The sequence below is a fragment of the Streptococcus orisasini genome, assembly GCF_001431045.1.
GTDB classification, from domain to species: Bacteria; Bacillota; Bacilli; order Lactobacillales; family Streptococcaceae; genus Streptococcus; species Streptococcus orisasini.
This window is the reverse complement of sequence record NZ_BCLE01000046.1, coordinates 1-41,011: the sequence shown is the minus strand read 5'-3', so window position 1 is coordinate 41,011 and position 41,011 is coordinate 1. Positions and strand designations below refer to the sequence as shown.

At 41.6% G+C, this 41,011-nt stretch carries 42 protein-coding genes and 1 pseudogene; 4 read left to right on the top strand and 39 right to left on the bottom strand.

Annotation, left to right across the window (positions count from 1 at the left end):
* Positions 1-119 precede the first annotated feature (119 nt).
* From SCSH_RS10000 to SCSH_RS09865, 31 genes and pseudogenes are all read right to left on the bottom strand, one after another.
* A complete protein-coding gene (locus SCSH_RS10000) occupies positions 120-836 on the bottom strand; it encodes a YebC/PmpR family DNA-binding transcriptional regulator (RefSeq protein WP_057491762.1) in 717 nt (238 codons plus the stop codon).
* A 68-nt stretch (positions 837-904) separates the two neighbouring features.
* Positions 905-1,315, bottom strand: a complete 411-nt coding sequence (locus SCSH_RS09995; RefSeq protein WP_057491761.1) for a peptide deformylase — start codon at positions 1,313-1,315, stop codon at positions 905-907.
* Positions 1,316-1,460: 145 nt separating this feature from the next.
* Positions 1,461-2,177, bottom strand: a complete 717-nt coding sequence (locus SCSH_RS09990; RefSeq protein WP_057491760.1) for a MerR family transcriptional regulator — start codon at positions 2,175-2,177, stop codon at positions 1,461-1,463.
* A gap of 149 nt (positions 2,178-2,326) precedes the next feature.
* Positions 2,327-3,700, bottom strand: a complete 1,374-nt coding sequence (locus tag SCSH_RS09985; protein ID WP_057491759.1) for an MFS transporter — start codon at positions 3,698-3,700, stop codon at positions 2,327-2,329.
* A 258-nt stretch (positions 3,701-3,958) separates the two neighbouring features.
* Positions 3,959-5,173, bottom strand: a complete 1,215-nt coding sequence (locus SCSH_RS09980) for an amidohydrolase (protein ID WP_057491758.1) — start codon at positions 5,171-5,173, stop codon at positions 3,959-3,961.
* A gap of 67 nt (positions 5,174-5,240) precedes the next feature.
* Positions 5,241-5,672: a threonine/serine exporter family protein gene (locus SCSH_RS09975; RefSeq protein WP_057491757.1), complete on the bottom strand. Its 432-nt coding sequence runs from the start codon at positions 5,670-5,672 to the stop codon at positions 5,241-5,243.
* Positions 5,663-6,451 carry a threonine/serine exporter family protein gene (locus SCSH_RS09970; protein ID WP_057491756.1) on the bottom strand — a complete coding sequence of 263 codons (789 nt, stop codon included), beginning with the start codon at positions 6,449-6,451 and terminating at the stop codon, positions 5,663-5,665. The genes SCSH_RS09975 and SCSH_RS09970 overlap by 10 nt, the downstream gene beginning before the upstream one ends.
* A 107-nt stretch (positions 6,452-6,558) precedes the next feature.
* The gene (locus SCSH_RS09965; protein WP_057491755.1) at positions 6,559-6,993 is read right to left on the bottom strand and encodes a hypothetical protein; all 435 of its coding nucleotides are present in this window, start codon (positions 6,991-6,993) and stop codon (positions 6,559-6,561) included.
* A 9-nt stretch (positions 6,994-7,002) separates the two neighbouring features.
* Positions 7,003-7,176: a hypothetical protein gene (locus SCSH_RS11280; protein WP_193743704.1), complete on the bottom strand. Its 174-nt coding sequence runs from the start codon at positions 7,174-7,176 to the stop codon at positions 7,003-7,005.
* A gap of 474 nt (positions 7,177-7,650) precedes the next feature.
* Positions 7,651-7,761, bottom strand: coding sequence for an ATPase (locus SCSH_RS11305; protein WP_202966375.1), 111 nt, complete (start codon positions 7,759-7,761; stop codon positions 7,651-7,653).
* 103 nt (positions 7,762-7,864) lie between these two features.
* A complete protein-coding gene (locus SCSH_RS09960) occupies positions 7,865-8,965 on the bottom strand; it encodes a nucleotidyltransferase (protein ID WP_057491754.1) in 1,101 nt (366 codons plus the stop codon).
* The gene (locus SCSH_RS09955; protein ID WP_057491753.1) at positions 8,962-9,945 is read right to left on the bottom strand and encodes a Fic family protein; all 984 of its coding nucleotides are present in this window, start codon (positions 9,943-9,945) and stop codon (positions 8,962-8,964) included. The genes SCSH_RS09960 and SCSH_RS09955 overlap by 4 nt, the downstream gene beginning before the upstream one ends.
* Positions 9,946-9,973: 28 nt before the next feature.
* Entirely contained in the window at positions 9,974-11,113 is a 1,140-nt protein-coding gene (locus tag SCSH_RS09950; RefSeq protein ID WP_057491752.1) for a helix-turn-helix domain-containing protein, read from the bottom strand.
* A 3-nt stretch (positions 11,114-11,116) separates the two neighbouring features.
* Positions 11,117-11,833 (bottom strand): DUF5986 family protein, encoded by a 717-nt coding sequence (locus SCSH_RS09945; protein WP_057491751.1) that lies wholly within the window; start codon positions 11,831-11,833, stop codon positions 11,117-11,119.
* 269 nt (positions 11,834-12,102) lie between these two features.
* Positions 12,103-12,500, bottom strand: a pseudogene (locus tag SCSH_RS10995) (Fic family protein); the annotation flags it as partial.
* 424 nt (positions 12,501-12,924) lie between these two features.
* Positions 12,925-13,608, bottom strand: coding sequence for a hypothetical protein (locus SCSH_RS09940; protein WP_057491750.1), 684 nt, complete (start codon positions 13,606-13,608; stop codon positions 12,925-12,927).
* A gap of 86 nt (positions 13,609-13,694) precedes the next feature.
* Positions 13,695-14,432 carry a class I SAM-dependent DNA methyltransferase gene (locus SCSH_RS09935; protein ID WP_057491764.1) on the bottom strand — a complete coding sequence of 246 codons (738 nt, stop codon included), beginning with the start codon at positions 14,430-14,432 and terminating at the stop codon, positions 13,695-13,697.
* Between the two features lie 80 nt (positions 14,433-14,512).
* A complete protein-coding gene (gene rsfS / locus SCSH_RS09930; protein WP_057491749.1) occupies positions 14,513-14,878 on the bottom strand; it encodes a ribosome silencing factor in 366 nt (121 codons plus the stop codon).
* On the bottom strand, positions 14,879-15,472 hold the full coding sequence (yqeK, locus tag SCSH_RS09925) for a bis(5'-nucleosyl)-tetraphosphatase (symmetrical) YqeK (protein WP_057491748.1): 594 nt from the start codon (positions 15,470-15,472) through the stop codon (positions 14,879-14,881).
* Positions 15,469-16,101, bottom strand: a complete 633-nt coding sequence (locus SCSH_RS09920; protein ID WP_057491747.1) for a nicotinate-nucleotide adenylyltransferase — start codon at positions 16,099-16,101, stop codon at positions 15,469-15,471. Before SCSH_RS09920 ends, yqeK begins: the two co-directional genes overlap by 4 nt.
* Positions 16,102-16,128: 27 nt before the next feature.
* Complete coding sequence (gene yhbY, locus SCSH_RS09915; protein ID WP_057491746.1) at positions 16,129-16,440, bottom strand: ribosome assembly RNA-binding protein YhbY; 312 nt, start codon at positions 16,438-16,440, stop codon at positions 16,129-16,131.
* Between the two features lie 17 nt (positions 16,441-16,457).
* On the bottom strand, positions 16,458-17,564 hold the full coding sequence (yqeH, locus tag SCSH_RS09910; RefSeq protein ID WP_057491745.1) for a ribosome biogenesis GTPase YqeH: 1,107 nt from the start codon (positions 17,562-17,564) through the stop codon (positions 16,458-16,460).
* Entirely contained in the window at positions 17,565-18,092 is a 528-nt protein-coding gene (locus SCSH_RS09905; protein WP_057491744.1) for a YqeG family HAD IIIA-type phosphatase, read from the bottom strand. It lies immediately after the preceding gene.
* Positions 18,093-18,348: 256 nt separating this feature from the next.
* Positions 18,349-19,257 carry a DMT family transporter gene (locus tag SCSH_RS09900; RefSeq protein WP_057491743.1) on the bottom strand — a complete coding sequence of 303 codons (909 nt, stop codon included), beginning with the start codon at positions 19,255-19,257 and terminating at the stop codon, positions 18,349-18,351.
* A gap of 77 nt (positions 19,258-19,334) precedes the next feature.
* The gene (gene gatB / locus SCSH_RS09895) at positions 19,335-20,768 is read right to left on the bottom strand and encodes an Asp-tRNA(Asn)/Glu-tRNA(Gln) amidotransferase subunit GatB (protein WP_057491742.1); all 1,434 of its coding nucleotides are present in this window, start codon (positions 20,766-20,768) and stop codon (positions 19,335-19,337) included.
* Complete coding sequence (gatA, locus tag SCSH_RS09890) at positions 20,768-22,234, bottom strand: Asp-tRNA(Asn)/Glu-tRNA(Gln) amidotransferase subunit GatA (RefSeq protein WP_057491741.1); 1,467 nt, start codon at positions 22,232-22,234, stop codon at positions 20,768-20,770. The genes gatB and gatA overlap by 1 nt, the downstream gene beginning before the upstream one ends.
* Positions 22,234-22,536 carry an Asp-tRNA(Asn)/Glu-tRNA(Gln) amidotransferase subunit GatC gene (gatC, locus tag SCSH_RS09885; protein WP_057491740.1) on the bottom strand — a complete coding sequence of 101 codons (303 nt, stop codon included), beginning with the start codon at positions 22,534-22,536 and terminating at the stop codon, positions 22,234-22,236. Before gatC ends, gatA begins: the two co-directional genes overlap by 1 nt.
* A gap of 57 nt (positions 22,537-22,593) precedes the next feature.
* On the bottom strand, positions 22,594-24,345 hold the full coding sequence (gene aspS / locus SCSH_RS09880; RefSeq protein ID WP_057491739.1) for an aspartate--tRNA ligase: 1,752 nt from the start codon (positions 24,343-24,345) through the stop codon (positions 22,594-22,596).
* A gap of 259 nt (positions 24,346-24,604) precedes the next feature.
* Positions 24,605-25,156, bottom strand: coding sequence for a cysteine hydrolase family protein (locus tag SCSH_RS09875; RefSeq protein ID WP_057491738.1), 552 nt, complete (start codon positions 25,154-25,156; stop codon positions 24,605-24,607).
* Complete coding sequence (codY, locus tag SCSH_RS09870) at positions 25,156-25,941, bottom strand: GTP-sensing pleiotropic transcriptional regulator CodY (RefSeq protein ID WP_057491737.1); 786 nt, start codon at positions 25,939-25,941, stop codon at positions 25,156-25,158. Before codY ends, SCSH_RS09875 begins: the two co-directional genes overlap by 1 nt.
* A 108-nt stretch (positions 25,942-26,049) precedes the next feature.
* A complete protein-coding gene (locus SCSH_RS09865; RefSeq protein WP_057491736.1) occupies positions 26,050-27,264 on the bottom strand; it encodes a pyridoxal phosphate-dependent aminotransferase in 1,215 nt (404 codons plus the stop codon).
* Positions 27,265-27,457: 193 nt separating this feature from the next.
* Here SCSH_RS09865 and SCSH_RS09860 point away from each other — a divergent pair, with 193 nt between their 5' ends.
* Positions 27,458-27,994, top strand: a complete 537-nt coding sequence (locus SCSH_RS09860) for a biotin transporter BioY (RefSeq protein ID WP_057491735.1) — start codon at positions 27,458-27,460, stop codon at positions 27,992-27,994.
* Between the two features lie 97 nt (positions 27,995-28,091).
* Positions 28,092-28,541, top strand: coding sequence for a universal stress protein (locus SCSH_RS09855; protein ID WP_057491734.1), 450 nt, complete (start codon positions 28,092-28,094; stop codon positions 28,539-28,541).
* 133 nt (positions 28,542-28,674) lie between these two features.
* Here SCSH_RS09855 and SCSH_RS09850 read toward each other — a convergent pair whose 3' ends face one another.
* Entirely contained in the window at positions 28,675-30,057 is a 1,383-nt protein-coding gene (locus tag SCSH_RS09850; RefSeq protein ID WP_057491763.1) for a Cof-type HAD-IIB family hydrolase, read from the bottom strand.
* A 72-nt stretch (positions 30,058-30,129) separates the two neighbouring features.
* Here SCSH_RS09850 and SCSH_RS09845 point away from each other — a divergent pair, with 72 nt between their 5' ends.
* Both SCSH_RS09845 and SCSH_RS11275 read left to right on the top strand, forming a co-directional pair.
* A complete protein-coding gene (locus SCSH_RS09845; RefSeq protein ID WP_057491733.1) occupies positions 30,130-31,089 on the top strand; it encodes an asparaginase in 960 nt (319 codons plus the stop codon).
* A gap of 17 nt (positions 31,090-31,106) precedes the next feature.
* On the top strand, positions 31,107-31,259 hold the full coding sequence (locus SCSH_RS11275; RefSeq protein ID WP_193743703.1) for a hypothetical protein: 153 nt from the start codon (positions 31,107-31,109) through the stop codon (positions 31,257-31,259).
* Positions 31,260-31,463: 204 nt separating this feature from the next.
* Here SCSH_RS11275 and SCSH_RS09840 read toward each other — a convergent pair whose 3' ends face one another.
* The 7 genes from SCSH_RS09840 to secA form a co-directional block, all read right to left on the bottom strand.
* Positions 31,464-32,378: an aldo/keto reductase gene (locus SCSH_RS09840; protein ID WP_057491732.1), complete on the bottom strand. Its 915-nt coding sequence runs from the start codon at positions 32,376-32,378 to the stop codon at positions 31,464-31,466.
* 139 nt (positions 32,379-32,517) lie between these two features.
* Positions 32,518-34,533 (bottom strand): ATP-dependent DNA helicase RecG, encoded by a 2,016-nt coding sequence (gene recG, locus SCSH_RS09835; RefSeq protein ID WP_057491731.1) that lies wholly within the window; start codon positions 34,531-34,533, stop codon positions 32,518-32,520.
* Between the two features lie 174 nt (positions 34,534-34,707).
* A complete protein-coding gene (gene alr / locus SCSH_RS09830; protein WP_057491730.1) occupies positions 34,708-35,820 on the bottom strand; it encodes an alanine racemase in 1,113 nt (370 codons plus the stop codon).
* The gene (gene acpS / locus SCSH_RS09825) at positions 35,817-36,173 is read right to left on the bottom strand and encodes a holo-ACP synthase (RefSeq protein ID WP_057491729.1); all 357 of its coding nucleotides are present in this window, start codon (positions 36,171-36,173) and stop codon (positions 35,817-35,819) included. Before acpS ends, alr begins: the two co-directional genes overlap by 4 nt.
* A 141-nt stretch (positions 36,174-36,314) precedes the next feature.
* Positions 36,315-37,349, bottom strand: coding sequence for a 3-deoxy-7-phosphoheptulonate synthase (locus tag SCSH_RS09820; RefSeq protein WP_057491728.1), 1,035 nt, complete (start codon positions 37,347-37,349; stop codon positions 36,315-36,317).
* 1 nt (position 37,350) lies between these two features.
* Positions 37,351-38,382: a 3-deoxy-7-phosphoheptulonate synthase gene (locus SCSH_RS09815; protein WP_057491727.1), complete on the bottom strand. Its 1,032-nt coding sequence runs from the start codon at positions 38,380-38,382 to the stop codon at positions 37,351-37,353.
* A gap of 18 nt (positions 38,383-38,400) precedes the next feature.
* Positions 38,401-40,923, bottom strand: coding sequence for a preprotein translocase subunit SecA (secA, locus tag SCSH_RS09810; protein WP_057491726.1), 2,523 nt, complete (start codon positions 40,921-40,923; stop codon positions 38,401-38,403).
* Between the last annotated feature and the right edge of the window lie 88 nt (positions 40,924-41,011).

The window sequence follows — 41,011 nt, the reverse complement described above, 5'->3', positions numbered from 1 at the left end:
CGTTCAATTCGCCTATTTTTCTTATAGATTGTGAATTGATATTATCCTAAGATGTGTGTGCTTGTGAAATGCTAACTATAGAGTTTGTCTACAGCCTGAAATACCCACCAAGCAGACTCTTATAAGCCTTCTACATTGTGATAAACTTTTTGGACATCATCATCATCCTCAAGAGCGTCAATCAAGCCTTCAAAGACTTCCAAATCTTCTCCTTCAAGTGTCACTTCAGACTGAGGAATCATCTCAAGTTCTGTAACCTGAAATTCCTCAATGCCTGAAGCACGCAAGGCTTCAAGCGCCTTATGCAAATCAGTCGGCGCTGTGTAAGCAGTGATGCTGCCATCTTCCGCCTCAACATCATCCACATCTACATCTGCCTCTAAAAGCTGTTCAAAAACAGTGTCTGCATCATCACCTTTAAAAACGATAACACCCTTGCGGTCAAACATATAAGCTACTGAACCAGAAGCCCCCATATTACCGCCGTTTTTACCGAAGGCAGCCCGAACATTGGCTGCTGTACGATTGACATTTGAGGTAAGGGTGTCAACAATAATCATTGAACCATTTGGACCAAAACCTTCATAACGGCCCTCAACAAAGGTTTCATCAGTATTTCCCTTAGCCTTATCAATGGCTTTATCAATAACATGCTTTGGCACCTGCGCTTGCTTAGCACGTTCCAAAACAAATTTCAAGGCTGAATTTGACTCTGGATCAGGATCTCCCTGCTTAGCGGCTGCATAAATTTCAACACCAAACTTAGCGTAAATTTTTGAGTTTGCACCATCTTTAGCAGTTTTCTTTGCAACAATATTTGCCCATTTACGTCCCATTAAAATTCTCCTTTGTATTTTTCAATCGTTAATTATTATAGCACAAGATAAGTCATTTGAGAATTCGCTTAAATTAATCTTCCCTCCAAATGGTCCATTTCATGCTGGATAATTTGAGCAGGCAGCTCTTTAAAAGACAGACTCTGCCTTTGCCAACGGCTATCAAAAAAGTCAACAGTGATATGGCAATAGCGCTTAGCAGGTCTGCTGCCAGACAGCGACAGGCAGCTTTCTTCAGTCTGATAGGGCTGTGCTTTTGCTGTGATGACTGGGTTATACATGACAAGAGTGCTAAAGCCGACAGAAACAATAATAATCCGTTTGTTAACACCAATCATATTGGCAGCCATGCCAAGGCAATTATCCCTATTAGCTAATAGCGTATCCTGCAAGTCCTGACCGACAGACAAGTCAGATTTTGTCGCCGGCTCCGCTTTTTGCTGTAAAAAGAAGATATCTTTAACGATAGGTCTAATCATAAGAATCCTTTTCTAGTTTTATAGCTAGTATAACAAATTTTATAAGAAGGAAACACTCTTAACTGAAAAAATGAACATACAAATTAGAATCTGAGAAGCCCAGAATAATAGACCAAAGCTAGTACTTTGGCCTCTAGAGCAAGATTTACTGGCAGTAAGCCGCAATCGCCTGAGCTGCAAAAGCAGCTGTTCCTTGACCGCCTGCCTGATCAATAAACTGACTAAATCGATTATCCGCAGCATACATTTGCCCTAAACTTGCTAAAACATCATTGCTGCAAGGATAAAAATGATCACTGATATAAGCTTTCAGGACGTCCACCTGCTGCTGCACCTTGCTATCATCAGCCGATAAGTCCTTCAATCGTCCGAATTCTGCCATAATAGCAGACATTTCTGAACTGATTTGAGCAAAATCTTGCTGATTGACTCTAGTGTCAAATGCCTGAAAGGCTGCTGTATTTCCCCAGCGTTCTTTGGCTTCTGCCTGAAAGGCTGTCAAATCTGTCTTATCAAATGCTTGAAAATCCATGCAATTGTCCCCCTTCTGCTGCAAGGATTTGGCATGCTTTATGACCTTCTCCAAATGCTTCTTTTTCAGCTCCAAAAGTTTGATCTGGTCTCTTAAAGCAGCATCTCTGTCATAAGCAGCATTCCCTACAATCTTTTTAATATCTTTGAGAGGAAATTCCAGCTCCCGAAACAGCAAGATTTCCTGCAGCTTTTCAAAAGCCTCATTGTCATAATAGCGATAGCCGTTATCAGCAACAAAACTAGGCGTCAGCAAATTTATTTCATCATAATAATGAAGGGTGCGCACACTGATACCTGAAAGCTGACTCATTTCCTTAACTGTTTTCATAGGTAAACTCCTCTCATAATTAGCAGTATAATCTATGACCCTACGTTAGAGTCAAGGGAGAAATTAAATCATTTATCAGTCACAAGATTATTTTTCGTCATCCAAAAGGCACTGGATAATTGTCATAACCCAGCGCCTTTTTACATCTCTTATTTTTTAGCTTTAGGAATAATAAAGATGATTGACAAAATAGACAGGCAGCCAAAGAAAATATTAGTCAAGAGGCCAAATACTGCAGCCTTATCGAAATTTCCTCCGGCAGCAACAGTATTAAAGACTGCCAGCGAAATGGCTACACCGATAGAATTACCAAGGGAACTAGCCATTTTATAAATGCCTGATGCGGTTCCCACTTTTTCTTCTTCAATCGTTGAAATAGCTGTGTCGGTTGATGGTGTCGCATAAATTCCCAAACCAATACCAAAAATAGCATAGCCAATAAAAACTAAGGCTAAATAGGCTGGTCCCTGCACACCAACAAGTGCCATAAAGGCAATACCTATCAAAGTACAGCTAGGTCCCCAAATCATGGGCTTGCGGGCACCAAAACGCTGCAGTAATTTCTCACCGATACGAATGGTAATCAAGACACAGACAAGATAACCCAACGACATGGTTCCTGCAAATCGGGAAGACAAACCGCGTCCCTGCTGCATATAAGTATTGATAACAATCAAAGTTCCAGCCACGCTATTTAACAAAAAGTTAGATAGAGCTGCACCCAGATAATATTTATTATGAAAGAGAGCAAAATCAATAAAACTTGTCTCCTTGCGAATTTCTACAAAATAGAAGACTATAAAGCCAATAATCATAAGAGCAAACAGTCCCAAGGTCTGAGGATGAAGGAGACCCTTACCCTGTGCGCTTGAAAGGCCAATATTTAAAGCTAGCATGCTGATGATAAAAATCATCAGGCCAAGAAAATCAAAACGGCTCTTAGTCTGAATCTTACTCTCAGGTGTTCCCCAAATCAAGGCAAAACTGAGTAAGGAAGCAAGAATAGAAAAGACGAATACATAACGCCAGCCTAAAGAACCTGCAACAGCTCCGCCAAAGAAGGAAGCAAGTCCTGTACCACCCCAAGTTCCCATAGACCAGTAACTGACAGCTCTTTGACGGTTAGGACCGTCATAATAGGCTTTAACAAGAGACAGAGTTGAAGGCATAATACAAGCAGCTGCCAATCCTTGACAAATGCGTCCGATAATAAAAAGCGGCGCATTAGCTGCCAAAACAAGGCATAAAGAACCGATAATATTGAGCCCAAGACCTAGATAAGTAAATTTGACACGACCAATCTTATCAGCCAAGCCACCCGCTAAAACGATGAACAAGCCTGAAAAAAGCGACGTGATCGATACCCCGATAGAAAGAGCACTTTTACTAATTGATACGGACGCTAAAATAGTAGGCGTTAAATTTAAGATAGATTGGGCAAACAGCCAAAAAGATAAGACGGCTAACACGAGCCCAAATAACAATTTGCCATTCCCCTGAAAGTTTTCTGTTTGACGATCCATGACTGTCAAGTCTCCTCCTGTAAAATAAAGTTAGATAAAAATCAAAAATAGACTAGGTAAGATGACAAAGTTAATAGGGTTAATCTCCCTCATTAACTAACAGCTAATGGCGGCTGCTATCACAGTCCGCCCAGCCACCTTACTAGCTTGTTTTCTCTGTGTTATCGCTGCTCAAATACGCGTCATAACCTAACCAAAGTTAATAGGCAAAAAATGCCAAGGACTCCATAACCTATGATTTTGATTTTTTAAAGAGTCTTAATTTCCTAGATAAGCCCAAAGGGCGATTATGGCTGCCTGAGTTCCTGTTGTTAAGCTTGGCTGAATAGCTGGTGCAAAGTAGGGACTGTGGTTAGGATAAACAGCCTGTCCTTCAGTAAAGCCACCAAATCCCCAATACAAATAAGGAACACCAAAAGCTTGTGCAAGGTATGAGAAATCTTCAGAAGCTGTCATTGGCTGATAAGTTATTACCCGATCTTTTCCCAAGTAAGTTTCAAAAGCAGTCCTTACTTTTTCGGTCACTTGAGCATCATTATCCGTCAATGGATAACTGTCAAATACTTCAATATCCGGCTTTTCCACACAGCCGCCTGCCTGACATTCTCCCAAAACAATACGTTCAATAGCTGCCAGCAAATCCTGCTTAACATTTTCATCATAGGCTCTGATATTTAAGAGCAAAGTGGCTTCGCTGGGAATAATATTAGCTTTCAGACCCGCTTGGAAAGAACCAACTGTCACCACTGCAAACTGAAAAGGATCCACTTCACGCGCCACAATCGTTTGCAGTTTAGACACAATAGCCGATCCGATAACAATAGGATCAATGCTCAAATTAGGCATGGAGCCATGAGCCCCCTTACCATGAATGACCACCTTGACAGAAGCTGCACTAGATAAAAAAGCACCTACCTTGGTTCCCACCTTACCGGCTACAGGTGAAGTCAGCACATGCTGAGCTAAAGCGACATCAGGCTGCGGAACCTTGTCCACCAAGCCATCAGCCAACATAGCCTTGGCACCTGCTGCAATCTCTTCCCCCGGCTGAAAAAGAGCGATATAGGTTCCTGACCAGCCCTCTTGATGCTGAGCCAAAGCCCAAGCAGCACCAAGGCCAGCTGTGATATGAAGATCATGGCCGCAGGCGTGCATCACAGGCACTGTCTGACCATCTGCATCCACTACTTCAACTGTGGAGGCATAAGGAAGACCTGTTTCCTCTTTAACAGGAAGGGCATCGATATCAGCACGAAACAGAACAGTTGGTCCATTCCCATTTTTCAAAACGCCAACAATACCGCCTCCGATAGCCTGAGTCTCATAGCCATAAGATTCTAAAGTCTTTTCAATAAAAGCACAGGTCTCATGCTCTTGCATAGACAATTCTGGGTTGGCATGCAAGTGTTTATAAGTTTCTTCTTGCCAGTCTTTAATTTCTTCTAAAGAAGCAAGAACAGTTTGAAGTGTCATCTCAGTCTCCTTTTTCTTTTTAAAAGATGATAGTTGTTAGTATATTATTTTTCCAAGTAAAGCACACTTAGGATTTTAAAAGATGAGTGATTTCCAAGCAGGAATCTACTAGGAAAATAGACAAGGCAATGGCTCCTGATACAAGAATAGATTCGATGACATTTTGACCAGCCAATTCAGCATTTCCTTGAATATAGTAATAAGCAATTTTATATACCCCAGCTCCTGGTACAAGCGGGAAAAAACTAGGAATATAAAAAACAGTCACGGGAGCTTTTAAGATTCTGGCAGCAATTTGCGAGAAAAATGCAATGATAATCCCGCCTAACAAAGTCGCTACTGCATTTTCCATGCGTAAATGCAGGCACAGCAGATAAACGGCATAGCCCAAAGCACCGATAAAACCCGTTTGATAAAGCAGGTATTTGGGAATCTTCAAAATAACCCCTGATGTCACAGTTGCCAGATAAGCTCCGAAAATTTGAAAAATTAAACCCATGCTATGATTCCTTTCGATAAGAAGAGACCAAGAGCAACACCTACACCAAGGCTGACCGCAATGATAAGTGCCTCCAAAATCTTTGCCAGACCAGCACCATAGTCACCTTTGAAAGAATCTCTAAAACCATTGGTAAAGGCGGTTCCCGGAAAAAGCGGCATCAAGACAGCAATAATAATCTTATCAAAGGAAATGTCCGAATCTCCTAACATATGAATCAGTATTGGAATGACAGCAGCAACAATCAAAGTCGCCACTATCCCAAAAATAAAATCATTTAGTTTGAGCCAATCTTTCAGATAATTGGTCAATAAAAGCAAGAGCGCCGCAACAAATGATAAGACTACCTCCATCATGTTCCCGCCCAATAAAATGGTAAAAGACAGTACCAGCAACAAAAGCGAATAATGATGCCATTTCAAAGAATAGTTCGTTTTATCAACAGTCAGCCCCAGCAGCCTCTGATGAGCCTGTTCCATACTGATACAGCCCGCCGTCAAATCACGGGAAATCTGATTAACCGCATGAATCCTCGATAAATGTGTCGAACGCTTCTTGATACGCTTGACCAAACTAATGGGCTGAGGCAACTCAGATCCATCCAGAGTAATAAAAAGTCCTGTAGTATTAGCAAAAGCCTCAGCAGTCGGCAGCTGGCTGGTTTCTAAGATATGCGAAACTGTATTTTCCACACGATAGCACTCGGCATTGGATTCCAGCATAATAATACCAGCTAAGGCCGCCACCTCTGCTATATATTTATAATCCTTAATAGGCATGGTTTCCTTTCACTTTCAAAACTGTAGCAAATCCATTATATCACAAAAGCTCACTGAGATTGGAGGCTTTAGATTATAACTACTAATTAAAAAATTGATAGGAGAACTCATACCAATAATTTCCAATCATTATCAATTGGATTCTCACCTAAATTCCAATCACCGTTCACTTTATCCAGGAGATATTCCACATGTTCATCTTTCACATTGTAATAACCAATTTTTATCGTATCAAAATTTTCATTCAAGTCTTTCCTACCTAAAATAAACAATAAGTCAAATCTCTTTATTGTCTGGGGCTCTATTAAAAATGAATATATTCCATTATCACCATATTGAAAAACTTCTTCTGCATTAATACTAGACTGAGCCTGAATCATCTTTCTCAGAAACCTACCATTTTGGTATAGGGAAACCTCTAAATCTCTGATAATTTCATTTTTATTTTTTTGTATTATGAATTTCAAGCCACATTGGAAGTCTAAATGAGATTTCTTTTTGTCCAGAAATAAATCCCCAAGACTTACCTGAATGTTTCTCATAGATTCTTTTTACATAAAGTTTAACTTCTCCCTGTTACCTAACCATTTTTGTACGAAATGGTTTATTACTACTGTTGAAATTGGAATTTTGTTTGGAAATTCCTCTTTTAATCTTTCTTGTTGTCTAGGCTTTAACTTCTTCAGATTTTTATCAGTTGTTAGAATATCATCAATGTCAACCATAGGGATTTCATACTTACTTTTTAAGTTCTTCTCCCATTGATCAAGTAAATATCTTGCTTGACCACTTTTAACGTCTGGTCCTGCTATAACCTTATAATTTCCATTAATATTATAATATGGAGTAAATCTGCCTTAGAAGTTGAATCAGGGTTCACAAAAGTAAATTCAACACTTCCTTTGTTTTTCATCCTATTGTACTCCATACAAAGCAACCACTCCGACAGAATACCTCTAAATCTGCTTAAATCGTTTAATTTAATCTCACTATTGCTATTATTTAAATAACGAATATTTTGTTATAATGACTGAGGTTCATCTACAAAAGATTGTAATATATTATCAGAATAACTTGCATTAGCATATTTTTAATACCCTACTTTGCAGTTTCTTTATACTTTTCAATAGCCAAATCTTCAAAATTTAGATTGATGATTTATTTCTGTCCTACATCATTTTTTGCAAATATTCCCTAAATTACTGAAAAAGCGTTGACTTCCCAGAACGGCGGACTCCTGTCACCACCTTAATAAACTTTTTATCTTTGAATTCTTTCAATTTATTTAAATAATCAGTTCTTTCAATCATAGCTTTCACCTTTTTTTAAAGTATTAAAACAAAAGTTTTTGTATTCTGCTGCAAAAATTTTATTTTTTTATATTAGAATACAAAAAAATGAAGCGCAGCATTTTTACTGGACTTCATTTTTGATTGTTATCGGCACCCGCCCCCAGGTTTGTTCTGTGATTTTGAGGTTGCCCAGCTGATAGACCTGGTCGGCTTGCTGGGTCATGAGATCCCAAGGTTCAGCGCCGATGCGAGAGATGATATCCACAGATTTCTTTAGCGTTTTAAGATGTTTGCGCCCTGTTTCGGTGAAGCCGAGGACATGGACAGCTTTGGGTAAGTCAGCTTCTCTGGCATTGACCAGAATATAGGTCAGGATGCGGCGCACACGCGCCTTGGTGTAGCGCTTGGTAGCGACTTTTTCCACCAGTTCTTCTGTCGTCGCTGCGCTCCGAATGGCTGAGCTGATACGGCTGGCCAATTCCTCATTGACTTGAAAAATTTGAGTTAAATCTGGATGGGTCAAAATTTGATATTTCAACAGCTGGAAATAATTCTCCCAAGATACCTGCGGAGAACTTAAAATTAAGCTGCTGCTGGGTGCAGACTTTTCCACAAATGACTTATCGGTGATGTGTCTGCGAATAGCCGTTGCCGAAGCAATTTCGATCTTCTCATCAGAATGATAGCCTGCCCCAATACGCCGGATAGGCTGCAGTCGGATATTCTTCCCTGCGCAAGCTTTAGCGTAAGCAAGACCAAGAATGTGGTTAGGCGTTTCTCCTGAAAATTCAATCCCCAAAAAGGTTTCCCACATTTTCTGTGTTTTCTGTGGATAGGACAGATCATCTGGCAGCGTTTGGACAAAGGCCTCCATCTGCTCTGCTTTTTCCCCATAAACATCAGACAAGCGCTGATAATCAAGGCTTTCCTCGCTTCCAAAAGCAAGAGTGTCAATGCCCAGCCGACTTAAAATGGCCACTGCTCCGCAGGCAAAATAATCAGCTGACTGAATAGCCACCAAAAAAGGGAGCTCAACCACAAGGTCAGCACCGTTTGCCAGCGCCATCTGCGCCCGCGTCCACTTATCAATGATAGCAGGTTCACCGCGCTGGACGAAATTGCCAGACATAGCAACGATTTTAAGACCATCAGTTTGAGTCAAAAGATACTTGTGTCCATTATGAAAGGGATTGAATTCGGCGATGATGCCTGTTGTGGTCATGAGAGGTCCTGCCTTAATTGATATTGTCTATTGCGATTTTGTCCTGTCTTGACAAGCAAACCCAAGTCTGTAAATCTTGTCAGATAGCGTCTTGCGGCAGAAGGACTGAGGTTTGATATGTTTTGAAAATCACGACTGCCTATCACACCATGCTTTTTCAAATGCTTTTCTAGTAATTTAAAATAAAGTAGCTCTTTATCGCTCATTTTATCGCCCACTTTATCGCTCTTTTCTTTGAGCGAATACTCTTGCAAGGTCTCTAAAATAGCATCTAGCATAAACTCGATAAAGACAGTCGCATCGTTTTGATGATTGCTGAGCGACAAGCTATCATAGTAGGCTTGCTGATGCTTATAGATGACCGTCTCGATAGGAACCCACTCAAAAATATCCTGCCATTGATAGAGAATCAAACTCTGCCAGAGCCGCCCTATACGACCATTACCATCCTCAAAGGGATGAATCATCTCTAATTCAAAGTGGACAAGACAAGATTTTATCAAGGCTGGCAAATCGCTGGTCTCCGCCCAGTCAAATAAGTCCTGAACTAGCTTAGGAACAAACTGCGGCCTAGCGCCAACATGAACCACCGTCCCTTGGCTATCATAAACACCAACATCTCCTAATCGGAATTGACCAGCACGTTTGACCAAATCCTTGGTCAAGAGTTGATGAGCCAATAGCAAATCATCCACCCGATAAGGATTTAGCTGGAAAACACGCTCATAGGCTTCATAGGCATTTTGCACCTCATGAATCTCCTTAGGCGCACCCAAGACACGCTTTCCATCAATGATGTCTGTCACCTGCTCAAGGGTCAGACTGTTATTTTCAATGGCCAAAGAGGACTGAATTGAACGGATGCGATTTTCTTTACGCAGATGCAGATCACGTTTTTCCAGCACCAAAAGCGCTGTCAGTTCCGAAATCTCCACCACACGATTGAGCATTTTGTCTGTTACAGTGTAAATAGGTTGCATGAGGATCCTTTCGAAAATAAATTATATATTATTTTTTTAGTTGAACGATTTTATTCATTTGATTTGTTATTAATTGTTCTCTCGGAATACTCATCAACTCAGACAATATTTCTAAAGGCAATGCCAGCCCATATTGTTCTTCTAAGAAATTGGTTAGCGATTTCCTATCAAAAAGACCCGCATCTCTTAACACTTCATAAGCTTGTTTGGATAATATTGGTTGTGAAACAGGTTTACTAGCATCTTCAGGCTCCTCTTTTCTCCAACCTTTAGCGCTTAACTTTTTTTGCAACCGTACGTATTGTTCAGCATCAAGTAAGTGCAAATCTTTTGCACGATAAATCATACTGGAAATAGACACATTCCATTTCGATTTTAATGATAAATAATTGTAAATATCTTCCTCTTTTTCTAAGATATCTTTAGAGAAACTTTTTCTTGGTAATAAAAAAGCTGATGCGAATTGATTTGCTTCTTTTTCCATTTCTCTATATTCCATCGGAGATAATTCTTGAGGATTGAGTGTTTTGGCATGCATAGCCCAATGTCCAAGTTCATGTGCTAAACTAAACTGTTGTCTAAAAAAATTATTATTATCTTGATCTATTAAAATACAATAATAAGGCTTATCATTAATTTTTATAAAACTTCCAAATGCATCAATTTTTTCAGATCGAGAATTTATAACTGCTAGATGAAATCCTTTTATCTCTAGTAATCTTAATAGATTTGAAACTGGTTCATTCCCCAATTCCCATAGCTTTCTCAATTTGTAGGCAACTTTCTCAGGACTATCCTCATCATCAATACTAAATTCATCTAATTGTGGAAAATCTACATACTGCTCAAAGAAATGAGAAACAGTTGCTAAAGATTTTTTTAATAGATCACTGGGCTTTTTTTCAGCTTGAGAAGATGAGAGGCGACTTCGATAAAAAGTGCCTAAATCTTTTGAAGTAAACTTATCTTCCATTTGATAATATGACAAAGGAAAACCAAGCTCAAAAACAATTTTTTGTATCATTTCAGCACTTGGCTTTGAAAGATTTTTCTCATATTTTGAAATCATTTGCTTTGAAATCTCAAGTTTCTCCGCAAGTTGCGTAATTGACAGTTGTCTAAAATACCTAGCTTCACGCAATCTCTCACCATTAAATAGGTTTGACATTTGCTATTCATCCTTTGCTTTTGTTTGTTCTTTTAAAGTTACCAGCTGTGGTTCCTGTTCCCTCACACTTTCTACATTTTCCGTTTCAGTTACATCCAGTCCAGCAGACATTGGTAATAGGTGAGTAATATCAACTGTCGCAGATATCAATAATTGTGAGGTATATTCCTCTAATTTGGCACTAATAGCTTCACCATAAAAACCATAATCCACTATAACGAATCTAACTTTCGAAACATTGTCAGCATCTCGACCTAACATTTTTTGCATATCTCGTTGCTTTCTTTCAAGTTCATCATAATCATCATCCCCAAATAGATGCAATTGAATTCCATCATCCTGAGGCAACAAATTCTCATTTTTCAATAACAAACTCAAAGCATAATGTGTGGATTGCCCTTCTTTAAAATACTTATTTTGTATGTTCCGGAAATTAGCTTTTGTAAAGAAAAGATATAGAATTCCTGTTTCTTCTTCTAAAACAGGATCAAACTGCCACAGACCACCTCGTTGGATACCTAACACATGAAAACTATCATCTTTTTCAAAAGTTTCTGATAACATGTCGGATCTCCTTGCCCAAACCGCTTGCGGAAGTCCATTTTTACTTGTTTTTGATATCGCTTGTCTAAAGTCATCTTCTAAATCCTTTTTAGTAAAAGCCATTGGTACAAGAATTTTTGCAATAAAATTAGAATTATAACTCATCGAGTTAGTCATTAGTTCACCTCATTTCTTTACAACATTATATCATAATCAGTTGACCAAAACAAGAAAATAAACGAAAAAAGTCAACCAAAAAGTGATTGACTTATATCTTTATCTACTCATTCATCAACATCGGCAACAGCCAATCATTTAGCTAAGGTTTTCTTAATTTTTTGTTATTACCAATTATTTTTGAATAAATTTATAATACAGTATCATTATATCACAAAAAAACCTTGTTTTAGGGCTTTCCAGTTGTTTTATAAGACGTAACTATTTTGCTATATCTCATTTTCTGTATATGTATAGTATAATATTGCCAAATAAGTATCCAATCTCTCATTCAAATAACGTGAAAATAGATTTTCCATTGCCGATAGGTTGCCTTTTGTATAAAAATCATCGAATGCTTGGTAATAAGCCAGTCTATCTGTAAATTGATATCAATAGGGTGGCAACCTGCCTTCATCAGCTATAAGTTAACTAGTAGCCTTCCTGTTCGACCATTCCCGTCAATGAACGAATGAATACTTTTAAATTGGATATGGAAACAAGCCATCTTGGTCACTATATTTTCTTGACTAATGGTATAATCTTTTAATAGTTGTTTCATCAAGAGGCGAATTATATAGAGTTGAGCAGGCTCGTTAGTGGCTCCCACGATACGAACGGGAACCTTTCAACAGCCCTCACTTCCATCCTTTTCTATTACTTTATTATACCATAGTCCGGAACAATAGATGTTTTAGCGGAACAACGTTTTACGGTTTACGGAACAATAAAAGGCTATCAAATAGCCACAGACTGTAGACAAATCTCCATTTGCCTAGCTTGATCAGCAAAGAAGTCTGCAGACTACCATATAAATTTCACGAACGCAAACGAGTTTAAAGGATACTTCCGCCGTGATGAAAGTGTCAGAAATGGTGAATTTTAGCCAATTCTGACACTCGGAAACTTTGAGATCGTGGCTCAAAGTTTAGGTCTGGAATTCTAGGAAGTCGCTGCCATCCGACATTACCTAAGGAAGTATCAAAGAAAAAGGACTTTTTCTTCAAGCTAAGGCTATCAAATAACCAGCTTTTGTGGCTTATACTGTTTCTTTAGTTAATGAGCCAAGTCCCCGTTATCAAATAAGTGATCAAATCTGAACACAAAACAAAAGTCGCTAGAAAAACCAGGCCCGTTACCATATTTCTAACAGGCTGTCGATGTTTTGCTACAAGCTTATTAAACCATTTTGTAAATGCTAGATGCTTGTTAGTCAAAATGGTGAGCGTCAGTAAAAAAAGAGGCAGCTGGCTTAAAACAACCCAGATAAGATTGCTCATAAAAGCTAATATTAAATGCTGTCGTCCTGAAAGGGCTAAAACAGCAATGAAGGTGGGATCAATGAGAGCTGTCACAATCATAATGTCAATCATCCCCCAAAGCCCTTTTTCACCTCCCTTTGCTGCTTTATCTTGCGCAGTCTTTTCGATAGCTCGTAGTCTCTTTAATCCTAAAATGACAAGGAAGAAAATGGTAAAAATGTAAATGACAACCCATAGACTATCAGGCAGCTTAAAGAGACTGGATAATAGATTCTCTATGACATAGCTCAATCTATTGCCAAAAATAGCAGATAAAACCGTTCCCAGAAGACTGGTTCCCAGAAAAACACCTAGCGTAAAAATGAGGGCTTTCTTCTTATCAAATCCTTTAGCTAAGCCGCCAAGCAACAGTAACATACCTACAGGGTCAATACCAGCAAAGCCAAGTCCCACAATAATCAGTATATTTGCCATATTTAACCTCAAAAAACGAAAATTATCTATATTATAGCAAAAAAGCCCACTCTCTTGAGTGGGTCTAAAGTCGTATTTAGGGGGTCTTACTTCTCACACACAAAAAACCAGCGCTTACTTGTTGCTGTTGGTTCCTTGTCTTCAAAGTCCGCATAGACTATCACTTTTTTGAAGCCTGTCTGCTCCAGCAAGATATCGTAGGTCAGCAACTCATAGGTACGCTCTTCGTGAACCTCGTCATAGCGCGTGAAGCGGCCATCTTCGTCCTGAATGAAAAAGGTCAATTCATGGACAACAGAATGGGGCGCTTGATCGGCATAGGTGTCCCAGACCATAGCGAAATCTTCCGCATTTTCATGGTAGGAATAGCCCGGAAAAACCTCATCTGTCTGATAAGTAGAGTGCACATCAAAAATAAAAGTACCACCATCATTGAGATGAGCGTGAACCTGCTCGAAAACATCGCCTACAGCTGCTTCATCTTCCATATAACAAAGAGAATCCGAATAACAAGTCACCAAATCAAACTGACCCACATGGGATAAATCCAGCATATCGCCCTGCACAAAAGGAATATCTAAGTGCTCTGCCTCAGCTCGTTTGCTTGCCAAGTCCAGCATATCCGCACTCAGGTCTAGCCCCGTCACATCAAAACCTGCCTTTTTGAAGAAAATAGACTGAATCCCTGTTCCGCAGGCTAGCTCCAAGAGTTTGGCCTTTTTCTTTTTGGGAAAATGGCGGAGCGAAAAGTCCGTCCAGAGATTATAGAGCGAGTCGTCCATGATGCTGTCATAGACGGCAGCGAATTTTTGGTAGTTTTTCATCTTTTTTCGGGTAAGGCTCGCTTTGCTTGCCTTTTGTCCTTTCTCTTTTATCAAAACAGCAGCCAAAAGACTGCTGTTTTTTATTCGTCATTTTGCGGCAAAAAGTCATTAATATCCAATATCGGTGCTTCATGCCAGAGTTTTTCGAGATTGTAGTGATACCGTTCCTCTTCTGAAAAGATATGCACAACGACATCATTGAGGTCAAGCAGCACCCAGCCACCCTTAGAATCACCTTCAATATGGCTGGCATTGCCTCCAGCTTCCTTAACCTTTTCACGGATATTATCCGAAATAGCTTCCAACTGACGGCTGTTCATAGCACTCATGATGGCGAAATAATCTGTCAAACTGCTTAAACCAGCTAGATCAAGCACAACAATATCTTCAGCCCGCTTTTCATCAGCAGCTTTAACAATTAATTTCAGTAAGTCTTTTTCCTTCATTTAGTCCTCTCTTAAATAACCCACATAAGCATTGTAGGTTTCAATTGTCTGCGGGTAAATCGGCACTGCCCTGTGCGCCAGATGCTCAACCGTATGAACGGTTTCAAAGGCCACTGCCTCATCCAGCGATTGCTCCGCTATCTCACGCGCTTTATTGACTCCCGGAAAATCGCGATTGCATTCAATATAGTCTGCAACATAGACGATTTTATCCAGCATGGTCATCTCAGAACTGCCAACCGTATGAATTTCAATTGCCCGCAGAATCTCTTTATCCTTTAAACCTAAATCTTCTTGAATTTTGTAAATACCCACGAGGCCGTGCCAGACTTCATTGCCCCAATTTTTAAGCTCGGGATTCAAATGGTATTTATCAATCAAAGCCAAAAACTCTTCATTGGAGAGCTCTTTGGCATAGTCATGCAAAAGCCCTGCAAGCCCTGCTTTTTCGGGATCATAGCCATTAATCTCAGCCAAGTAGATACTTGCTTTTTCCACCCCCAGCATATGCTGCAGGCGTTTTTTAGAGACCTGAGATTTGAGCTTTTCCAGCAGGTTCTCACGGGTCATGCTAACATAGGTTTCATAGGTCATTGATAAAGCCCTTCTTTCTCAATATAATCCAAAACTGATTTAGGCAGCAGAAAATTAGGCTTCCGATTTTTCCGGATAAATTCTCTGAGCATACTGGATGAAATATCCATCAAGGGCACGTCCACCCATATCACCGGATAAGATGTTCCAGCCTTATACTTAGGCCGCTGGACACCGACAAACTGCACCAGCTGCATTAATTCATTAATCTTATGCCATTTGGGCAGATAATCCACCATATCAGCTCCGATGATGAAATAATAATCTACATCGGGATTTTTTTCTGTCAGCAATTTCATAGTGTCGTAGGTATAGCTGATGCCTTTTCGTTCAAGCTCTATAGTCTCAATATCCAGACCTTCAATGCCTTCAATCGCTAGCTGCAGCATCTTTAGACGGTGCTTTTCATCAATCGTTTCTTTCTTATCAACATGAGGCGGTATAAATTCAGGCATCAGCAGCACCTGGTCAAGTCCTAACTGCTGCCTTACCTGATCAGCAACAACCAAATGAGCATTATGGACAGGGTTGAAATTTCCTCCCAAAATACCAATTTGTCTTCGGTTACTATCTTTTTTTTCTTCTTCCAATTCCACCTTGGTAAAAGGTGTCAACAGTTCTAAAGCCATCTTGCCTCCACTATCAAAATTAACTCTTTAGATTGTTTTAACTTTAGCTGAAATCTTCCGATTGTCCTTGCGGCTTGATTCCTTATACAGGATCAAAATACGGCCAATTTTCAGTACTGTCTCCAGGCCAATCTCCTCTTCCAAAATCTCTGCAACCTCATGGATATTCTCATCCGTATTCTGCAACAGTGTTACTTTAATCAATTCACGCGCATCCAGAGCGCTTCGGATACTCGTTTTAATCTGATCGTTTAAGCCATTCTTGCCGATTTGGATAATCGGTTTTAGTGAGTGCGCCTGACTCTTTAAAAAGGCTCTTTGTTTACTTGTTAATGCCATAAGCTTCCTTTTTCATTTTATATTAATGCCTTTCTGGTCACCACAGCAACTCCCTGCGGTGCCCAAGCAGCAATCTTTGCCTGTCCTGCCAGTCGAATCCAGCCTAAGCCGGAAAAGACAATATCCGTTTTTCCATCTACAGCAAATTCGTGTCTCAGCAGCTGCGGAAAATCTGCCAATTCTTTCTTGTCCGGCGGCGTCAAAAGTTCTCCGGCATGCTTTTCATAAAAAGCATCTGCTCCAGCTAGTTTCGTCCGGTGGAGTTTAAGATTATTGTCAAAATAAGCGGTAAACCCCTGCTTATTTCCCTGAAGAAAATCAAACCGTCCCAGACCGCCTAAAAAGAGGGTTTGTTCAGGATTAAGCTGATAGGTCTTAGGCTTGATTTCCTTTTTAGGGCTGATATACTTGAGAGCCTTAGCTGACAAATAATGCGCCATCTGATGGCGGTGAATAATGCCAGGAGTATCAAAAATATAGCTGCCATCATCCAGCGGAATTTCGATCTTATCCAGCGTCGTTCCCGGAAAACGTGAGGTAGTAATCACATCCTTGTCACCAGTAATTTCCTTAATGATGGCGTTAATCAGCGTTGACTTGCCGACATTGGTAACTCCAACCACATAAACATCACGGCCCTTGCGCAGTTTTTCAATAGCTGCAATCAAATCTTTAATGGCATAGTGATTTTGAGCACTGGTTAAAAGAACATCAAGCGGGCGAAATCCTTCTTCATGAGCCCTCTCCCTAAGCCATTGTTTCACCTTGCTGACCTTGACAGATTTCGGCAAAATGTCAGCTTTATTGCCGACCAAAAGAATATCATTGCCAGAGACAAAGCGCGGCAGGCCGGGAATGACAGAACCATTAAAATCAAAAATATCAACGACATTGACAACCAGAGCGCTGCTGTCACCCACTTCGTGCAAGAGCTTCAAAAACTCATCATCCGAAATATGAACATCGGTGATTTCATTATAATGGCGCAGCCTAAAACAGCGCTGACAATAGACTTCCCCCGTTTTCAGTCCCTTTTCCAAGGCTGATTGCGGCGTATAGCCAGCACGACTTTTTTCTTCTGTTTGAATTTGGGCTCCGCAGCCGATACAAAATAATGCTTCCACTTAAATTTCCTTTTTATAGACAAATGCACCATATTTGTCTTCAATTTTTTTCCAAACACGGCGTTCACGCGCACGATTAAATTTGGTATTCCAAGCATCTGATTCCACCAAAGGTTTCACTAGAATACTTTTAATACCGGCACGATGAGCCGCACGAATATCTGTCATCAGCTGATCCCCCACCATGACCACTTCATCTTTTGAAAAGCCATAGCGGCTGACTGCCGCGTTAATACCATGCGCAAAAGGTTTCATGGCTCGACTGACAAAGTCAACATGAAACCTCTCCACCGCACGTCTGACACGTGCATGGCTATTATTGGAGACCACAACTACCGGCATATCCGCTTCAGTCATGCTATCCAGCCAGTCGCGCAACTCCGGCGTCCCATCAGGATGATTCCAGGCAATCAGGGTATTGTCCAAATCCACAAGAACGGCCTTAATCCCGTGTTTTCGCAGGCTATCAGGGGTTAAATCATAAACAGCTTCCACCACAAAATCGGGTCGATAATTTTCAATACTCACAGACTTCTCCAAATAAAATAGTACCCTTTATTTTAACATAAAATGAAGAATAAGGCGAGGATGAAAAAGACCTGCGGCAGTCTGAAAACATGAAGAAAATGCATGAAATCTACGGTGAATGACATGCATTTTTTAATAGTTTTAGACAGACAGCATCCTAGTCCATTCTTTATACCACAATTATACCGCTCTGTTGACACATGAACCAATCCCAAAATCAACCAAAGAATCCAATAAATAAACCTCTGTAAATTTTTCAAATTTTTCCTTTGCTGGCTGCTAATAAATCTCTTACAGAAATGATGAGGACAGCCAGTATAATCAAGAGCATGCCTAAAAAATCCATGGGATAAAAAACTTCTTTCATGATCGCAGCTGAGAAAAAGATTGCAGCTATTGGCTCAATAGTCGCTAAAAGACTGCCCTTTACAGCACCAATCAGGCTAACCCCTTTTAAAAAGGCAGTATAAGCAAAAACACTGCCGACAATGATTAAGCCAAAATAAGCAAGGAGGTTATCAGCTTGAAATTGGGGATTGTATTGCCAAGACTGGGTACTTAGACCAAATACCAGACCGCCCATCAGCATGCCCAAACCAATGACCAAAAGGCTTCCCCATCGTTGAATCAACTTGATAGGCAAAAACATATAAAGGGTATAAGTCACAGCAGAAAAGAGCCCCCAAAAAAGACCAGCCGGAGTCAGAGCCAGACTTCCCAGCTGTCCATGTGTTGCTATAACAAAGGTTCCCAAAGTGGCTAAAAGAATCGCAGCAACTTCACCCAATGTCGGCAAACTGCGATCCTTAAAACAAACAACGGCCAAAACTAAAACCGGCGCCAGATATTGCAGAACAGTTGCCGTTCCAGCATTGGTATGATGGATAGCTTGCAGATAGCTAAATTGATTGAAAAGAAGGCCGCATATGCTAAAAACTAAAATTCTGCTTAATGTCTTTTTATCACTAAGCACCGTTTGGACTTGCTTAGGCTGTTTCCAAATCACAAGGGCAAGCAAGATGGTGCCTGATAAGAGCATACGCAAGGAAGTCAATAAATTAACGGAAATCCCCTGTTTCATTAAATACTGGCCTGAAACTCCTGATAAGCCCCAAGAAACAGCCGCCAGAACAACCAGAATTGTCCCATTAAATGATTTTTTCATACCTGCTTCCAATCATACGTTTTTCCTTATTGTAGCATAATTTTGCAACAAAAAATCGGCCGCAGCCGATTTTAAATTTATAATTTCGCCAATTCTTCATTAAGCAGTTTTTGTGCGACTTGTGGATTGGCCTGTCCTTTGGTGGCTTTCATGATTTGGCCGACAAGGGACTTGGCTGCATTTTTGTTGCCGCCTTTGTAGTCATTAAGAGCTTTTTCGTTGTTAACAAAGACTTCTTGGATGATTGGCAGGAGCTGAGCTGGGTCTGATATTTGAACAAGGCCAGCTGATTTGACATAGGCTTCTGCGGATCCGCCGTTTTTAGCCAAATGAAGGAAAACTTTTTTAGCTATTTTAGAGGAAATTGTTCCGTCTGCTACTAATTGCAGCATTTCTGTTAGGTTTTCAGGGGTTAAGCCGATTTGATCAATTGTTTGACCCTCTGCATTGAGGTATTGAGCAATATCTCCTTGCAGCCAGTTAGAAACAGATTTAGCATCTGCTCCTTCAGCTACTGCAGCTTCAAAGAAATCTGAAATGGCTTTTGAGCTTGTCAGCTGAACAGCATCGTAATCTGATAAGCCCAGATCATTGATATACTTGGCACGGCGTTCTTGCGGAAAAGCAGGCAGCTCTACACGTACTTTTTCAATCCACTCATCTTCAATCTCAAAGATTGGCAGATCAGGTTCTGGGAAATAACGGTAGTCGGCTGAACCTTCTTTGACACGCATCAGTACTGTTTCACCAGTTGTTTCATCATAGCGGCGCGTTTCCTGCTGAATTTGACCGCCGGAACGCAGAACTTCTGCCTGACGTTTTTCTTCATAGGCCAAACCGCGGCGAACAAAATTAAAGGAGTTCAGATTCTTCAGCTCAGTCTTAACGCCAAATTCTTTCTGTCCATAAGGACGGATAGAAATGTTGGCATCAACCCGCATGGAGCCTTCTTCCATCTTAACATCGGAAATTCCTGTGTATTGGATAATTTCTTTAAGAGCTGTTAAGTAAGCATAGGCTTCTTCAGGTGAGCGCATATCAGCTTCTGATACGATTTCAATCAAAGGAACGCCCTGACGGTTAAGATCGACATAGGAATAGCCGTCTGCACCGTGCGTATTTTTACCGGCATCTTCTTCCAAGTGGGCACGTTCAATGCGGATTTTCTTGGTGCTGCCGTCTTCTAATTCAATATCAATCCAGCCGTTGTAGCCAATAGGCTCGTCAAACTGTGAAATTTGATAGGCCTTTGGATTGTCAGGGTAGAAATAGTTTTTACGGTCAAAATGCATGCGCTGGTGAATATCCATGTTAAGCGCCAAGGCCGCCTTGATTCCATAATCAATGACCCCTTTATTCATGACAGGCAAGACGCCAGGGAAAGACCAGTCAACGATATTGGTATTAGCATTTGGATCTTCGCCAAAATGCGCCGGTGCAGGTGAGAAAATTTTAGAATTTGTTTTTAATTCAACGTGGACTTCTAATCCGATGATAGTTTCAAAATTCATTAGTTGCCACCTCCAAAAATGACTGGCTGTTGTTTATGATAATCCGTACTTGCTTCAAATGCTGCTGCTACTTGATAGATAGTTTGTTCATCAAACGGTTTTCCAATCAGCTGCATGCCGACAGGCAAACCATCAGCAAATCCGGCAGGAATAGAAATTCCTGGCAGACCGGCCAAATTCACAGGGATAGTCAAAAGGTCAGCTAGATACATGGCAACAGGATCCTGATGCTGCGAATCCAAATCATAGGCAACAGTCGGTGCTGTCGGTCCTAAAATCAAATCATAGTCCGCAAAGACTTTCTTGAAGTCTTCCATGATAAGCGTCCGCACTTGCCCTGCTTTTTTAAAGTAGGCATCATAGTAACCAGACGACAGGCTGAAGGTTCCCAGCATAATGCGGCGTTTAACTTCTTCGCCAAAGCCTTCGCTGCGGGTATTAACATAGACATCCTCAAGATTTTCATAATCTTCCGTGCGATAGCCATAACGAATTCCATCAAAACGCTGCAAGTTTGAAGATGCTTCTGATGAAGCAATAATATAGTAAACAGCAACACCATATTTACTGTGTGGCAGACTGACTTCCTCAACAACAGCGCCTAAATTTTCAAGCTGCTTAGCGGCTTTCAAAATCGTTTCTTTAACTTTTTCATCAATACCTTGGCCCACATATTCTTTAGGAAGAGCAATCTTCATTCCCTTGATGTCTTTACCGATAAACTGGGTGAAATCAGGCACTTCCACTTGTGAAGAAGTAGAATCCTTCTTATCATGACCTGAGATAACATTGAGTAACTGGGCATTTTCTTTAACGGTTTGCGAAAAAGGTCCGATTTGATCCAGTGAAGAACCAAAGGCAATCAAACCAAAGCGGGATACACGGCCGTAAGTCGGCTTAAGCCCAACAACTCCATTGAAGGCTGCAGGCTGACGAATAGAACCGCCAGTATCAGAACCAAGCGACAGACGCACCTGACCGGCAGCAACTGCCGTTGCAGAGCCGCCTGAAGAACCGCCGGCAACCTTATCCTGATTCCAAGCATTTTTTGTCAGTTTAAAGTAGGAATTTTCTGTTGAACCGCCCATGGCAAATTCATCCATGTTGGTTTTACCAACAATAATCATATCCTTGCCGTAAAGTTTTTCAACAGATGTCGCATCAAAAATTGGCTTGTAATTATAAAGCATTTTTGACGCAGCAGTGGTCAGAATATTCTTGGTTGAAATATTATCCTTAACAGCAAGCGGAATACCAGACATAACATTGTCTGCATCAATGCCTTTTTCATCAATAGCAGCGGCCTGTGCCAAGGCCTCTTCTTCTGTTACTGTGATAAAGGAGCCGACTGATTCCTCACGTTTCTTAATATCTTCCAAAGCAGACTTGGTCAATTCAAGAGCCGAAATTTCTTTGTTAACAAGAAGATCGTGCAATTCATCAATTGATTTAGTATTAAAAGTCATTAGGCGTCTCCTCCATCATCAATAATTGCCGGAACTTTAATCAAACCGTCTTCGTGCTCTGGAACATTTTTGAACAGATCATCACGGTTCCAGCCCGGTACTGAAACATCTTCGCGCATGTAGTTGATGTTGTCAGCTACATTGGAAGTAAAGGGCACACCCTCCGTGTCAACTTCATTTAGTAATTCGACCATGTCAACAATCTTAGTCAAGGTCGTTGCAAATTCCTTTGTTTCGTTATCTGAGAATTTCAACTTCGACAAATTGGCCACATGGCGAACTTCTGCTTCTGAAATCTTCATTATTTTCTCCTTAATAAAATATCACTAACTTTTTTATTTTACCATAAAACCAGCAGCTTAGTCACGCAAAGCAAGACGCAGTTCTGCCAGCTGATGCTCCCCGACAAAGCTTGGACTTTCAAGCATTGGATCAGCTCCCTGACCGTTTTTAGGAAAGGCAATAACCTCGCGGATGTTTTCTTCTCCTGCTAAAATCATGACCAAGCGGTCAAGTCCCAGAGCAAGACCTCCATGAGGCGGGAAACCATAGTCCAGAGCTTCCAGGAAGAAACCAAAATCACGCTCATAATCTTCTTTTTTCATGCCCAGCAGCTCAAACATGGCTTCTTGGGCCTTACGCTCATGGATCCGCAGACTTCCGCCGCCGATTTCATAACCGTTTAGAACGATGTCATAGGCCTTGCTCATAATCTTTTCAGGATTTTCCTGCCAGTCGCTGCCTTCTTCAAAGGCTCCCTGAGTAAAAGGATGGTGCATGGCCTGATAACGACCCAAATCATCATTCCACTCAAGCAGCGGCCAGTCAGTTACCCAGAGGAAATTCAATTTATTATTATCGATTAGACCCAAATCTTTGGCTAATCTGATACGAAGGCCTCCCAGAGCCTCTTGGACACGTCTGAGCGGACCTGTTACAAAGAAGATGAGATCTCCATCTTCAGCTGCAAATAAGTCCAGCAATTCAGCATTATGCTCCTTAAAAGTAGATTTGAGCGAACCTGTAATTTGACCATTTTCTATGGTTGCTGTCGCAAAACCGGCAACTCCGAAATCCATGACCAATTGTTTTAATCCAGCCATTTGCCGATTGGTAAAGGCCTCGGCAGCATTTTTAGCACAGATTCCCATGACAGCCCCATTTTCTTTTTTGAGGCCTTTTTGTAGAAAGAGCGACGGATTGCCTTTGGAAAATTCTGTCAGATCCTTAAGTTCCATGGCAAAACGGGTATCTGGTTTGTCAGAACCAAAGCGGCGCATAGCTTCTGCATAGGAAATTATCGGAAAATCAGCTGTCAATTCAATGCCTCTGCTGGCCTTGACTACCGCTTTGAGCATGCCTTCTACTAGCTGTCTGACATCTTCTTCGCTGACAAAGCTCATCTCCAAGTCAACCTGAGTAAATTCAGGCTGGCGGTCACCGCGCAGATCCTCGTCACGAAAGCAGCGGACAATCTGATAGTAGCGCTCAAGCCCTGCTCCCATGAGGAGTTGTTTTAACATCTGCGGGCTCTGTGGCAGAGCATAGAACTGATTTTTGAAGACGCGCGACGGTACCAAGAAATCACGGGCACCTTCCGGCGTTGATTTGGTCAAATAAGGCGTCTCAACATCAATAAAATCAGCCTGATTGAGATAATTGCGGATGGCCTGTGTGACTTGATGGCGCAGCTTCAAGTTAGCTGTCATCTTCTCACGACGCAAATCTAGATAGCGGTATTTCTGACGGATTTCCTCGCCAGCATGAGCATGATTGTCCAATTCAAAAGGCAGTGCCTTGCTGTTAGCAATAATGTCAATTTTTTCTGCCCGCAGCTCAACTTGTCCCGATTTAATATGGGGATTGACAAAGCGCTCATCGCGGGCAACGATTTCTCCTGTCACTGCTAAAATACTTTCCTTATGCAGCTCATGGAGCTTTTCAAAATCAGCAATCTGGCCATCTACAAACACCTGCAAAAGTCCTTCTCGGTCACGCAGTTCAATAAAGGCCAGCTTTCCGTGATTTCTAATATTAGCGACCCAGCCTTTAGCTGTCAATCGCTGTCCGACTTGTTCTAAACCGTAATTTCCGATAAATAATTCTTTCATGATTTCCTCTTTATTGTAACTAAAAAAGCACCACCTTCATCAAACAGACGAAGACCGTGGTGCCACTGTTATTTGTCATCAAAATTTTGATAACCTCTTGATTCGTAACGTGAATGAGACGCCTAAATTTTTAAGATAGGAGATTAAAGCATGTTCTTCGGATTCTTTTGGCTTGGCATCACTCCCAGCAACGGATGCTCTCTGGACAAACCGCAAGGCCTACTCTGCTTCTCTTCATATTTAATTTTTTACTTATTGATTATTCTATTATAGTTGCACCCAGCACATTTTGCAAGTGGTTGAGAGCAAATTGATGATTTTCTTGGTTCAAAGAAGCCACAGCCGACTCTATCACTTCAATCTGATAGCCAAGATTATAGGCATCAATAGCTGTATGCAAGACACAGATATCAGTCAGAACCCCTGTCAAAACAAGTGTATTAACGCCCCGCTCACGCAGGCGGATATCCAAATCCGTCCCTGAAAAAGCAGAATAATGACGCTTATCTAACCAAAAGACATTTTGATTAGTCTTGTGCTCTTGGTAGAAATCAGCCAGAGGACCATACAAGTCACGTCCGCTTGTTCCCTTGATATTATGAGGCGGAAAGAGCTTGGTCTCTGGATGAAAGACATCTCCTTCGTCATGACCGTCAATAGCAAAGAAAATATAGTCACCCTTGTCATAAGCAGCCTGTGTCATCTGGGCAATTCTTTCTGAAATGGCCTGAGCCGGTTTTCCCGCTGTCAGTTTGCCATCATCAGCAACAAAATCATAGGTATAATCAATTGAAATCAGTGCTTTTGCCATTAACTATAGTCCTTCAGCTTATCAAAAATACCTTCATTGATGACTTTTAAATAAGTCCCCTTCATTCCCAGTGAACGGCTTTCAATAATACCAGCACTTTCGAGTTTCCGAAGAGCATTGACGATGACGCTGCGCGTAATGCCAATGCGATCTGCAATAACCGAAGCTGTCAAGCGGCCTTCATTGCCATCAAGCTCATTGAGAATAGCTGCAACAGCCTTCATTTCTGAATAAGACAGGGTATTGATTGCCATATTGATAGCTGTTTGCTTGCGAATGGTCTCTTCAAGATTTTCGGTCTGCAAATTCAGCAACTGAATCCCTACAACCGTAGAGGCAATTTCGATCAAGATCAAATCATCATCATTGAACTCTTTGTCATTGCGCCAGATAATCAGAGAGCCCAGCCGCATACCGCCGCCGTAAATCGGAGCAATAGTTGTCAAACCGTCCGGATAGATATCCTTTGACTCGACCGGAAAAATCGTCAGTTCATTTTCAACCGACAGATTGGCCTCGGTATCATAGATCCGGCTGGCCGATTTAACATAGTCCTCAGGGAGTTTTTTTGCTTGGAAAAATTCTTCGACACGATCGGTATTAGTCTTATATTTCATCGCATAGCCGAGGATATTGCCGCTTCCATCAATAATACAAGCATTGCAGTCAATGATTTCAGCCAACTGATCTGCAATAGTATTGTAAGGCAAATCACTTTGAAGACTTTCGGCTGAGCGCTGCAAAATAGACGTAATACGCCGTGTTTTTGATAATAAATTAGCCATAAGTCACTCTTTCTTTGATAGTCAAAACTATTATAACAAAGGATTTTTTAGAATGCAAATAATTGTCAGAAAATTCCTTACTGTTTGACAACTTTTTTGAAAGCCCTTTTATTTTCGGTACTGACGGAGAAAGCGTGTCATCTTTTCTTGAATTTCAGAAAGCTCTTCAACGCGCGGTAAATAGACGATACGGAAGTGATCCGGCTCCATCCAGTTAAAGCCGCGGCCGTGAACCAGAAGTACTTTTTCCTGTTTAAGGAAATTGAGCACAAATTGTTCATCATCATCAATGCGATACATACTGCAGTCAATTTTAGGGAAAATATAAAGTCCTGCCTGCGGTTTAACAGCTGTAATTCCAGGAATCTCATTCATGGCCTTATAGATGAAATTACGCTGTTCATAAATGCGGCCTCCTGGCAGCAACAATTTGTCAATAGACTGAACACCGCCCAGGGAAGTTTGAATGACCTGCTGGGCTAAAACATTGGAACAAAGGCGCATATTAGAGAGCATATTGAGCCCTTCGATGTAGTCTTTCACATGCTTTTTAGGTCCGGACAGCACCATCCAGCCGACACGAAAACCAGCAATACGATGCGATTTTGACAGGCCGTTCATTGACACACAGAAGAGATCCGGCGCTAGGCTGGCAATAGCTATATGCTCGCCCCCATCCATAACCAAACGGTCATAAATTTCATCTGCGAAAATAATCAGGTCATTTTGTCTAGCAATTTCTACAATATCCAGCAAAATATCCTTGGAGTAGAGAGCTCCTGTAGGATTATTAGGGTTAATGATGACGATAGCTTTCGTATTCGAAGTAATTTTTGACTTGATATCATTAATATCCGGATACCAATTAGAACTTTCGTCACAAATATAGTGAACAGCATGACCGCCTGCCAGGCTGACAGAAGCCGTCCAGAGCGGATAGTCAGGCATGGGGATTAAAACTTCATCACCATCATCTAAAAGTCCCTGCATAGACATGGTAATCATTTCAGAAACCCCGTTGCCGATGTAAATATCATCCACATCAACATCAGGAATATTTTTAAGCTGACAGTACTGCATGATAGCTTTACGAGCTGAAAAGATGCCTTTTGAGTCCGAATACCCCTCGCTCTCACGTACATTCATGATCAAATCGCGAACAACCTCATCAGGAGCTGTCAGACCAAAGGCTGCCGGGTTTCCGGTATTGAGACGAAGAATTTTCTCGCCATTAGCAATCATGCGGTCAGCTTCTTCCAAGACTGGACCGCGGATGTCATAAGCAACATGTTCAAGTTTGACAGACTTATTAAATTCTCTCATCGTTTCACCTCATTGGTTACATTGGTGTCATTATTGTAGCGCATTTTAGCTAAAATCGCAATCAAACTTCTGGAGACTGCAGGCCCTAGGCATGAAACTTTTCTCACCCCTCTTGCTTTTAAGAAAAAAATATGCCATAATACAGTTACCCTCTAAAATGTTTATGGTTAACTAAAAAAGGAGTTTCATGATTATGAAAACAAAAACAGTCGCTCTAATTGCTGTAATGATTGCTATTATCATTGCTCTCGGTTTTATTCCTGGTATTCCTTTGGGCTTTATTCCTGTTCCAATTATCTTACAAAACATGGGTATTATGCTAGCAGGGGCGCTCTTAGGTTCTAAACGTGGATTTTTATGCGTCTTCATCTTTCTTTTGCTGGTCGCTCTGGGAATGCCGGTTTTATCTGGCGGATCCGGTAACATTGCGTCTTTTATGGGACCTACAGCTGGTTATCTGCTGGCTTATCCCTTTGCTGCTTTTCTGGTTGGACTCGTTACCGAAAAATTTAATCAGGCTAATGTCTTTCTAGAATTTTTGCTAATCTGGCTGGCAGGAGCCTTATTTGTAGATGTTATGGGAGCAATTGGCCTTACCATTCAGTCACATATACCTTTACATCAAGCTTTAATGGCCAATCTTGTTTTTATTCCTGGTGATACAATAAAAGTATTAATCGTGACCCTCATTCACCGCAGGTTTAAAAATTCTTCTTTCCTTCAGGCATAAGCACTGATAAAACCTTCTGGAAACTGCTTAGATATATTTTACTTTTTTTCAGAAAAGGGTTACAATATAAGTAAAAGATGAGACGGAGGGCTAGCTTATGTCTACTTATAAAAATATCATGGTTGCTATTGATGGTTCCTATGAATCTGAACTGGCTTTCGAAAAGGGCGTCAGTGTTGCTCTGAGAAACGATGCCAACCTGCTTTTGACCCATGTTGTTGATACACGCGCACTTCAAAGTGTTGCAACCTTTGATGCTTACATTTATGAAAAACTGGAACAAGAAGCTCACAGTGTTTTAGATGATTATGAAAAGCAAGCCCGTGAAAGAGGTCTGGAAAATGTCAGACAGGTTATTGAATTTGGTAATCCTAAACCTCTGTTAGCCACAGAGATTCCTAAGCGAGAAGATGTTGATCTTATCATGCTGGGGGCTACTGGTCTTAATGCCTTTGAACGGCTCCTTATCGGTTCTTCATCAGAGTACATTCTGCGCCACGCTAAGGTAGACTTGTTGGTCGTCCGTGATCCTGAAAAGACTCTGTAAGCAAAATTAAATTAGTAAAAAAACAAGCAACCATCTAACGCCGGCTGCTTGTTTTTTAAAGCTGAAAATTCTCTTCCTGCTGTTTCTTTGCAGTCAATTTAAAAATTGCTTTTACTCCTGATGTCCTTATGATTTAAGTTCGGCGCAGAGATTTTTGAATCTGACGATCCAGTTCTCTTTTTATAGCCGGCTCAGGAGCAAAATGTTCTTCCCAGTCATCTGGTTTTAAGATCTTGTGCGTTTCAGGATCAAAGTGCGCCTTGCCATCTGGAAAAATTTTTCCAATATTAGCTTCGTGCACCGTATCAAAGAAAGGCTTAGGATCCACTCCCATCAGCACAAAGGAACCGTAGGTAAAGTAAAGCAGGTCTGTCAAAGCATCTACCTGTCCAACCAAAGGTGTTTCAGGATGTGGTTTCTTCATCACCTTATCTGCTGCCTTATCAACTGCTTGGTGAAGATGCTGAACCGCCTGAGCAAAAGCTTCTTGATCACCATTGCTGGCAGCATATAAAAACTCAACGATTTCTTCTGCTTTGAAATCGGAGCGGTGCCCTCCTTCAATAATGTCATAAACCCTCGGTGTTTCGCAGGTTTCGCCATCCATCAGCTGATGGAAATCCTTGACCTTGTTGAAGTTATCATCGCTGCTGGAAAAGACCTTAGCTGTTTTATGGTGAATCAGACCAAAATGCGACAGAGCCTTGGAAATCCCGTCGTCATTATTGCTAGCGGTTGTATAACTAGCAATTTTTTTAATCTGCTCAGTTGCATTGCCCATAGCTACGCCCAGACCAACACCAGACAGCATTTCGATGTCATTGTCCGAATCGCCGAAAGCCATAACCTCAGACATTTCAATATCAAATTCTCTGGCAACGCGGGCAATTCCCTTGATTTTAGACATTCCCTTAGAAATCAAGTCAGCAGAGTAGGGGCTGCTGCGGGTAACCGTCAAATGGGGGAATTTATCAGCGATTACGTCACTTTGCTCCTTCGTCGCTACCAAAACAATTTGAAAAATGGGCTGGCGCATGATGGTCATCAGATTGCCCAGACTCTGGGGCTTTATCCGGCGAATAACATGCTTAAAGCTCCTAGTTACTGTCTTGGTCCACCTTTTAGGAATAATCCGGCTGAGCCACTGACCAAAACGGCTGGTCCCCATGTTAATGATATTAGAACCAACAAGACCTGAGCTCGTCCCCAAGGAAATGTCACGGCGCCGTTCACTAGCATACTTAATGACACGGTAAACGGTGGATTTGGGCAGCTGATTCTGATATAAAACGCGATCGCGCGTAAAAATATACTGACCGTTATAGGTAATGGCAAAGTCAAGTCCCAAATTTTCCATAAAAGGCGTAACAAAAGCAGGCCCTCTGCCGGTCGCCACACCGACAAGAATCCCTTGTTTTTTCATATTCTTAATTGCCTGCTGGGTCGATTTTTGAACATGCTTGCGATCATTCAGCAAGGTGCCATCAATATCAAAAAAAACAGCTCTGATTGCCACAGTATCACCTTTCATATCCTTCAAATTATGTTAAAATATAGTATAACACAATTTGAAAGAATTTTAAAAACGATGAAAAAAATACTTGTTTTGCATACAGGCGGAACAATCTCCATGCATGCTGACGAAAGTGGAAAAGTTGTCCCAGACAAAGACAATCCGATGAACCATGTCGGTTTCGAGCTTGATAATATCCAGATCGAATCACTTGATTTTTTTAACCTTCCCAGCCCTCATATCAAGGTCGAGCACATGCTCTTATTGGCACAAAAAATTCGCCAGACAGCCGGAAGCTATGATGGTGTTGTCATTACCCACGGAACCGATACTTTAGAAGAGACTGCTTATTTTCTTGATACTATGCTGCTGCCTGCTATTCCCATTGTGCTGACCGGTGCCATGCGGTCTTCCAATGAACTAGGGAGCGATGGTACCTACAATTACCTGTCTGCTCTGCGAGTTGCCAGTCATGATAAGGCGGCTGACAAGGGAGTGCTGGTCGTTATGAATGATGAAATTCATGCTGCCAAGTACGTCACTAAAACGCATACGACCAATGTCTCAACCTTTCAGACACCGACACACGGTCCTTTGGGAATCATCATGAAACATGATATTCTCTTTTTCAAAACTGCTGAACCGCGGGTTCGTTTTGATCTGACAGAGATTTCAGGAACTGTTCCCATTGTTAAAGCCTACGCTGGTATGGGGGATTGGCTTTTAAGCAGCCTGAACCCAAACAATATTGATGGCTTAATCGTTGAAGCACTGGGAGCCGGCAATCTGCCACCAGAAGCCGCTCAGAGTATCGTCAAATTAATCAAGCAAGGCATTCCTGTAGCGCTGGTCTCCCGCTGTTTTAACGGTATTGCAGAACCCGTCTATGCCTACGAAGGCGGCGGCGTTAAGCTGCAAGAATCTGGTGTCATGTTTGTCAAGGAATTAAACAGCCAAAAAGCTCGCCTTAAACTTCTAATCGCTCTTAACGCCGGACTCAAAGGACAGGAGCTCAGAGAATATATTGAAGGATAATAAATTTGGAGAAACTCATGAAGCTAGACATTACTGCATCAGATAAACCTAAGCAAAAAGATTTCAGCTACTCGCTGGAAATCTCAGACAAACAAATTTTAACAACTGTGCTAGTTGTCTGCGGAACAATTTTGTTTGGGACCTTTCTCAAAGGCTATTTTAAAAAGTAAATCACCTTATTAATTGTGTAAAATACCGTTTTGCCCTTTAAGTCTGACAACTAAACTTAAGGGGATTTTTAATGCACCGGCCTTCTAACTGCTGACAGTTTGTCAATACTTGCAGCTTTGTTGCACTCAAAAAGAGGCTGTAATAAACAGACTCTTTTTGACAATTAGTCACTGCTGCCCAGCCCCTTGCTAACAGTCTGCCCCTTAAGGTAGACTGTTCCCGGCACTGAGGTAGATATCATACCATTCCGGGCGGGTCAGAGCGACCTTGTTAGCGGCAGCAATTTTAGCAATACGCTTTGGATTCATAGAACCGATCACAGCCTGCATTTTCGCCGGATAGCGCAGTATCCAAGCAATGACAATTGCTTCGGCAGAAACTCCGTATTGCTGGGCATATTTGGCAATCGTCAGATTGAGATCCTGATAGTCAGGACTCTCTGAAAATAAGCCGCTGGTCAGGTCGATTTGGAAAGGCGACCAAGCCTGAATGGTGATTTGATGCAGTCGGCAGTAATCAACCGTTCCGCTGTCATGGTCAATTGCTGCGCTGTTCTTCATATTGACATTGAGCCCTGCATCAAACAGCGGAGTATGGGCAGGAGAGAGCTGCAGCTGATTAACAGCCAAAGGCTCGTCTAAATAAGCAGCCAGCAGCTCCATTTGATAACGGTTTTGATTGCTGACACCAAAATGCCTCACTTTGCCAGCTTCTTTCAGCTGCATAAACGCTTCTGCCACTTCGTCAGGTTCCATGAGAACATCTGGCCGGTGCAGCAGCAGAAAATCCAGATAATCCGTATTTAAGCGCTGTAAAATCCCATCCACAGCAGTTACAATATGCTCTTTGGAAAAATCAAAATAACCTTTTTGAATACCGCATTTTGACTGCAAAATCAGCTGGTCCCGGTTAATACCGAGATTCTTGAGTGCTGCTGCAAAACGTTTTTCAGATTCACCACCGCCATAAATATCAGCATGATCAAAAAAGTTTATCCCTTGTTCAAGAACCGCACTAATAACATGCTCGGCATCCTTTGTTTCCAAAGCTGCCATACGCATACAACCCAAAGCAATGCGTGAACCAGTTACATTCGTCTGTCCAATCTTTTGTAGCATAGACTGCCTCCTTTTTGTAATTATCTTTATTATAGCATTTTGTGTAAGCGGTTGCTTGTAAAAGTAAAAAAGACGAAGCTCTTTTCAGCTTGAAGGCAAGGTCTTTTACGGAACTTGCCAAGAAAACTTGAGCTGAGCTTCAGTCAAGAATGTCTTTTTTTCTTAGATTTTGAACCAGCAGCGTCCATCTGTCATCTTTTTGCCAGTCTTTGTCATGGACAATTTCTGCTGCAAGGCGGCGGGCTTCTTCCAAAATATTGTAGTCCTCTACGATATCAGCCACCTGAAATTCAGGAATTCCCGATTGGCGGGTGCCGAAAATTTCTCCGGAACCGCGCATTTTTAAATCTTCTTCAGCCAGAAGAAAGCCATCTGTCGTTTCAGTCATAATCCGCATGCGATCCTTTCCAGCATCTGTTTTGGGATTAGCCACTAAAATAGCATAGGACTGCTTATCGCCGCGGCCGACACGCCCGCGCAGCTGATGCAGCTGACTGAGGCCAAAGCGGTCTGCATCCATAATAATCATGATGGTGGCATTGGGTACATTGACACCGACTTCGATGACTGTTGTTGATACCAAAATATCAACAGCGCCTTTTTTAAATTCCTGCATGATAGCATCTTTTTCGTCGTTTTTCATGCGGCCGTGCATGAGAGCAATGCTGGCAGCATGGGCAAAATAATCTTTTAATTCCTTTTCCAAAGCCTTAGCATTCTTTAAATCAAGGCTTTCAGATTCTTCAATCAAGGGAGAAACAACATAAATTTGGGCGCCTTTGGCAATTTGATCTTTGACCCAAGACAGAACCTTATCCAGCTGTTCATGCTTGACCCAACGTGTCTTAATGGGTTTGCGCCCCTTTGGCAGCTCATCAATAACAGAAACGTCCATATCACCAAAAGCCGTGATGGCCAGTGTCCTAGGAATAGGGGTTGCAGTCATCATGAGAACATCCGGATTTTCTCCTTTTTCGCGGAAAAGACGCCTTTGCTTGACTCCAAATCGGTGCTGTTCATCGGTAATGACCAAACCTAGCTTATGATAATCAACACCTTCTTGAATTAAGGCGTGTGTTCCGACAATCATGTCAACAGAACCATCTGCAATGGCCGCAAGTGCTGAACGTTTGACAGCAGCCTTCATACCTGAAGTCAACAAGGCAATTGACAAATCAGGAAACAAAGCACTCAGACTATCGTAGTGCTGTTCTGCCAAAATTTCAGTCGGTACCATCAAAGCAGACTGTAAGCCAGCCGTATAAGCCGCATACATGGCAAGACTTGCAACAATGGTCTTGCCAGAGCCAACATCTCCCTGTAAAAGACGGTTCATATGGGCACCGGAAGCCATATCTGCCAGTATTTCTTTCAGACTGCGCTTTTGAGCATTTGTCAAAGGAAAGGGCAGAGCATCTATTTTTGCAGCTACCTTGTCTTGGTCATAAGAAATAACCAAACCGTTTGACTCCGATTTATTAGCTGCTTTAAGCATTTGCAGATTAAGCTGGAAATAAAAGAGCTCTTCAAATTTAATACGTCGAAGCGCCTGACGGTACTCTGCCAAATCTTTGGGAAAATGCATGGCCCGTGTCGCCGTCTTTCGATCCAATAAACGGTACTTATCCAGCAAAAGCTGCGGAAGATTTTCTGGCAGGCAATCTGCATAACCTGAGTCAAAAGCTGATTTGATGGCCTTAACCAGCGCAGCCTGTGAGATACCTTGGGCAACATGGTAAACAGGCTGCATGTCATCAGCTACCTGGGCTAAAATTTTAATGCCTGTCAAGGAAGACTTGGCCTGATTCCATTTACCAAAAATGGCAATTTCCTGATCAATTTCCACCTTATCCTGCAAATAGGGCTGATTGAAAAAAGACACAGCAATGATGGCTTCTCCCTGCTTGATTTTAAAAGACAGACGATTGCGCTTAAAGCCATAATACTGAACATTTGGCGGAGTCACTACTCTTCCTGTAACAACTGCTTTTTCCCCATCCAGCAAATCAAAGATAGATTTTGCCTTAAAATCTTCATAGCGGAAAGGATAGTAGAGCAGCAGATCTTCGATTGTATAAATGTCTAATTTGTGGAATTTTTCTGCAGACTTAGGACCTAACCCCTTTAAAGCTGCAATTGATGATTGTAAGTCCATAAGCACCCTTCCAAGTTTTTTTCTATTATAACAAAAGCAGCAGATTTTCAACAAATTTCAAGGCTGGTCAAAAAATCTAAGAAAAAGGAAAGGCAGCATGACTACATAGCAATCACGCCTATCCTTTCCAAATTCATTTGTCTAAAATCATTGCCAGAAAAAACAGCGCTTCAATCAGCTTTCTAGATTGTATTTTCTGGGAACGCGGTCGCTAATCAAGCAAAGAACCTCATAATTAATTGTTCCGCGCTTGTCAGCAACATCAGTCGCCGAAATACTCTCACTTCCATCTTGACCGATCAGAGTCACCTTGGTTCCTAAATGATAGCGCTTAGGCAGACGAATGGTAATTTGATCCATGGACACACGTCCGACAATTTCACAATACTGACCATCTACCAATACTTTAAAGCCTTGCAAGTCTCTCGTCCAGCCATCTGCGTAGCCAATAGGCACTGTTCCGATTATTTCACCTTGATTAGCCGTATAAGTAGCGCCATAACCGATGGTATCTCCGGCATTTACCTCTTTGACCTGAACCAAAAGCGATGTCAAGTCTAGCGCTGGCTTGAGCGGATAAGGAAGCTCAAGCGCCTGACCGCTTGGATTTAAGCCATACATCACAATTCCTAAACGGACAGCATTCATAACCGTATCACTGTGCCAAATGCTGGTAGCCGAATTGGAGGCATGGACAATTGGCGGCTTATTGTCTAAGTTTTCAACGATCTCTTTAAATTTTTGCAGCTGCTGTTTAAATTTATCATCAGAAGCTTCGTCAGCTGTTGCAAAATGGGTAAAAATCCCTTCAACTACTGCTCCTGCTTCCTCTAAACCGGCAATAAGCTGATTAGCTTCTGCCAGACTTCTGACACCGATTCTGCCCATGCCGGAGTCAACCTTAACGTGCACAGACAATCCTTTTAAATCAATTTTTTTAGCCTTAGCTTCCTGCAGCCACTCTGAATCAGCAACTGTAATGGTAATGCATTCACGTTTTGCCAGGTCTGCTTCTTCAGGTAAAATAACCCCTAAAATCAGAATGAAATCTTTCAAACCAGCCTGACGCAGCTCAAGCGCCTCATCTAAATTGGACACACAAAAGCCATCTACCTGATTTTGAATGGCCTTCGCCACTGGCACAGCACCATGACCGTAAGCATTGGCTTTTACAACGGCAAAGGTTTTGACGCCCTTGCCAATATGACTTTGAACTTGTTTGATATTAAAAGCAATACGGTCTAGATGAACATGGGCCGTTGTTGGACGATGATAGCTAGCAATCATGATTCTTCCTCCAAAATAACACTGGCCTCAACAAAATTCCCTGAATGAGAAATGCTGATAAAAATCTTTCCAGAAAAAGGCGCTTTGGTAAAGATGGGCGCTCCTTTTTCGTTGGTCAAAATTTCCAAATCCAGAAAACGCAAAACCCCAATACCACTGCCGTAAGCCTTGGAAAAAGCCTCCTTAGCGGCCCAGCGGCCAGCCAAATATTCCATTTGGCGCCTGCCCTTTAACTGTGAAAAAATTTCTAATTCTTTCACAGTCAGTACCTTAGCAGCAAAACGGCTGCTTTTTTCATAAGCCTTTTGGACAGCGCTTATATCTTGCAGATCAATTCCGTGTCCTATTATCATAATATCTTTCTAAAAGAGACTGGGACAGGGTCTCCAATCTCTTAATCATTATCACTTTAACATACAGCAGGATAAGCTCGAACAAGCTCCCTGACCTTTTAGAATCTTAACACAAGCTTTGCTTGAAATCAGGCAAGCCGCCTATTTGTTTTTTAAGGTGTCATAGATCTCATGCACCAATTGTTCGGTGTTGTCCCAGCCCAGACATGGATCTGTAATTGATTTTCCAAAAACTTCCGGCTCATCCTGACGGCCGTCTTCTAAGTAGGATTCAATCATAAAGCCGCGGACATACTTATTAATCTTGTCGTTCCAGTCACGGTTGATAAGTGTATGGCGAACAATTCGCACCTGCTCCAAATAGTTCTTCCCTGAATTGTCATGATTGGTATCAATGACAATAAAAGGATAGGACAGCCCCATATCTTCATATTGGTCAATCAGTTTTAAAAGGATGTCATAGTAATAATTAGGCTCGTATTCACCATGTTCATTGCTGCCGCCGCGCAGGATGACATGGGCTAAAGGATTGCCATCGGTTTCCACTTCAGCACCATTGTAAATAAAGTTCTGCGAACTTTGGGCTGCATGAATGGCATTCAGCATCACCTTGAGATTGCCGGAGGTCGGATTTTTCATTCCTGTCGGAACATCAATTCCGGAAGCCACAAAACGATGTTCTTGGTCTTCAACCGAACGGGCACCGACAGCATGGTAGGAAACCAAATCATCAACTAAGACAAGATTGGATGGATAAAGCATCTCATCAGCCGTTGTCAGTCCTGTCTCAGTAATGACACGGTAGTGAAGATTACGAACCGCATGAATGCCATTGATAAGATCCGGCAGCTTAGAACTGTTAGGCTGATGGATAAGCCCTTTATAACCATCACCATTGGTGCGAGGCTTAGCCGTATAGACACGCATGACAATAAAGATACGATCTTTTACTTCTTCTTGAAGCTTTGCTAAACGATGTGCATATTCCAGCACCGCTTCTTCATTGTCAGATGAACAAGGACCCATGACCAAAAGGATACGGTCATCTTCTCCTTTAATAATCTTAGCCAGCTCAGCGTCACGCGCTAGTTTTCTAGCTAAATCCTCATCTTTTAGCTGTGTGTCTTTTTTAATTTTAGAAATATCTATAGTTGTACTTTTTTGATGAATGCCCATTTTATTTTCCTAAGGTGTCATAGATTTCATGAACCAATTGCTTGGTGTTGTCCCAGCCCAGACATGGATCTGTAATTGATTTTCCGAAGACTTCCGGTTCGTTTTGACGGCCGTCTTCTAAGTAAGACTCAATCATAAAACCGCGGACATATTTATTAATCTTGTCATTCCAGTCACGGTTGATAAGAGTCTGACGAACAATTCGGACTTGCTCCAAATAGTTCTTCCCTGAATTATCATGGTTGGTATCGATAACGATGAAAGGATTTTCCAGTCCCATTTTTTCATATTGTTCGATGGTATCCAAAACATTATCGTAGTAGTAATTTGGAATATTTTTGCCATATTCATTAACGCCGCCGCGCAAAATAACATGGGCCAAAGGATTGCCACTGGTTTCGACTTCTTCTCCATTAAAGAGAAAAGATTGTTTATTTTGAGCCGCATAAATACCGTTAAACATAATATTCAGATTACCGGATGTTGGATTTTTCATCCCTGTCGGAACATCAATTCCGGAAGCTACAAAGCGGTGCTGCTGATCCTCAACCGAACGAGCACCAACTGCTATGTAAGATACTAAATCCTCAATCAAAGGCAGGTTTTCAGGATAGAGCATTTCATCTGCCGTTGTCATTCCAGTTTCTGTAATGACACGGTAATGAAGGTTGCGAACAGCCATAATCCCATTAATCAGGCTCGGTGCCTCTCCTGTATTAGGTTGGTGCACCATTCCCTTATAACCGTCACCATTAGTGCGAGGTTTAGCCGTATAAACACGCATGACCATAAATACACGATCTTTTACTTCTTCCTGCAGTTTTGCTAAGCGCTTAGCATACTCAAGAACAGCTTCTTCATTATCTGAAGAGCAGGGACCAATAACTAAAAGCAGACGATCATCTTCTCCTTTAATGATTGCTTCCAACTCACGGTCGCGAGCTTCTTTTTTAGCTAGAGCTTCACCTGTCAGTTGTGATAGGCTACGAACTTCTTCGACATTAATTTTATCACTGGTTGCTTTAAAAGACATCCTTATTCTCCCACTTTTTTAAAATCGTTTACGGCCATGACAATTCTTAAATTTCTTGCCCGAACCGCATGGACACTTATCATTGCGGCCGACACCCTTAAAAATAGAATCTTGTTGGGCCACTGCTTGGGACTGGGCTGCAATATTTTGTTCAGCCGTTGTCCTACTTTCAACCTCTTTTTCACGTTCCTGTTCATGAATTTGAGCTTTCATCATCGTACGAGTCACATCAAATTCAATCGCACCAATCATGTCTTGGAACATTCTAAAACCTTCAGATTGGTATTCAACAATAGGATTATTCTGTGCATAGCCGCGCAAACCAACAGAACTGCGCAATTGATCCAAAGCATCAATATGATCAGTCCATTTGTTGTCCACAACCATCAAAATCAGCACCTTTTGGAACTCTCGAACAGCTTCTTCATCGCGAAGTTTGGCAATTTGACGGTCATAGTTTTTCAAAGCTGCATCATAAAGCAAATCCTTAATGTCATCATACTTCAAATCTTCGATATCATGTAAATTGATAGAATCTTCAGGAAGCAGATTGGTTTTAGCAAAATTAAGAATTGCCTCGAGACTTTCTTTACGATCCAAGCGGCTGTGAGAGTCTACAGTCCGACTAATTGTCCGTTTAATCATAGCCTTGATTTCTGGAGCAAGGTCTCGCTCAGCAGTAATAACGTCGTAACGTTCGGCATAGATAATTTCGCGCTGCTCACGCATGACATCATCGTATTGAAGGACTTGTTTCCGCGTGTCATAGTTATTACCTTCAACTCGTTTTTGAGCAGACTCAACTTGATTGGTCAGCATGCGTGATTTAATAACCACATCGCTGTCTTCTTCAATAAAGCGATCAAGGAATGCCTTGATACGTTCCGAACCAAAACGGCGCATCAATTCATCTTCCAGCGAAAGGTAAAATTGAGATTCTCCCGGATCTCCCTGACGTCCTGAACGACCGCGCAGCTGATTATCAATCCGGCGGCTTTCGTGGCGTTCCGTACCGATAACACAAAGGCCTCCGAGTTCGCGCACACCTTCACCAAGCTTAATATCTGTTCCGCGGCCGGCCATATTGGTCGCGATAGTAACAGCGCCGCGCTGACCAGCATTCATAATAATCTGAGCTTCTTTAAAGTGATTTTTAGCATTAAGAACTTCGTGGGGAACACCTGCTTGCACCAGCATTTTTGAGATAAGGTCTGAGGTTTCAACCGCTACAGTACCAACCAAGACAGGCTGACCTTTTTCATGGCGAGCTTTGACATCAGCAACAACTGCTTTAAATTTGGAATCAAGTGTTGGATAGAGCAAATCATGATGATCAATACGAGCCACCGGACGGTTAGTTGGAATCGGAATAATGCGCATGTTATAGATTTCACGAAATTCCTCTTCTTCTGTCTTAGCCGTACCAGTCATACCTGCCAGCTTCTTGTACATCCGAAACATATTTTGATAGGTAATCGAAGCACTTGTCTTAGACTCATCTTGAATCGGAACACCTTCTTTGGCTTCGATAGCCTGATGGAGACCGTCAGAAAAGCGGCGGCCTTCCATTGTACGCCCTGTAAATTGATCAACAATAAGAATTTCTTGATCTTCACTAACCACATAATCAATATCAAGCAGCATAATGTAATTAGCTCGCAGAGCATTGTCAATATAGTGGGTCAGAGCCACATTTTCAATATCATAGAGATTTTCCAAATTGAAATAAGCTTCTGCCTTATCAATTCCAGAATCTTTAAGACCGATGGTTTTCGTCGGTGTATCAATAGCATAGTCATCTTCTGATAGAGTTTTTACAAAACTATCCGCACGATGGTAGAGCTGATTGGTTTCTGTGCTAACCGGTCCTGAAACAATCAGCGGGGTTCTCGCTTCATCAATCAAAACCGAGTCTACCTCATCGACCAGCGCAAAATTAAGAGGCCGCTGCACCATGTTTTCTTTACGAACCACCATGTTATCACGCAGATAGTCAAAGCCGATTTCTGCATTGGTCGAATAAGTAATATCGCAGTTGTAAGCTTCGCGCTTTTCAGATGATGACTTGGCTGCCAGATTAATACCGACAGACAGTCCCAACCATGAATAAAGTTCTCCCATTTCAGTCGCATCACGGGTCGCCAGATATTCATTGACCGTTACAACATGAACACCTTCGCCAGCCAATGCATTAAGGTAAACAGGCATGGTTGCTGTCAGGGTTTTTCCTTCCCCTGTACGCATTTCGGGAACATCACCATGGTGAAGAACCACTCCTCCCATAATCTGTACACGATAAGGATAGAGCCCCAAGACACGCCTTGAAGCTTCACGGACAACAGCAAAAGCCTCAGGAAGCAGAGCATCCAGAGATTCACCATTTTGATAGCGCCTTTTGAATTCGTCTGTTTTAGCTTGAAGCTCTTCATCAGCAAGAGCTTCCATTTCATCAGCATAACTTTCAACTTTTTTTGCTATTTTTGTTAATTTTCTAACTTCGCCTTTATCATTTTCAATGATAGTGCGTAGAATATTTGCCATCTTTAATCCTTTCGATAGTGTTATCGTTTTATTTTATCACAAATAAAGCTCATGTTCAAGAATTCCATGGAGCTGTTTCACGCCTCAT

What these genes read in the sequence shown, in the direction of transcription:
- gatA (WP_057491741.1), bottom strand. Translation starts at nt 22,234, where the DNA reads ATGACTTTTAATACTAAATCAATTGATGAATTGCACGATCTTCTTGTT.
- rsfS (WP_057491749.1), bottom strand. Translation starts at nt 14,878, where the DNA reads ATGAAGGAAAAAGACTTACTGAAATTAATTGTTAAAGCTGCTGATGAA.
- SCSH_RS09965 (WP_057491755.1), bottom strand. Translation starts at nt 6,993, where the DNA reads ATGAGAAACATTCAGGTAAGTCTTGGGGATTTATTTCTGGACAAAAAG.
- SCSH_RS09860 (WP_057491735.1), top strand. Translation starts at nt 27,458, where the DNA reads ATGAAAACAAAAACAGTCGCTCTAATTGCTGTAATGATTGCTATTATC.
- SCSH_RS09970 (WP_057491756.1), bottom strand. Translation starts at nt 6,451, where the DNA reads ATGCCTATTAAGGATTATAAATATATAGCAGAGGTGGCGGCCTTAGCT.
- SCSH_RS09815 (WP_057491727.1), bottom strand. Translation starts at nt 38,382, where the DNA reads ATGTCTTTTAAAGCAACCAGTGATAAAATTAATGTCGAAGAAGTTCGT.
- SCSH_RS09960 (WP_057491754.1), bottom strand. Translation starts at nt 8,965, where the DNA reads ATGACCACAACAGGCATCATCGCCGAATTCAATCCCTTTCATAATGGA.
- SCSH_RS11280 (WP_193743704.1), bottom strand. Translation starts at nt 7,176, where the DNA reads ATGGTTGACATTGATGATATTCTAACAACTGATAAAAATCTGAAGAAG.
- SCSH_RS09980 (WP_057491758.1), bottom strand. Translation starts at nt 5,173, where the DNA reads ATGACACTTCAAACTGTTCTTGCTTCTTTAGAAGAAATTAAAGACTGG.
- SCSH_RS10000 (WP_057491762.1), bottom strand. Translation starts at nt 836, where the DNA reads ATGGGACGTAAATGGGCAAATATTGTTGCAAAGAAAACTGCTAAAGAT.
- secA (WP_057491726.1), bottom strand. Translation starts at nt 40,923, where the DNA reads ATGGCAAATATTCTACGCACTATCATTGAAAATGATAAAGGCGAAGTT.
- SCSH_RS09995 (WP_057491761.1), bottom strand. Translation starts at nt 1,315, where the DNA reads ATGATTAGACCTATCGTTAAAGATATCTTCTTTTTACAGCAAAAAGCG.
- SCSH_RS09820 (WP_057491728.1), bottom strand. Translation starts at nt 37,349, where the DNA reads ATGGGCATTCATCAAAAAAGTACAACTATAGATATTTCTAAAATTAAA.
- SCSH_RS11275 (WP_193743703.1), top strand. Translation starts at nt 31,107, where the DNA reads ATGAAGCTAGACATTACTGCATCAGATAAACCTAAGCAAAAAGATTTC.
- SCSH_RS09865 (WP_057491736.1), bottom strand. Translation starts at nt 27,264, where the DNA reads ATGAGAGAATTTAATAAGTCTGTCAAACTTGAACATGTTGCTTATGAC.
- SCSH_RS09955 (WP_057491753.1), bottom strand. Translation starts at nt 9,945, where the DNA reads ATGCAACCTATTTACACTGTAACAGACAAAATGCTCAATCGTGTGGTG.
- SCSH_RS09950 (WP_057491752.1), bottom strand. Translation starts at nt 11,113, where the DNA reads ATGTCAAACCTATTTAATGGTGAGAGATTGCGTGAAGCTAGGTATTTT.
- SCSH_RS11305 (WP_202966375.1), bottom strand. Translation starts at nt 7,761, where the DNA reads ATGATTGAAAGAACTGATTATTTAAATAAATTGAAAGAATTCAAAGAT.
- aspS (WP_057491739.1), bottom strand. Translation starts at nt 24,345, where the DNA reads ATGAAAGAATTATTTATCGGAAATTACGGTTTAGAACAAGTCGGACAG.
- SCSH_RS09945 (WP_057491751.1), bottom strand. Translation starts at nt 11,833, where the DNA reads ATGACTAACTCGATGAGTTATAATTCTAATTTTATTGCAAAAATTCTT.
- SCSH_RS09840 (WP_057491732.1), bottom strand. Translation starts at nt 32,378, where the DNA reads ATGCTACAAAAGATTGGACAGACGAATGTAACTGGTTCACGCATTGCT.
- SCSH_RS09845 (WP_057491733.1), top strand. Translation starts at nt 30,130, where the DNA reads ATGAAAAAAATACTTGTTTTGCATACAGGCGGAACAATCTCCATGCAT.
- SCSH_RS09940 (WP_057491750.1), bottom strand. Translation starts at nt 13,608, where the DNA reads ATGGCAAATATACTGATTATTGTGGGACTTGGCTTTGCTGGTATTGAC.
- SCSH_RS09855 (WP_057491734.1), top strand. Translation starts at nt 28,092, where the DNA reads ATGTCTACTTATAAAAATATCATGGTTGCTATTGATGGTTCCTATGAA.
- gatB (WP_057491742.1), bottom strand. Translation starts at nt 20,768, where the DNA reads ATGAATTTTGAAACTATCATCGGATTAGAAGTCCACGTTGAATTAAAA.
- codY (WP_057491737.1), bottom strand. Translation starts at nt 25,941, where the DNA reads ATGGCTAATTTATTATCAAAAACACGGCGTATTACGTCTATTTTGCAG.
- SCSH_RS09900 (WP_057491743.1), bottom strand. Translation starts at nt 19,257, where the DNA reads ATGAAAAAATCATTTAATGGGACAATTCTGGTTGTTCTGGCGGCTGTT.
- recG (WP_057491731.1), bottom strand. Translation starts at nt 34,533, where the DNA reads ATGGACTTACAATCATCAATTGCAGCTTTAAAGGGGTTAGGTCCTAAG.
- gatC (WP_057491740.1), bottom strand. Translation starts at nt 22,536, where the DNA reads ATGAAGATTTCAGAAGCAGAAGTTCGCCATGTGGCCAATTTGTCGAAG.
- SCSH_RS09935 (WP_057491764.1), bottom strand. Translation starts at nt 14,432, where the DNA reads ATGAAAAACTACCAAAAATTCGCTGCCGTCTATGACAGCATCATGGAC.
- alr (WP_057491730.1), bottom strand. Translation starts at nt 35,820, where the DNA reads ATGATTGCTAGCTATCATCGTCCAACAACGGCCCATGTTCATCTAGAC.
- yhbY (WP_057491746.1), bottom strand. Translation starts at nt 16,440, where the DNA reads ATGGCATTAACAAGTAAACAAAGAGCCTTTTTAAAGAGTCAGGCGCAC.
- SCSH_RS09920 (WP_057491747.1), bottom strand. Translation starts at nt 16,101, where the DNA reads ATGGCTTTAGAACTGTTGACACCTTTTACCAAGGTGGAATTGGAAGAA.
- yqeK (WP_057491748.1), bottom strand. Translation starts at nt 15,472, where the DNA reads ATGACCTATGAAACCTATGTTAGCATGACCCGTGAGAACCTGCTGGAA.
- SCSH_RS09985 (WP_057491759.1), bottom strand. Translation starts at nt 3,700, where the DNA reads ATGGATCGTCAAACAGAAAACTTTCAGGGGAATGGCAAATTGTTATTT.
- SCSH_RS09975 (WP_057491757.1), bottom strand. Translation starts at nt 5,672, where the DNA reads ATGGGTTTAATTTTTCAAATTTTCGGAGCTTATCTGGCAACTGTGACA.
- SCSH_RS09875 (WP_057491738.1), bottom strand. Translation starts at nt 25,156, where the DNA reads ATGGCAAAAGCACTGATTTCAATTGATTATACCTATGATTTTGTTGCT.
- SCSH_RS09990 (WP_057491760.1), bottom strand. Translation starts at nt 2,177, where the DNA reads ATGAAAACAGTTAAGGAAATGAGTCAGCTTTCAGGTATCAGTGTGCGC.
- acpS (WP_057491729.1), bottom strand. Translation starts at nt 36,173, where the DNA reads ATGATAATAGGACACGGAATTGATCTGCAAGATATAAGCGCTGTCCAA.